We start from the raw sequence: 57,671 nt of genomic DNA on the forward strand, positions 1-57,671 counted from the left end.
GACTTGCCTTGTTAATTACACGTTGCACCGTTGTTGGAGAAACAGCACAATCACGTGCAATATCCTTTATCGAACGAGCTTCAGCTGTCTTTATTGCCGCCTGAAGGCACGTATCTTTCGAGATAAAACACCCTTTATTAACTAGCGATGTTTTCGCTACGAACGTTGTCTGACATTGTTTACAATAGAAGCGTTGTTTTCTTAATTCGAGATACGTCTTTTTCGTTCCTCCAGCAGGAATAACAATCGTTGATGTCTTCGTGCCATTTTTTATAATGGTGTAGTCTTCATTTTCGGCGTGACAGCGGTCACAATGTGTTGGAGTATACGTGAGTGTACCCTTTAGGAATGTGCAGGCGTGACCGTTCTTTGTGCCCGTGCGGGCACAATCCTCTTTAAAAATAATATTTTTATCTTGAATATCAAAAGCAATTCTTATAGTATGAGAGATAGACAAGTGAGTTCCCTCCTAAGGATTAGTTTTCGTCGACTTCAATTCTACAGGGAAACTCACTTGTTTTCTATATTTAGAAAGAAAAAAGGTGCTAGCGAGTTATTTTAGTGAGCAATCTATGCCTCACTTAAAATCCCTTCACCAACACCAAATATTATACAACCGGTTTTAATCATAGATGATTAGAGCCGTGTTTTTTGTAATGATGTATTGTTTCTTTTAAGCCATTTTTAATTGAGAGTGTTATAACTTGATATTAAGGTTAACAAAACCAGCTTCTTTTGCAGAAGTAAAGGCGATAACGACGAGTGGTCCAATAATAAAGCCAAGTAAACCAAGAAGTTTTAAGCCGACATACATCGCAATGAGCGTAGCTAAAGGTGATAAACCGATGTGTTGTCCCATGACTTTTGGTTCAACCGTTCTTCTTATAGCAAGTAAAATAATGGCTAATACAGCTAATTGCACGCCCATCAGTGTATTGCCAGCAATAAACATGTAGATCGACCACGGAGCGAGTATAGCGATTGACCCAACGATAGGAATAAGATCAACAATCCAAATGATAGTCGCCATTATAATGGCGTATTCTGGAATGATGATAAATAATGCCACTAATGTGACAGCGAGAATAACTAGACTAACTAAGAATTGTGCTTTTAAAAATCCGACAAGCACGCTTTTTAATCGCGCATTCATAAACTGGATACGTTCCGCAGTTTCATCAGAAAATAACAAGTAAAATTTACCCTTTAAACCTGGGATTTCAAGCATAAATAGAAATAGCGCAATTAAATATACGATAAAACTCACAATATAGTTAGGGACAGCTGCCACAATGCCAGCCAGTCTGTCGACACGTAAAACGTTTCTCAATAGTTCTGTACCTGATTCTACCGAGCTTTGAATGCTGTTGTTTACTTCTTTTACAAATTCATTAGGTAAGTCCGCCATGATATTTTCTAAATCGCTACTCCAATCGAGTAACATATTGTTAATTTGTAAAATATAATCTGGTGCATTCTCAACCAATGATATAAGCTGAGTGACTATGACGGTAATAACGTAAGCTCCCAATACAACAAAGAGGATTAAAAAGATGAGATAAATAATAATGGTGCTTATTTTACGGTTGATTTTAAGCCGTTGTTCAACAAGTTTAATCAAAGGGTTTAAAAAAAGTGCCGTAATAAAAGCTAAAATAAGTGGCAGTGATACTGGCATAATATAAAGTGCGAACACCAGTAAGAAAACCCCAAGAAATATATATGTCCATTGGCGCTTTGATAATAATTTTGTCAACAAAATTCCCTCCATCATCTCTCTATAAAATATTCTATCTGTTTGAAATATACCACGACTTAAACCATTTGAATAGACATTTGTTTAGTGTTTCGTTTAAAATAATGTAAAGGCTTCAACATACTCTGTAAAGCTGACATACCTTACTTCTAGTAGTATAGCTTCTTTGTGCGTTGTTAAACAAGAAATTGAGAGAATGAGATTTTGAGCTATACCTTTTCAAGTAGAGCATTTACTGATATAGTTAAATAGTGGGGGTGTTTTAAGTGATAATATCAACAGAAACGATGGAGTTATTAGATAAAACCAATCAAATCGTCACAATGATTAAACAATCAATGACGTTCATGATATATGAAGATAAAAGACAAGAATTAAAGCAAGATACTGTCGCTCAACAACTCATTCGTCAATTCGAACAAAAAAAACAAGCATATGAAGAAGTAGAGCGTTTTGGGCGTTATCACCCAGATTACAGTAAAGTGTTGAAAGAGACGCGGTTACTAAAACGTGAAATTGATTTAAATGAATCCGTGGCAGCGTTTAAAGTCGCTGAGCGCAAATTACAAGCATTATTAGATCAAGTTGCTGAGACTTTGGCCTTTGCTGTAAGCAAAGATATTGTCGTGGAAAAAGATGGTGCACTATTTACGGAACATAGTAAAGGTTGCAGCACTGGCGGCGGCTGTGGTTGTAGTGCTTAAGTAGGTGGGATGAAAGATGATTAGAACTGAGAGACAAGCGATTATCGTCTGGTTTCAACATATGAAAAATATTAAACAACTAAAACGTTATGGTCACTTAATTAGTGTGTCCAGAAAGATGCGTTATGCGGTTATTTATGTTGACCAAGAGAACATAGAAGAAAAGGTAGTAAAAATTGAACGTTTGCCATTTGTATCAAAAGTGGATGTGTCATATAAACCTTTTATTCGAACAACGTATGAAAGTAAAAATAAACAAAAAACAAAAGAGTATGAGTATGAAATGGGCATTTAATGACTACCTGCAGCTTCACTGCAGGTCTTTTTCATGAATTAACTAATAGAGAGGTGATTTTCTTGCGGGTAGTTGCGGGTGAACACAAAGGGCGCAGGTTACATGCGGTTCCAGGAAAAGAAACACGTCCTACGTCTGATAAGGTAAAAGAATCATTGTTTAATCGTATTGGTCCCTTCTTTCAAGGAGGGCGAGCGTTAGATCTCTTTGCAGGTAGTGGAAACTTAGGGATTGAAGCGCTAAGTAGGGGCATCGATGAAGTTATTTTTGTTGATCAACAAAAACAAGCGATTCAAACAATTCAACAAAACTTAGCAGATTTAAGACTTGAAACACGTGCGGAAGTGTTTAGAAATGATGCATTTAGAGCTTTAAAAGCAATTAGTAAGCGGGAGATCGTGATGGATTACATATTTTTAGATCCGCCGTATAAAAAAGGTTTTTATGAAAAACTATTAAAAGTTATTGATGAATTGAATATTGTCCACCAAGACACGTTACTCGTTTTAGAACATGATACAGGGCTCCAGTTGCCAGAAGAAGTATCAGGGTTTGTTCAACAGCGTAGTGAGAAGTATGGCGGCATTACGGCGATTACATTATATAAAAGAAAGGAAGAGGCCGTTGACTAAATTAGCCATCTGTCCAGGCAGTTTTGATCCTGTTACTTTTGGACACTTAGACATTATTGAGCGGGCAAGTAAAGTATTTGACCATGTGATCGTTGCTGTCTTTCACAATGAGGGGAAGACGCCGTTATTTAACACCAATGAACGTATGGCATTATTAAAGGAGTCAACGGCGCATTTAAATAATGTATCGATTGACTCTCATGGCGGATTGTTAATGGACTATGCACGAGAAAAATCGGCTTGTGCCGTTGTACGGGGATTGCGGGCAGTCAGTGATTTTGAATATGAACTTCAAATCACGTCGATGAACCGTAAATTAAATAAAGATGTTGAAACGTTCTTTATTATGTCAAACAACAAATACTCATTCCTTAGCTCAAGCATGGTAAAAGAGGTAGCAAAATATGACGCTAATGTATCTGATTTAGTTCCTACTTGTGTAGAGAAAGCCTTGAAGGCGAAGTTTAATCGCGGATAGCTTAGCTTACCCTAGATTTTTTTGATTGATGATAAGTGATTAAGGAGTAGCTGAGCATGAACAGGAGTAAATAAAGAATACTGAGCCCAGAGATAATCGCAGATGGGCTCGGTATTTTTTTAATTAGCTGAACAGGAACAGCAAAGTGGCTTACATGAGTTGGGTATATATATTTTAAGTAAGTATAACTGTAGAACAAACTAATAAAAACAGCTGATAAACGCCCGATTAGATAGCTGAAAATCGATAGACCACTTGATCTGATCAAGCTATAGATTTGTAGATGGACGCTAAATCCATGGAAGTTAATCAGGGCATTTGCAATGAGAAATAACAGTGGAAAGCTTAGTGTGATTTTTTCAATAAGTACAATACCTTGTGTGAGTTCTAAGCTGGCTTGGAGAAGGTATTCTATATCTGTAAGACTTAACGAAAGTGGTAGCGTATGATTTATAATTTTAGCGAGAAATAAATAGCATTTTGTTTGTAGTAACAAACGATTGATAAGTTTTGCGATTAGCATAACACCTAGTATAGTCACAACACTACGCGCACTATTTATGATGATGTCTTGTAACGATGACGTAGTGACGTGTTGTTGATGAAAATGTGCAGCGATTGTCTTGGATTTGGGCATGAAATACTGTCCAAAAAAACCGATAGTCATATTTGTTAACCACTGAATAGTGATACAAACAACACCTAGTTGAGGTATTTGGAGTAAAAATCCAGATACCATCGCGGTAATAAACGCAGGGCTTGCTTGATTTGTGAACATAAGTAAATGTTCCGCTTCTTGTTTGCTAATGGATTTATTTAAATAAGCATCATTAATCATCCATGCGCCAATAGGAAAGCTAGACAAACTGCTTAAGCAAGTTATGAATGTACCTGTCTTACTCGTTTTAAATATACGACGAAAGAGCGGGTGCAAAAAATTTATGAGTTTTGTCTTTTCTGGTTGTTGAAAGACTATATTTAAGATGATTAGAAAAGGAAATAGAATGGGGAATAATTGTTTGTTGAAAAGGTCAATCGTTTCTAACATGTCTGTGGCCATTATCTCTGTATGATAAATGAAGAATCCTAGCAAACCAAGATAGAAGATGATTGTGAGTTGTTTTAATTGTTTCTTTACCATAACAGACCTCCAAATGACGACGTATCTTTTAAACCTAAACTATGGACGATTAAATGCTTAATTTCAGAACCGAAAGTTATCTGGTAGCAGGAAGTGTATAAGTTGAATAACTGAGATAAGCTCGCTATAGTATATTTAGATAAACTAAGAAAGAAGGATGAAACGGATGAAATTAAAACAACAATGGCTAACAGCCATCCTTATAATGTTCATACTTTTAGGTGCATTTTTACCGTTGCCTTATTATATTTATCGCCCTGGAACAGCAGATGCACTTAATGAAGTTGTTGAAGTTGAAAATAGAGATGAACAAAGTGAAACAGGCGACTTTCACTTAGTGACTGTCAGAGGGGGGCGGGCAACGTTATTTCAATTAATAGGATCCTATTTTAACCCTTATCACGATATTTACCACATAGAGGATGTTTTTCCTGATGGTTATGACCGAGACAATTATATGAGGCAGCAACTACTAATGATGGAAAATTCTCAACAAGCAGCCGCACTTTTGGCCTTTGACCTAGCTGGTGTTGACTATGATATAGATTATGAGGGTGTCTATGTTGTAGATGTTATTGAGGATATGCCCGCAGCTGAATTTTTAGACATGGGTGATAAAATATTAGCTGTTGAAGGAGAGCCTGTTTTAGATGCAGAACATCTCATTAACATTGTCGACCGCTATAATGTTAATGACCAACTTAACTTTCAAGTCAAGCGAGAAAATGATACTTTTGATGCAACGATTTCGCTCGCGCCATTTACAGAGGATGAAGATACCTTTGGAATTGGTATTCAGCTCGTGACAAATAGAGAAGTTAATCTTTCTAGAAATGTTTCGTTTTATAGTGGAGAAATTGGCGGACCAAGTGCTGGCCTTGTTTTAACTTTAGAATTATACGATCAGTTAACAGCTGGTGACCTAACAAAAGGATTGAAAATTGCCGGAACAGGTGAGGTAGACTATGAGGGAAATATAGGGCGTATCGGAGGGGTAGATAAGAAAGTCATTGCTGCGGATAAAGAGGGTTGTGTTATCTTTTTTGCGCCGAACGAAGGTGGAAGGGACGATTCGAATTATCGAGTCGCTAAAGAAACAGCTGAAGCGATTGGTAGTGACATGAAGATTATCCCTGTTGATACGATTGACGATGCGCTTAAGTACTTGGAAAATATGTAGAGTTATAAAAAATGGTTTTTAAAAGAAATAAACCCGGGTCATAAGCTTCCCGGGTTTAGCGGTATCTAAATGGTGGTTTTAATTCATTCTTTTGCCTGTTAACATCAAATAAGTAGTAGACAGCGGAGGCGCGAAGATCAACGTTTAGATACTCAGGCATATCTTTTTTGATTTTGGATAAGACACTCAGCTTCTTCGTTTGCTTAACTATTTTTAGATACTCTTCACCACATGGTGTTTGAGCGAGGCATCGTACAGCTTCTAAATCATCAATCGTCAATATCGCTTGATCAATTGTTTCAGTAGTGATGTTTAGCAGTAGATGAATCAATAATCGTTTAATACGTGTCGTTGTATATCGCTTAGTTGTGACCATATTTAAGAAAAAATCAATCGAGGTTGCTTTTTTCGCTGCATCAATTAAACGGTGTTCAATTCCTTCTGTCATTCCATGAATAGCCTTTAAGGCTTCAGATGGCGTCGTGAGAAGCTTGTACTGAATAAAAGGGTAATAGTCATTAAAGTTCGCAAACGAACCGTGTGTCTCTTTATATTGTTGCATGAGCGCGCTAACAGTCGAGGGCATCGTTTTTAATATGTGATCTGAGAAATGATTGTCAGCGATACTTTTACGTATGCTTGTAGCGCTAGCAATAGGTGTACTTAATACTTTCTGGTGATAAGCGGCCTGTTTTCTTTTTATTGTATCAATTGTAATGTTAGAATTGATTTTCTTCACGGCTCTAACATAACCGATTCCTAAACTGTTGTTTGGTAAATGGTCATCAATCGAGGAGAGCTTTAAATCGGCTAATGTTTTTGAGTATGCCCGCGGATAACTTTCCCCTTGTTTTAAATAATGTTTCACTTTCTCATCAATCTCTTTTTTGTAATCTGTTTCATTAGCGATAAAAGTATTAAACGGTTCGATTTCTCCAGTTTCAGAACCGAAAATAATTGTATTAACACCTAATTGGTTGAGTATACTAACAGCGCTATAACAAAACAAATCACGGTGTTGAATAGCATATATGGTTGGTAATTCGATGACTAAATCACTGCCGTTCATTACAGCCATGCGGCTGCGTGTGAACTTATCTACAATTGCTGGCTCTCCGCGCTGTAGAAAATGCCCACTCATAATAGTAATGACAACATCCGCATTTGACTTATTCCGGGCTTGTTCGATATGATAGAGATGACCGTTGTGAAATGGATTATACTCGACGATTAAACCGAGGATGTTCATGGAACCACTCCTTTCTTTACCGGTATTGTATCATATCTTTTTTTATACGAAGGTAACTTTTATGAAAAAAGATATCAGGTGTAAAGAAAAAATATTGACAAATAACGCATTTGCTTTTAAAATAAAGCTTGTGCTTTCTGAGGTGATTAACATGAAATTATCAATTCAAAAAATCCTTCAACAAGCGCCATATTCGTTTGAAGGAGAGACTGATGTTTCCGAGTTGGTGTCATTTGATAATGACATTAGACAAGTTGGATCAGTTCAGGTATCAGGGGTTGCATCGATTCAAAACAAAACAATTACGGTAAATCTCTCAATAAAAGGCGTTATGGTTCTTCCTTGTGCAAGGTCACTGGTAGACGTTGACTATCCTTTTGAGGTTGATACGATTGAAGTGTTTTCGATTGATCCATTCTATACCGAAGAAGATGAGTCAGAAATTCATCCGATTAAAGGAGAAATACTTGACTTAACACCTTTTATAAAGGAAAATGTATTATTGGAGATTCCTTTCCGTGTCTATGCAGACAAGGAAGCAATCGAAAAATACGCCTTAACAGCAGGTGATGGTTGGTCTGTTGTTGAAGAAGACAACGTGGAAAAGAAAATTGATCCGCGCTTGTCAAAATTACAATCATTATTAACTGATGATAAAAATGAAAATCCCAAAGAGTAAGTGACCACTCACTGATTCTCTTGATTATAAAGATTTTCGTTTCGGAAGTGAAGGAGGTGTAAGACATGGCAGTACCAAAAAGAAAAACGTCTAAGAAAGTTAAGAATCAACGTCGTACACATAAAAAATTACATGTACCAGGTATGGTAGCTTGCTCAAATTGTGGTGAGCTTACAAAACCTCACCATGTTTGTCGCGCATGTGGACATTACGATGGTAAGCAAGTAGTTGAAGCATAATAACTACATGTTAAATACTAGCCAATTGGCTAGTATTTTTTATTTCCTTTTTTTTATAGAGTGAATATGGAAGAAAGCCCACTGTTATAGCTGTGGGAGCAGTTGGTGATGGCATGAGAGGCCTGATTGTAATTTAAAAGAGCTGTTAGTAGGAAATATTAAAAAGTCTTTGACGTCTAACAATGTCTAAGCTATATTGGTATTGTTGATCTATGACGAAAGTGAGGTGCATAATGTTGGATATTGCAATCGTTGGGGCCGGTTCTGTTGGTTTGCTGTTAGCTGCGTATTTGTCTGAAAAACATACGGTGACTCTTTATACAAAGACGGCTGAACAGGCGACTTTGATTAATCAAAAAGGTGTCACGAATCTAACGATAAAAAAGACCGTTTTCCCGCGTGCTGAGATTATTGATAGACTAATTCCTCATGAGTATATAATCGTAGCGGTGAAAAGTTATCATATACAATCATTAATGCCCACTTTAGCTAACGTCTCAACGTGTTTTATTTTTATTCAAAACGGTATGAGTCACGTCAAAGAAGTTGAATTTGGACTTAAGCAATCTAGTAATTGGTTTGGTATTGTTACACACGGCGCCAAAAAATACGCTCCAACAGCAGTTGCGCACACGGGTGTAGGGGAAATAAAATTAGCGCCTTCTACAAACAATCTCCCAACGGAGGCTGGTATAAAAAGGTTGAAGTCTCTGTTTCGTCCGTTGAACATACATATTGAACATGATTGTAAAGCAATGTTACATAAGAAATTACTTGTAAATGCTGTCATTAATCCTTTAACAGCCCACTATAATATCAAAAACGGTCAACTATTGTCTGCCGTTTATGAAGATGAAGTAAGGGATCTTTGCAAACGCGTAAGCAAACTATTAGATTTAGATTATGATGAGGCCTATCGTGACTTAATCACAATTATCACTAAAACAAAAGAAAATGAGTCATCGATGCTACAAGATATAAAAAATCAACGTCGGACAGAAATCGATGCCATCTTGGGCTATCTATTGACACTAGAAAACGATTATCGGATGCGTTTTCATTATGAATTTATAAAAAAAAGAGAGGAGGCGCTGATGTGACGACGTTTTTTTCTAATATTGTTGCCATCTTTGTCACTTTCCCGCCATTGTCTATGCTTGCTTTTTATTATTTTTTTAAACTAGTTCATCATCATAAAAAACGTGCGTTTCATTTAAGTGTTGAGGCGTCTAGTGTTATTTTTATATTTGCTAACCTAGCGATACTAAGTTATGCGTTTGATTTCTCCTATACCTGGCTTGTGATTATTGGTTTAATGGTATTGTTTATTGCTTTTTTAGTGATGCAATGGAAACTTGTGGGCGATGTTCTAATAAAACGATTAACTAAATTGTACTTAAGGTCTTTATGGCTTATTGGTGTGGTCGCCTATATCGTCCTTGTGACGCTTAGTATCGTTTTTAACATACAAGCTTCATAGGTGTAAGAATTCTCAGTGCAAAAAAGGAAAAGTGCTGTGGTGAAAAACATTATTAATAACAAGCTAAAACTATACTAAAACCAAAGCGTAGCCAGGTGTTCGATAAGTGTAATCACGAAGAACCATCCTTAAATGATAGACTCCCTATTAGATAGACAGATTAAACGGTAAAAATCTGTCTACTTAAAGGGGAGTTTTTTTGGTTTATCGTTTAGGTTGAGAAAAAGCCTACTCAAAAGTGGGAGATAGGGATTGTCCGATGCTTTTAAATAACATAAATAGGGCAATATAAGTCTTAGGCGCTTAAAAAAACAATATGTAACAAGAGTTGAAAACACCATTGTTATAGCCAAAAGGCGAACATATGTACTATTTACCATTTTTTCTAATCGTATGCCAAAAAAATGTGGTGACAAGTGGGGGGATGTGGTAGACTATAAGAAAAGGTGGGCGATGATTATGTTTATGGGTGAATACAAACATAATATTGATTCAAAAGGTCGGTTAATTATGCCGGCTAAATTTCGTGATGACTTAGGCGAAAGCTTCGTCGTAACACGTGGTTTAGATCAGTGTTTATTTGTATACCCAGACAAAGAATGGCGCATATTAGAAGAAAAGATTAAGAAATTACCCCTAAATAAAAAAGATGCACGTGCGTTCAGTCGTTTCTTTTTCTCAGGTGCAACGGAATGTGAAGTAGATAAACAAGGACGTATTAATCTTCCGCAAACTTTAACAACCTATGCCGCAATAGAGAAAGCGTGTGCAATCGTTGGGGTTTCTAATCGTATTGAAATATGGTCAGAAGAACAATGGGAAAATTATATGGAAGCTTCTGCGGATACGTTCTCAGAAATAGCTGAAAATATGATGGACTTCGATTTTTAAATAGACAAGTAAAACATTATGAGATGATAAATAAAATGAGGTGAATATTATGTTCGAACATGAGAGTGTATTAATGAAAGAAACGATTGAGGGGTTAAATATCCAGCCAGATGGTACATATGTAGACGGCACATTAGGTGCAGGCGGACATTCACTTCAGATTGTAAAACAATTGACAACCGGAAAATTGATTTGTTTTGATCAAGATTTAGAAGCCTTATCGGCTGCTAAAGAACGATTAAGGCAATATGATGACCGTATTATTTTTATTCATTCTAACTTTAGGCATATGAAGCAAGAGTTGATTGCACGAAATATCCACTCTGTGGATGGGTTTTTATTTGATTTGGGTGTATCTTCACCGCAACTAGATCATGGTGAAAGAGGTTTTAGCTATCATCAAGATGCGCCACTTGATATGCGCATGGATCAAACACAGACACTGACTGCGCATGATGTGGTAAATACATGGGATTACAATGAGCTAGTAAAAATATTCTTTAGTTATGGAGAAGAGAAATTTTCAAAACAGGTGGCAAGAGCCATTGAAAGAAGACGGGAATCACTACCTATTAATACAACGGATGATCTAGTTGACGTGATAAAAGAAGCTATTCCTCATCGGGCAAGAAGAACAGGCGGCCATCCGGCTAAACGTATTTTCCAAGCTATTCGTATTGCGGTGAATGATGAACTTAATGCCTTTTATGATGTGCTACATCAAGCAGCTGAAATGACGGCAATTGGTGGAAGAATTGCTGTTATTACTTTCCACTCGCTTGAAGACCGGATTTGCAAACAGGCATTTAAAAAGTGGAGTACGACACCACCTTTACCAAGAAATATGCCGGTTGTTCCTGAAGGAAGCCAACCGCCGTTTAAAATGGTTAGTCGTAAGCCGATTATAGCTAATGAACAAGAGTTAACTGATAATCGTCGCTCGCGTTCTGCTAAATTACGTATCGTTGAAAAAGTTAAAGCATGGGACGAACAATTCTTTTATCAAAAAGGACGGGATGAAAAATGAGCGTAGAAAAAGCGTTTGTACATCAACATGTTCCACAAAGAAAACAAACGAAAAAAGTAAAAGTTGTTGTTAGATCTAAACGTTTTACATCAGGTGAATACATATTAATGGGTCTATATGCTTTTGGGTTTTGTGTCGCTCTTTTCTTTATGATTCACATCAGCGCAGAAATTGACGGATTGAATCGAAATATCGAGTCGATGAAAACGCAAATTAGCGAACAAGAAACAATTAACGACAATTTAGCTTATCAAAAAATGGAGTTATCTAATCCAGAACGAATTTTGGCTGTCGCAAAAGATCATGGATTAGATATTCAAAATACGAAAGTTAAACAAGCAACAAAAGTGAATTAAGTGAAAAAGAAAATGAAAAAACAGAAGACATCAACAATCAAAGCGTATCATCCATTGTTAATACTCATCGTTATTTTCTTTATTGTGTTTTCAGGAAAGATAATGTTTATTCAGGCGACAGGTGAATGGGATGGGTTTGATTTAGAACAATGGGCAAATCAACAACGAGAAATAAAGGCTGTTACAAAAGCGGCGCGCGGTTCGATTTATGATCGCAATAATATGGTATTAGCACAAGATTTACATGTGTACCGACTCTATGCGATTGTAGATGAAAGTTTTTCTCCTAATCCGGAAAAAAGATTGAATCATGTTGCTGATGCCGCTTATACGGCAAAGGCGCTTGCGCCTATTATTGGTATAGATGAACAAGAGGTTCATAGTATTATCGAAAATGGTCGTTCCGATGGTCGATTTCAAGTTGAATTTGGTCGGGAAGGGACAAACTTAACAAGAGAGCAAAAACTGCAAATTGATGCACTTGAATTGCCTGGGATTCATTTTATTGAGGAAGCTAAACGCTATTATCCCAATGGGATTTTTGCTTCGCATGTGATTGGGTTAGCGCAAACAGATGATGAACAAGTGATTACCGGTATTACAGGTATTGAAGCACAGTTAGATGATCTCTTAACCGGAGAAGACGGTGCAATAAGATTCTTGCAGGATAACTATAAAGATCCTTTACTGAATGATGAAGCACAAATATTAGAAAAAGCAGATGGCTACAATGTACATCTCACATTAGATCAAAAAGTACAGACAATACTTGAAGATGCACTCAGTCAAGTTGAGACAGAGTTTAATCCTAAAAGAATTACAGCCACCGTTATAGATCCTAAAACAGGTGAAATCCTTGCGATGGGCTCTAGGCCGAGTTATGACCCGAATAATTTAGGTAATGTAACAAATTGGTTTAATGATATTGTATCAACGCCAATAGAACCAGGGTCAACAATGAAAATTTTCACTTTGGCTGCGGCGATTGAAGAAGGGGTGTATAACCCCAATGAAACTTATCAATCAGGTGCTTATAAGATTCCAGAAATAACCCGACCTGTACCAGATTACCGGAAACACTGGGGAACGATAAGTTATGCTGAAGGGTTTCAGCGGTCTTCTAACGTTGCGATGGCGAAATTAGTGTGGGAGAAGATTGGTACAGATAATTTCTTATCCTACTTGAAAGCATTTCAATTCGATCAATTAACGGGTGTGGATTTGCCACGTGAAACGATGGGACGTCTCGTCTATCGTTATCCAATTGAACAATTAAATGCAGCATTTGGACAGGGGACTACTGTCACACCGATTCAAATCGTCAAGGCGGCAACGGCTATTGCAAATAATGGTAAAATGATGACGCCTTATATTATTCAATCGATCACAGACCCTAACACAGGCGAAGTGATTCAATCAAGTGAGCCGACAATTGCTGGTGAGCCGATTTCACAAGAAACAGCAGCGCAAGTATTAAAAGCAATGGAGTCTGTTGTCACAGAACCGACCGGAACGGCTAACGGTGTGTTTGAATTACCATCTTATACATTGGCTGGTAAAACAGGAACAGCTCAAATTTCTGGTGGTGCATCAGGTTATTTAACTGGTAGAGAAAATTACATTTTTTCATTTATTGGTATGGCTCCAAGTGAAGATCCAGAATTGCTTATGTATGTAACGGTTCAACAACCAGAGCTTGAACCAACCGAAGCGGGATCAAAGCCAGTGTCATTTATATTTAATCATGTGATGGAGAATGCGTTGCATTATCAAAATATACAACCTGATAAGGACGAAATCACTGTGGTAAAGGAAATGGTGATGCCTGTTCATATTGGCCTTGATACAAAAACTACGGTTGAGAAATTAGAAGCTATTGGTATTAAGGTAACAGTCGTTGGTGATGGCCAAGTTGTTTCAGCAAGCAATAAACAAGCGGGCGAAACCATTCTTTCTAGCGATCACGTCCTATTAGTGACAGACCAACCGATCATGCCGGATTTAACCGGCTGGTCACTGAGAGAAGCTGTACAACTAAGTCAATTGTTACAATTAGATCATGAGATTGTGGGACAAGGCTTTTTAATAAAACAATCGATCACACCTGGAACATCTATAGACCAAGGTGACTATATTTTACTTGATTTTACCGAGTTTAACCCGGAAATCATGGAGGAAGTAGAAACAGAAGATTAGATAAAAACAGTGCATGATGCGCATGTTACGTTCATAGGGTAAACTACATTGATCCTTAAAGAAAGAAGGAAGCCCTATGTATCGTTACCGAGTGAATAAACGCATTCGCACTGTTTTTTTTCTGTTTCTATTTTTATTTACTGTTGTTTGTTGTCGCTTACTGTATCTGCAGGTTGTGCGCTACCCATCGCTACGGGAGATGGGGGAAGATTTGTGGTTAAGAGATTTAAAACTTGAAGCACCAAGAGGAGAAATAGTTGATCGTTATCAGCGGACAATTGTAACAAATAAGCGAGTAAAAACACTGTTAATAGTGCCAAGGCAGATAGAAGATAAAGAGCGTGTAATAACAGCACTGGTCAGCGCCTTAGATTTAGATCGGGAAGAGCTCGAGAAAAAACTTAGTCAAGACATTTCAGTCATTAAATTACGTGAAGCAATAAAGTTGCCAGAACATATTTCTACACCTCTGCAAAAGCAACACTTATCTGGTCTTTATTTCGTGGATGATTATGAGCGAGAGTACCCATACACCTCTTTATTAGCACACGTATTAGGATTTACTGGTGTTGATCAACAAGGACTGCTCGGAATTGAGCACACATATGATGATATGTTAAAAGGTGTTTCTGGACGTATGCGCTATTATACGGATGCAAAAGGGCGAAGGTTACCGCAAGAGACAGATCAATTCACCATGCCGACTTCTGGTAGCGCGTTAACATTAACAATTGATTTAGATACTCAGAAAATTGTTGAGCGTGAACTTGATCAGGCAGTCGCTACTTATCAACCAGATCAGGCACTCGTCATTGTCCAAAACCCACAAAATGGTGAAATACTAGCGATGGCTTCTCGACCAACGTTTATTCCAAACGACTATCAACACGTGTTGCCGACTGTGTATAATCGAAATTTGCCGATTTGGTCTACATATGAACCGGGATCAACCTTTAAAATTATAACGTTGAGTGCCGCGCTTGAAGAGGGTGTCGTTGACCTCGAACATGAGCATTACTATGACAGTGGATCAATAGAGGTGTCTGGCCAACACTTGCGCTGTTGGAAAAGAGGCGGACACAAAAATCAAACGTTTTTAGAAGTTGTGGAAAACTCTTGTAATCCGGGGTTCGTTGTATTAGGTCAAAGGATTGGAAAAGACCAACTCTTTGATTATATTGATCGTTTTGGTTTTGGTAAGAAAACGGGTATTGAATTAAATGGTGAGGCCCATGGTATTTTATTTAATCTTGAACAAGTAGGACCAGTAGAACTTGCGACAACCGCATTTGGTCAAGGTGTTGCGGTGACGCCAATCCAACAAGTGATGGCTGTCAGTGCGGCGGTTAATGGCGGTAAATTATATCGTCCAACAATAATTAAATCACCTAATGGCCTTTCGGCCAAAGATCGCTTTATTAGACAAGTCATAAGTGAAAGTACATCTGAAAAAGTGCGCGGCGCATTAGAATCAGTGGTTGCCAAAGGAACTGGTCGGGGTGCTTATGTCGAAGGTTACCGTGTAGGCGGCAAAACAGGCACGGCACAAAAAGTAGGTGAAAAAGGGCGTTACTTAGAGGATAACCATGTAGTATCATTTATAGGTATTGCACCAATGGATCAACCAGAAGTTGTCGTATATGTGGCCATTGATAATCCTAAAAATACGGTACAATTTGGTGGTGTCGTTGCTGCGCCAATAGCTGGACGAATTATCGAGGACATTCTCACGGTTAAGGGTGTTGAAAAGTCAGACGGCATAACAAAAGAAGTGGATTGGCCCGAAAAGCAATTTGTTGAGGTACCAAACTATATCGGACTTTTAAAGTCGGATGTGTTAAATAGCTTTGATTACTTTGAATTATCAATCAAAGGAGAAGGCGATCACATTATAAATCAACGACCCGAACCTGGCACAAAAGTGAGAGAAGGCAGTAAAATTGAATTATTGTTAAGCGGTGATAATTAATCATGGCATCAGCCGACATTTTTGATATAATAGGAAAGAATGAATGAAATTTCACAGACATTCATAAAGGATGTCTTTTTCTTATGGTGTCAATCATTTGCCTTAAGATGCCTAAATTAAAGAGAAATCTAGAAGGGAGGTTATGAGTAGGCGACTAAAGAGCAGCTACTCATGACAAAAAAATATGCATTTACTTAATTTATTAGATGATTTTCCGTTTGTTTACGAATTTATTAATAAACAAAACCCTAAAATAAATATGATTACAACAGACTCGCGCGGTGTCGTGCCTGGTGCGTTGTTTGTTTGTGTTAAAGGCTATACAGTCGATGGACATGACTTTGCGAAGGATGCTGTTAAAAAAGGCGCTGTCTGTTTATTAGTTGAACGCGAATTAAGTGAAGTAGACATTGCTCAAATAAAAGTAAAGGATGTCTTCCGTGCGTTAAGTTATTTAGCAAATAAAATGTATGATTACCCTACAAATGATTTGCATACGATTGGTATTACGGGTACTAATGGTAAAACATCAATCACATATATTCTCGAAGAAATATTCCGTAAAAACAAAGAAAAAACAGCGTTAATTGGAACCATTCAAATGAAAATTGGCGATCAGATCTTCCCTATAAAAAATACGACGCCAGAACCATCGTATTTATTTAATAGCTTTCAAACGATGCGTAACGAAAAAGTTGACCACTGCATGATGGAAGTTTCGTCACACGCCTTAGTTGAAGGGCGGGTAAGAGGCATTGATTTTGATGTGGCGATCTTTACTAATCTTACGCAAGATCATTTAGATTACCATCCAACAATGACAGATTATCGTCTAGCCAAAGAGCGGTTATTTCAACAACTAGGCAATCGTTATGACCCGAAACGTCCGAAGTATGCAATTATTAATCGTGATGATTCATATGCTGAATTTTTTATTGATGCAACAAGTCAACCTGTTGTTACTTATGGCATGACGTCAACAAGTGATTTATATGCATCAGATATTCAGTTGTCAGCTACCTCAACAACCTTTACTTTAAACGGTATGGTAGATGAAGTGACGATAAAATCTAAACTTATCGGGAAATTTAATGTTTACAATATGTTAGCAGCAACCGCAACAGCGCTTGTGTGTGGTGTGGAAATTGCCGTGATTAAAGCAGCATTAGAGGCAATTCCAGGAGTAAAAGGGCGGTTTCAGCCGGTTCAAACAGCTCGTCCCTATTCCGTTATTGTAGATTATGCTCACACACCGGACTCCTTAAAAAATGTCCTTGAAACGATTAAATCGTTTGTTCATGGTAAAATTTATTGCGTTGTAGGCTGTGGTGGAGATAGAGATAAAAGTAAACGGCCACTTATGGCCGGGGTAAGTGATACGTATAGTGATTTTACTATACTAACGTCTGATAACCCACGCAGTGAGGAGCCACTTGCTATTTTACGTGACATGGAAAAAGGGATGACGACTAAGCGTTATCTCATTGAAAGTGACCGTAAAAAAGCGATTGAACAAGCCATTGATTTAGCAACAGAGGAAGATGTTATTTTAATTGCTGGTAAAGGTCATGAAACCTATCAAATTATCGGCAATGAAACGCTACCATTTGATGATTATCAAGTAGCAAAAGATTATCTAGACAAAGGTGTGAAATAAACAAATGATTAATCGAGCATTAATAGAACAGATTTCTAATCGAGTAGCAGGTGGCCCAGGCCACGATGTATTCGGTGTGTCAACAGATAGTCGCAGCAATCTGAAGGGACAATTGTTTATTCCACTGATTGGCGAACGTTTTGACGGCCATGATTTTCTAGAGATGGCTATTAAGAACGGTGCCACAAGCTGTCTGTGGCAAGATGATCATCCTTTACCTGATGTTGACTGTGGGACATGTACCTTTTACATCGTGACTGACACATTAACAGCGTTGCAGGATTTGGCAAAGCGCTACCTCCAAACGCTTGATGCAATGGTCATTGGCATAACGGGTTCCAATGGAAAAACATCAACAAAAGACCTTGTTGGTGCGGTAGTCAAGCAAAAAGGTCCTACACACATTACAAAGGGAAATTATAATAACCATATTGGTTTACCTTTAACTATTCTAAGCGCACAACCTGATACAGCCTTTCTTGTGCTCGAAATGGGGATGAGCAATTTCCATGAAATAGAGTGCTTATCAAAAATAGCTGAGCCTGATATCGCCATTATTACTAATATTGGTGAATCCCACATAGAATTTCTAAAAACGCGTGAAGGCATTCGTGATGCCAAATTAGAAATTTTGGAGGGCCTTAAGGTGGGTGGTTGGTTTATATATGATGGTGATGAGCCGTTGTTAGTAAATGATTACCCTTATGAAGTAGCGACGGTTAGTTTGAAAAAATCCGGAACAGTAAATGTTGAAGTTGTAGAAATGGACTTAACGGCGACGACGTTTAAAGAGCGTGCTCATCCTCAGTTGTTTAAAGTGCCATTTGTCGGTAAACATCATGCGAAAAATGCGATGTATGCTGTTATAGTGGGACGTTTGCTCGGTCTTACGGATAGGGCCATAGCAAATGCCTTTACGTTAATTGAAAAAACAGGGATGCGATTTGAACAAGAAACATATCGAGAGCATTTGTTAATCAATGATGCTTATAATGCTTCGCCAACATCGATGATAGGGGCAATATCTATATTAAAGGATTTGTCAGATACACGTAAAAAAGTATTAGTACTGGGCGATATGTTTGAGCTAGGAGATGATAGTGTAGCATATCACCGTGAAGTTGGTGTGGCTATTGCGTCGCCTATTGATTACTTGATCACCGTAGGAAAAGATGCAAGATATATTAGTGAAGCAGCATTAGTGACTGCTACGCATGTTGAGACGAATACCGAGGCGGCACAGTTATTGAAATCATGGCAGGAGCCTAGCGTTATTTTATTTAAAGCCTCGCGCGGGATGCGTTTTGAAGAAATTATCATACAAATAAAACAATAATCTAAGACAGTGGACTTCTTATACATTTGAAGATCATGTTTCATTATGGAGGATCAATATGGATTTACTGTATATTATCGCAAGTATTCTTGTTAGTTTTTTAATTGTCGTTGTGAGCGCACCGATGATTATTCCTTTTTTAAGACGATTAAAGTTTGGCCAAAGTATTCGAGAAGAAGGGCCGAAGTCTCATCAAAAGAAAACTGGGACACCAACAATGGGCGGAGTTATGATCATTGTCAGTGTCGTACTTGGTAGCGTCATTTTGCATTACCTTGTATTAGGTCAGTTCTTTTCACACACATTACTGCTCTTGTTAACTGTTTTTGTTGGCTTTGGCTTGTTGGGCTTTATTGACGATTTTATTAAAGTTGTACTTAAACGAAATCTAGGTTTAACATCAAAACAAAAACTCATTGGACAATTATTTGTTAGTGTTCTGTTTTATTTTATGTTATTGCGAGGGGAAGTGGATACGCGTTTAATTATCCCCGGCACAGAACTGTTTTTAGATGTTAGTTTTCTTTATCCACTATTTATTGTTATTTTGCTCGTTGGTGCATCCAATGCAGTGAATTTAACCGATGGGCTTGACGGCCTTGTCGGTGGCTTAGGTACGGTTAGTTTTCTTACCTTTGGTATTATTGCTGTGACTATGTCCGGATACCCAGTTGAAAGTATTGTGAGCTTTAGTGTGGTTGGTGGATTATTAGGCTTTCTTATATTTAATGCACACCCAGCCAAAGTTTTTATGGGTGATACTGGTTCGTTAGCGCTTGGTGGTTTGCTCGGTGCTCTTGCCATCGTGTTAAAGTTAGAAATTCTACTCGTATTAATTGGTTTTGTATTTGTCGCAGAAACACTTTCTGTTATGATTCAAGTGATTTCCTTTAAAACACGTGGTAAGCGCGTGTTTTTAATGAGCCCTATTCATCACCACTTTGAGTTAAAGGGTTGGTCTGAATGGCGTGTCGTTGTATCTTTTTGGTTCATTGGTATTGTGGCAAGTCTGTTAGCGATTCTTATTCAGGTGGTGTTGTAAATGGTTAATCATATTGAAGGTTTTCCGTATCAACGTATTTTAGTATTAGGCTTAGCTAAAACAGGTACAGCTGTCAGTCAAGTGCTAAAAAAAGAAGGGTTTAAGGTTTTGGTCAGCGATTTGAGCGCAAAAGAGACTGATGAGAATGTTAAGGTATTAAAAGATCTCGGAGTGACTGTACATTTAGGTGAACCTTCTTTGCAATTACTTGAGGATGTGGATGTAATTATAAAAAATCCTGGTATCCCTTACACAAATACATTACTTGTAGAAGCAGAAAAAAAACACCTACCAATATTGACGGAGATTGAGTTACTTGCATACATGATTGATGTTCCAATCATAGCTATTACGGGTTCCAACGGAAAAACAACGACAACAACGTTAACTGAAAAAATGTTGGCGAAAAGCAATAAAAATGTTGTTGCCGCAGGTAATATAGGGAAAGTTGCTACTGACATCGCGTATGAGTTAACGCAGGATCAAACACTTGTATTAGAACTGTCATCTTTTCAGTTAATGGGCGTTAATAATTTTAGACCAACCGTTAGTGTGTTACTTAACTTATTTGAAGCACATCTTGATTATCACGGTGATTTTTCGGCTTATCAAGAAGCAAAAGCACGGATATTTAGGGCGCAACAATCGACAGACTATTTAGTATATAATGCTGATAATGAAGCCGTATCACATGCAGTAAAATCAGCTCAAGCAACAAAAATCCCTTTCTCAAGTAAACGGCTATTGAAAAACGGAGGCTACATTAAAAATCAAGCATTATATTTTAAAGATACGAAGATCATCGATATTAAAGATATTAAGCTCGTCGGTGACCATAATTTAGAAAATATACTGGCGAGTAGTATCAGTGCTTTATTGACAGGAGCAACCATTGAAGGCATTAGGGCTGTCTTAACTACTTTCACAGGTGTAAAGCATCGCTTGCAATTCGTTGATGAAAAAAACGGTGTAAAATATTATAATGATTCTAAAGCGACAAATACTCTCGCAACAATAACAGCTCTTGAAGCTTTCCGTTCACCAATAAGATTGATAGCTGGGGGATTGGATCGGGGAAATGGTTTTGATGACTTGATCCCGCATTTGAAAAATGTGTCAGGTATCTATTTGTACGGTGAAACAAAAGATAAATTAAAAGAGACAGCTACAAAAGTACCTGTCCCGCACATAGTGACAGGTGAGTCTTTAGCTGAAGTGACCTTAGAAGCTGCAAAAGATGCACAACCTGGAGAAATTGTTCTTTTATCACCAGCATGTGCAAGTTGGGATCAATTTAGTAACTTCGAAATTCGCGGGGATATATTTATAGAAGCAGTGCATACACTCTAACAAGAGCTTATTGTTAGGGTGTGTTTTTTTATGCTAAAAAAATATTCAAATACCTCACTGTTTTGGCCTGTATTTTTCTTGTCTATTATCGGTTTAATCATGGTTTATAGTGCCTCGGAAGTTATTGCTTTAGATCGATATGATGATGCTTATTTCTTTGCGAAAAGACAAGCAGTTTTTTTACTCCTCGGTTTTATGGGGATGTTTATTGTAGAAAATATCCCGTACACTTGGTATAAAAGATGGGCAAGATTACTCTTTTTAGGTTCGCTATTTCTACTGATTATTGTTTTAGTACCTGGTGTTGGTTTAGTAAGGGGAGGTGCAAGAAGTTGGATTGGGTTAAGTACTATCAATATTCAACCAGCGGAGATTATTAAAGTATCGCTGATCATATACCTTTGTGAGGTAAATGAGCGACTCAAATATCCAGTGAGTCATTTTTCACGTGGTATGATGCCACGATTGGTGGTTATTTTATGTTGTTTTTTTCTCGTTATGCTTCAACCTGACCTTGGATCAGGATTAATTATTGTGTTAGGTGGATTGGCGGTTGTTTACTTTCAAGGGGCGCAAATGAAACATTTTTACGGCTTATTTCTAATAGGTGTTATTGGTCTTACTGGCTTAATTCTGGCAGCCCCCTACCGAATCAGACGTTTGACCGCCTTTTTAGATCCGTGGCAAGACCCTTTAGGCAGTGGTTTTCAATCAATTCAATCATTATTAGCGATAGGGCCTGGCGGCCTACTAGGGAGTGGGTTATTTAACGGAAAACAAAAACATTTTTATTTACCTGAACCGCACAATGATTTCATCTTTGCTATAGTTGCAGAAGAACTTGGCTTCTTTGGGGCCTTAATGGTTATTCTATGCTTTATAGTCTTTTTTTCTAGAGGGTTACGCATGAGTTTATTACTAACAGATACGTTTGCGCGCACACTATGTTTAGCTTTAATGATGATGATGATAAGTCAAGCTTGGATTAATTTAGCGGTTGTTACAGGACTTTTACCAGTAACAGGTCTCACCTTGCCGTTCTTGAGTTATGGGGGTTCATCATTAGTGATTAATTACATGGCGGTAGGTATCTTGTTAAATATTGAAAAACATACCGTTTGATTTTCCTGGTTATTTCTTTTAATAGAAGTAAAAACCATTCAATAGTCATATGAAAATTCCCCTCATAAGCAGTGGAAATATGCTATAATTTAGGTTGAAGCGTGCGGATTAATTTATAGATAGAAGGCGTTAATGATGACAGATGAAAAAAAAGTTGTATCAATAGAAGAACGGATACCGAGATTAAGAGAAGCGCGCCGGAAGAAAGCGAATCGGCGCTTTATTTTTTACCTTTCCTTTTTGCTCTTTTTAATTGCGATTGTCGTATACCTTCAGTCTCCTTTAAGCTATATCCGACAGATTATGGTTGAAGGTAATGAATTTGTCCCTGAAGAGAAAATTGTTGAAGCAAGTCAATTATCGACTACAACTAGTATATGGGCATTTAGAGTAGAAAATATAGAAGCGGCTATTGAAAAAATACCCGAAATTCAATCAGTCAAAGTCGTACGTCAGTTGCCGCACGATTTGGAAATAAGTGTGATTGAACATAAAAAGATTGCGTATGTAGATAGGGGTGAGTCTTTATCACCGTTATTGGAAAGTGGAGCTACACTAAAAAAGGTGAGTAAAAGTAAATACCAAGGTGATGCACCGATTTTAATTGATTTTTCCGCAGATGAAGTACTAGCCTTATTAGTAGATGAATTACAGGCATTACCTACCTATTTGTTAAGTCATATTTCTGAGATATATTATGCTCCAACAGAATCAAATCCATATCAAGTACACTTAAATATGATAGATGGTTTTGAATTGTTAACGTCAATTCGAGGCTTTAATGAACATTTACGTGTTTATCCATCAATAGTAAGTCAATTAAATCAAGGAGAACCTGGTTTAATAGAGATTGATCACGCGGGTGCGGTATTTAATAAATTTTCAAATCAAGAAGATTCCCTAGATCCTGATTTAGAAGTCTATGCTGAAGGTGAGGAGAATCAACTTAACGTAGAAGAGGATGAACAGTAATATGCATGTGAAGGGAAAACACGTGATTTTATCACTTGTGTTGTTTGTATTTGGGTATTTGATTGCTGTTAGCTATGAACAAGCCCAATACTTATTAGAGGAGAATGAAATAGCTGAAGACTGGGATCGAGCATTTCATTACCGTCAACAGCTGATTGACTTTGAAGAAAGAAATAATGAATTAGAGCGTGAAATAAATAGTTTACGACTTGATTTGCTAGAAACTGAAGCACAGTTAAGTGAAGAACAGGCGACGTTAATGTCAGCTGTAGAATTAAAGCGTAAACTTCAAGCCTATGTCGGAGAATTAGCTATTAATGGTCCAGGTGTTTTTGTTACCTTAAAAGACCAAGAATATGTACCGAGTGATGCCAATGTGAATGATTATATCGTTCACGATCGGCACGTACAACTAGTTATTAACGAATTACTTAGTGCAGGTGCAGAAGCGATTCAAGTAAATGGTCAACGGATATTCCAAGATAGTCATGTCTACTGCGTAGGCCCGGTAATTACGGTAGATGGTACAAGTTATCCAGCGCCTTTTACAATCGAAGTGATAGGTGATAGTGATGTCTTACTTGCTGCACTTACTTTAGAGCAAGGGGTTATTGATCAATTAGTAAATGAAAGAATAGAAGTCGAGTACGGCACAAAACAAATCGAGATGGAACCTAAGTAAGGATGAAAAGACATGAAGAGACAAACAGTACTATTTGCGCTAGCGTCATTATTGATTGGTGTAATGATTAGCTTGCACTTCTCAATTGAACAAGATACACCGGAAAGGGATACGCGAGATTTATGGGAAATTAGAACCGCACTTCTAGAAGAGCAAGAGCGTCAACAAACGCTGCAAGAGGAGTTAAATCGCTTAAAATCAATTGAAGCGGACTATCAAGGAAACCATATTTTCAATCAAATTCATACGTTGCGTGACCAGATTAGTCAATTACAAGACCAAGCAGGCCTTACAGAGCTTTCAGATGAAGGCATTGAATTAACCTTAACGGCAAATTTTACAGAAGCAGATCAAGATGAGGGATTTCCTCAGTTAACAGCAGAACTATTGAACCGCTTAATCAATGAATTAAACGTTTATGGTGCGAAGCATCTAGCGGTTGGAAACGAACGCATTGTCCAGCACACGGCTATACGGGATGTAACCGGTCAAGTGTATGTGAATCGACGCCCCATATCAGATTTACCCGTCACCATAAGCATTTTAACTGATAATCCAGACAGATTAAAAAACTATATGGAAGTAGGGCAGTCAGTGAGAGATTTACAATTGCATAATATTAAGCTGGAAATGGATGTGAGAGACAACATCACACTTGTTCCCTATACTGATAACATTGTCGTAGATTATGCAAAAATATCAGACTATAATGAAGAAGGTGAATCGTGATGTGGTTATCACTGTTATTTTTAGCCATTGGAATTGGCTTGGGTTTATTATCAAACTTTTCTATACCCGCAATATATTCGAATTATATATCGATTGCTATTTTGGCGGCATTTGATACGTTGTTAGGTGGTATACGTGCGCATTTTGAGCATGTGTTTAATCAACACATTTTTGTGACAGGCTTTTTCTTTAATATTACCCTTGCTATCTTCTTAACGTTTATTGGTGAACAATTAGGGGTAGACCTGTATCTAGCAGCTGTGTTTGCTTTTGGTTGGCGTTTGTTTCAAAATATCGCCATTATTAGACGACGTTTATTTGATCGTTGGGAACAGCGTAAGCTTGCTAAAACAAATAAGCCGGTTTAAAACCTTGATTCACAAGCGACTCATTTAACCACGATTTGAGAAAAATGTTGAATTTATAGTGAAAACGTTAGAAGTTTCATGGTAAAATCATTAAAAAGATGATAATTTTTAATAGACTATTAAATGTCTGTCAATTAAATGATATACTTACGATAGTGCATAACTTTTTAACAGAAAATAGCGAGTGCGACAAATGCGATGACTGTAAAAATGTGTACCAATGGCAAGAGAAAATATAATGTAAACATATTGAGATGAAAGTATGAATGAAAAAAGTTGGTAAAGTGAGTTGCATCACTTTTAGGAGGTGCCGGTATTGGCTAACGAAGTGTTAGTAAGTTTGGATATAGGAACATCCCAAATTAAAGTTATTATTGGTGAAATTGCTGAAGACAGTTTAAACATTATTGGCGTTGGAACAGCTAAATCAAAGGGCATAAAAAAGGGCGGCATTGTTGATATTGATCAAGCGGTACAATCAATCCGCCAAGCTATTGAATCGGCTGAAAGAATGGTGGATATGCACATTCATACAGTTATTATTGGTTATAACGGCAATCAGGTAGAACTCTTACCTTGTCAAGGTATCGTGGCCGTTCCGAATGATGATAAGGAGATTAATGACGAAGACGTCTTACGCGTCATCGACAATGCAAAAGTCATATCTTACCCACCTGATAGAGAATTTTTGGATTTAGTTATTAAGCAATTTATTGTTGATGGTTTACAAGGCATTAATGACCCAAGAGGGATGATAGGGGTCCGTTTAGAGATGGAAGGTACGATTATTACATCTTCTAGAACAATGATACATAATACAACGAAATGCGTTGAACGTGCACAACTAGATATTCAAGATCAAGTTCTTCAACCACTAGCAGCAGGAGCTATTGCGCTATCAGATGACGAGAAGGAGTTAGGCGTAGCTCTGATTGATATCGGTGGTGGAACAACAACGGTATCTGTTTTTGATGATGGCGAACTAAGAGGGACACGCATCATTCCAATCGGTGGTGAAAATATTACAAAAGATATCTCTTATGGACTTAAAACAAGTTTTGAGGAAGCCGAGAAAATTAAAATCAACCATGGCTACGGTTATTTCCCTGATGCAAATGAAGACGAGCAATTTGATGTCAAAGCAATTGGAACAGGTGACATGTCAACATTTAATCAAAAAGATTTGTCGGATATAATTGAAGCGCGCTTAGAAGAGGTGTTTGTTCTCGTAGCAAAAGAAATCTCTAAGCTCGGTTATCGTGATTTGCCCGGTGGATTTGTTTTAACCGGTGGCACAATGCTTATGCCAGGGACCTTAGAACTTGCAAGAGATCTTTACCAAGGGAATGTTCGAGTGGCTGTGCCTGATTATATTGGTGTGAGGGAACCGCAGTATACAGCTGGTGTTGGTATACTGAAATTTGCTTATGACAATGCGAAAGTGCAAGGAAAGGTGCTAGCTGATGCTGTTTCAGATCAGGCGCACTATGAAGAGCGTCCTGAAAAAAATGTCAAACCAAAGCAACCAAAACAACCAAAACAACCGAAACAGAAAAAACAAAAAAACGAAACGAAAGAATCGAGTGTCGCAAAACTATTCAAAGTGTTTTTTGATTAAACTATAGATAATTGTTGTGATTAGGAGGAAAGAGAATGTTAGAATTTGATACAGAGTTAGACCAACTAGCAAAAATTAAAGTCATTGGTGTCGGTGGCGGAGGAAATAATGCTGTCAACCGCATGATTGAACATGGCGTTCAAGGTGTTGAGTTTATAGCAGTTAACACAGATGCGCAAGCACTTAATTTATCAAAGGCAGAAGTGAAAATTCAATTAGGTACAAAATTAACACGTGGTTTAGGAGCTGGTGCAAATCCAGAAGTAGGCCGCAAAGCAGCTGAAGAAAGTAAAGAGCAATTAGAAGAGGCATTACAAGGTGCCGATATGATTTTTGTTACAGCTGGTATGGGTGGCGGTACTGGTACTGGTGCAGCACCTGTGATTGCTCAAGTCGCAAAAGAAATTGGGGCTTTGACAGTCGGTGTTGTGACACGTCCATTTATGTTTGAAGGTCGTAAACGTTCGACGCAAGCTATTCATGGTATTGATGGGTTAAAACAAAATGTTGATACGCTTATTGTGATACCAAATGATCGTTTACTTGAAATTATCGATAAGAATACCCCGATGTTAGAAGCATTCAGAGAAGCGGATAACGTGTTGCGTCAAGGTGTGCAAGGAATCAGTGATTTAATTGCGACACCAGGTATTATTAACGTAGACTTTGCCGACGTGAAAACCATTATGCAAGATAAAGGCTCTGCTCTTATGGGAATTGGTATTGCAACTGGAGAAAATCGGGCAGCTGAAGCAGCTAAAAAAGCTATTTCTTCACCATTACTTGAGACGACTATTGATGGTGCACATGGTATTTTAATGAACATAACTGGTGGCGCTGGTTTTACGTTGTACGAGGTACAAGAAGCGGCAGCTATTGTGACAGATGAAGCAGACCAAGAAGTGAACGTCATTTTTGGTGCGGTTATGAACGAAGAGTTAAAAGATGAGATTGTTGTGACGGTTATTGCTACGGGCTTTGATGAAACGAAGAAAAAAACGGATAACCCTCGTCCAACACAAACGGCTCGTCCGCAACAAGAACAAAAACAAAAATCGGAACAAAAAGCACCTGAAGAAGCCGATTTTAACGAAGATGATACATTAGATATTCCGACATTTTTAAGAAATCGCAACCGTCGTCGCTAGCTAATCGTCGATTGAGCGAGTCACTATTTATTATATAATTAACGCGCATTCCCTTAATTCTCATTAAAAGGGAAATGCGTGTTTTTTTATACCTCTCTCAGAAGGAATTTGGGTCTCTATACTAAATGTGGTGGTCCCCCTTAATCTGACAGGGCTTTAGCTTATATCCTAAATTAGGAAACGTCAATTTAACGGAGGATTATTTTATATCCGATAAACATGCCAGTGTGCCAGTCACTCTAAAAGAATAAACCGCAGCATCTTACAACCCAAAAAATGCATCAACTGTTGATTTTTAAGTGACAAAAAAACAACTTATCAAGGCTATAGTGGTTAGCTGGTTGAGTGAATAAGCGCTGATGGCACAACAATTGACCACTGTGCCTTTCTGATTTTTGGAGGTAGTCTGTCACCGTCAAAATCTTTTGAACAATTTTCCCTTGTTAATTAAATTTGACAAAACTTATAAGGATAAATTTAAATTCGCTTCGTAAAGTGACAGGATTTTACGTTCGATATTGATAGAATAAAAGTATCGAAAATTAAGGGAGTCACGAAGGCATGTATATTGATATCGTTTTTATTCATACGTATGTGATTCACATGTTTCTTATTAAATTAATCAGTCATGTGATAAAGAAAAAGTTAACGACATTGAAAGTAGTTTGCTTTCCCTTCCTCTTTAGCTTCATCAATATTGCTCCAATGTATTTAAATATGCCGTATAAGCGTTGTATTCAGGGTGGGCTTAGTTACATCTTACTGTTATCTTTATTTAAGAGAAGACAGTCGAATAACTGGTGGTTATTTCATCAAGTATTATGCCTCACTACAACATTCTTCGCGGGATTCTTACTCATTGTATTAAATTTTGGCACATTCAATCTTCTTGGTTACTTAGCCTGTTCGGTCATATGTTATCGTCTTTTTCTGCGATTTTATCAAGCCGGCATTAACCAGGAAATAAGCAGGAAGCAACTATATACCCTTGTCATCACACATAATAAACAAACGGTCAGCGTCTCCGCTTACTATGACACAGGACACCAACTGAGAGACCCTATCACTCATGCGGCCGTACTCTTCATTGATAAAGCGATTGTCGAGCGATTGAAAATAGACACTGCTATAACTACAGGTAAAGAAAAACAATTGTATTACCACGATATTAATCAACATATACAAAAAGTCAGATGTATTAAACCTGCACGTGTTGAAATGGTGGAGGGGGAAAAGAAAAATGTGGTTGATCATGTTCTTTTAGGTCTTAAAGATCATAACTTTACTAGCGAGGAGGGGTACAGTGCACTATTTGGTCCGCAATTATTTACGCTGTTAAAAACTGACTAATTTAAGGGGGAAGATCAATGATAAAAATGTACCGTCTCATCGTTTCGTGGACAGCTAATTGGCTACGTAAGTATGGATTTAAAAAACAAAGGGTCTATTATATTGGTGGAAAAGAGGCTTTACCTCAACCATTAAATCGAGCGGAAGAATACCAACTGTTGGAACGACTAGATGAGGGGGACCAAGCCGCAAAAGCTACACTAATTGAACGGAATTTACGTTTAGTCGTTTATCTGGCAAGGAAGTTTGAGAATACGGGTGTACATATAGAAGACCTTATTAGTATTGGTACAATAGGATTAATTAAAGGTGTGAATACGTTTAAACTAGAAAAAAATATAAAATTAGCTACCTATGCTTCTCGTTGTATTGAGAATGAAATATTAATGTTTTTAAGAAAGACAAGTAAGTTAAAAACAGAAGTCTCTTTTGATGAACCCTTGAATGTTGACTGGGACGGTAACGCTTTACTATTATCGGATATACTAGGGACAGAACCTGACGTGATTGAACGGGACATAGAGCAACACGTAAACCATACTTTACTAAAAGAAGCTTTAAAAAAGTTGTCATCACGTGACCAATACATTATGACACTTAGATTCGGACTCAATAAAAAAGAGGAACTCACTCAAAAGGAAGTCGCTGACTTATTAGGTATTTCACAATCGTATATTTCTCGTCTAGAAAAGAAAATCCTTTTTCAACTTCAAGCAAGTTTTCAAGAGACGCTATAAAATTAGAAGATACTTCCTGCATATTACTGATTGACTTGGTGATACTTCCTAGTAGACGTAAAAATCAACTAGGAGGTTCACAATGGCCAGATTTAAAGTTGACTTATGTGGTGTGGATACACAAGCATTACCCGTATTAAAAAACGAAGAAATGCGTTGCTTATTTAAAGAATTAACAAATGGTAATCAAGCAGCACGTGAAAAACTGATTGGTGGCAATTTGCGTCTAGTATTAAGTATTATTCAACGATTTCAACATAGAGGAGAATCGGGTGATGATTTGTTTCAAGTCGGTTGTATTGGCTTAATTAAAGCGATTGATAATTTTGATTTAAAACATAATGTGAAATTCTCTACGTATGCTGTACCGATGATATTAGGTGAAATAAGACGTCATTTTAGAGATCATCAACCTATCAGAGTATCGCGATCGATTAAAGATTTAGCCTATCAAATCATGAAAACACGCGAGGCCTTAATGAACGAGGAGCATGAAGAACCAACGTTAAAAAGAATCAGTGAGACATTAGGTGTGAAGTTAGTTGATGTGGTATTTGCCCTAGATGCCATTCAGGAGCCGATGTCACTTTTTGATCCCGTATATGATGATGGTTCTGACCCAGTTTTATTGATGGATCAAGTGACGAATGAAAAAACACCCGACCATGAGTGGTTAACCCAATTGGAATTGAGCCAGTCATTAAATCAACTCCAACAACGTGAAACGTATATTTTAACAAAACGTTATTATGAGGGTTTAACCCAGACAGAAGTAGCAGAAGAAATAGGTATTTCCCAGGCCCAAGTATCAAGGCTTGAAAAGCAAGCTCTTAAAATGATGTATCAGCGCATGAAGGAAGCAGAATAGCTATTTCGTTTAATTTCTAGTGAAGACTACTTGTAAAGCAGGTGAATAATGCGATATTCCGAATTAAAACAACGTGAATGTGTCTCTGTTGAAACAGGCGAACGCCTCGGTTATATTAGCGATTTGGTTGTGGATGAAATTAAAGGTGAAATTACCGGTATTGTGATTAGTGAGAAAAAGAAAATACCTTTAAGAAAAGAGGAGACAGAGCAAATTATTGATTTAAACATGATTTTAACTGTAGGAGAAGATGTGCTCATTATCAAAACCGATAAGTCTTAATTAATGATAAAAAAAGAATCATTTCTAACTAAAAAGGAAATGATTCTTTTTTCTTTGGCTAAATATGATAAAATAAGCTAAAAAGGAAGAATTCATATGGATATATTTCAGAAGCAATCAAAGTGTCGCTATCATGTGACGTCTCTTGAACGACAATATAGTCTTATTCTAGGCATATCAACACGTCAAGGTGGCTTTTCAAATGGTCATTATGCGTCACTTAATACGGGTTTACATGTTGGTGATAACGAAGCACAGGTGATAAAAAACCGAAACAAAATTTTAACAGAATGTGGCCAAGCGCTCAATCAGTGCGTTTTTGCGGAACAAGTCCACGGGAATAAAGTTAAAGTTGTAACAGAAGAAGATCAGGGAAAGGGCGCTTACACATTAAGCGATCATATACCGGGTGTAGATGGCTTAGTCACAATGAAAAAAGGTATAGTCCTGGCTGGATTTTATGCGGATTGTGTCCCACTGTATTTTTTTGATGCGGTTAAAGGTATTATTGGTATAGCCCATGCAGGTTGGCAAGGAACGGCTAAATGCATCGGAAAAACAATGCTAGATACGTTTATTTCTTTAGGTTCTTCAGTTAAAGATATCCACGTCGTTATTGGACCTGCTATTGAAAAGGCAGCTTATCAAGTGAATCAAGCTGTCGTTGATCAAATGCCTGTTCATCTTAAAAGCGAAGCTATAACAGCTATCAGTGATGAGCAATTTTTATTAGATTTAAAAAAGGTGAACCAAGACTATCTTGAAACGCTTGGCATACTAAATAAGCATATATATGTTTCATCAATCGGGACATATAGCCACCTAGATTTTTATTCTTACCGAGCGGATAAAAAGACTGGTCGCATGATGGGCTATATTATGCAATAGAGAAAAGGCGCGTAGGCGTCAATATTAGGAGGAATGATTGTTGTCGCTAGTATGTAATTATAAAGAACTTACAAAAGAAATAAATGTTGCTTGTGAAAGAGCAGGGAGAGACCCCAGTGAGTTAACGCTCATAGCTGTCACAAAATATGTTACAATAGAACAAACACGTGAAGTGTTTGATTTAGGTATTAAAGATTTGGGCGAAAATCGGGTCAATGTTGCGCTTGATAAGATACCCTTCATAGAAGCAGCAACATGGCACTTTATTGGGCCGTTACAGTCTAGGAAAGTAAAAGATATTGTCAATGACATTGATTACTTTCATGCGTTAGATCGTTTAAAAGTCGCAAAAGAGATGAACAAACGTTTAAATAAGCCATTAGATTGTTTTGTTCAAGTGAATGTGAGCGGTGAAACATCAAAAGGCGGCATCACACCAGATGCATTATTCGATTTTATTGATGCATTAAAGCCATTTGAACATATTCGTGTTGTTGGTCTCATGACAATGGCTCCGCATATTGATGATCAAGATAAAATCCGGGCTGTTTTTCGTCAGTTAAGAGAATTAAGAGACAAAGTGATGGCGTGTGGTTTTAATCACGCACCCTGTCAATTTTTATCTATGGGTATGAGTCAAGATTTTACTTTAGCCATTTTAGAAGGAGCTACCCATTTAAGAATTGGCTCAATATTAGTTAATCCCGAAGGGTAGGAGATTATGATGAGTATGAAAAACAAATTTCGTACGCTCTTTTCAGTTGATGAAGAGGAATACTACGAAGAAGTCGTGGACGAAAGTTCTGAAGAACCTATAAAATCGCGCAGTAATAAACATGACAAGGAACAGATGAAAAACAAAAAAGAAAATGTTGTCAGTTTACAATCTGTCCAGTCGCAAGCGAAAGTAGTACTTTCAGAGCCGAGACGCTACGATGAGATCCAAGAAATTGCTGACCACGTTGTCAATAGGCGATCGGTCGTTATTAACTTACAACGCGTTTCAAAAGAAGAAGCGATGAGAATTGTTGATTTTTTAAGTGGGACAGTCTATGCAGTATCTGGAGATATTCAAAAACTCGGCCCACACACATTTTTATGTACACCTGATAATGTTGAAATCCAAGGGGCGATTTCTTCATTAACAGACGAAGACTATGATGAACAAGGTAGGTATTAGAATGAGTGGATTAATATTACAATTATTTGACGCATATCAATTTGCGATTATAGGCTATATTTTAATGTCCTGGTTCCCAGGCGCAAGACAATCATCGATCGGTCGGTTTTTAGGTTCAATTGTCGAACCTTATTTAGAACCTTTTAGACAAGTGATTCCACCGTTTGGAATGTTAGATATCTCACCTTTAGTTGCTTTGTTTGTGCTTCGTTTTGCACGACAAGGTCTGGTGTTTGTCTTACAGCTATTCTAGGTGTTAGTAATGGATATTTATCAACACTTTAGACCAGAAGAACGCACTTTTGTAGATCTTATTTTAGATTTGCGAGACCAAGTAGATCGTCAGTTTATTACGAAATATACTGATTTTTTAGATCCAAGGGAGAGTTACATCCTTGAGTCGATTATCGGAGAAGATGAGCGATTTAAAGTGCATGTTTTGTTGGAGGATAAAAAGACTGAACGGACGATGTATGCATTAAGTCCTTATTATGAGCAGCTAAATGATACGGATTTTCCAGTACAACTTTTGGAAGCGACTTACCCGACAAAGTTTGTTGAATTAAAACATCCTGATATATTAGGTAGTTTTATGTCGTTAGGCATTGACCGTAAAAAGTTAGGTGATCTCGTAATTAATGCTGATAGTGGCACAATTCAATTGCTTGTCCATCGAGATATAGCTTCATTTGTTGTTGAGCACTTGACCCAAATTAAACGAGCAAATGTGCGCTTTGAAAAAGCACTGATTCAAATGTTTGAGCCTGGTGTGTCAACTTGGGTTACACACCAAACAACCGTGTCATCACTAAGATTGGATGTATTGGTAAAAGAGATCTACAAGATGAGCCGAAGCGATGCTAAAATGTTGATTGAACGGGAACATGTGAAAGTGAATTTTAAAATAATTGATTCACCTGCATTTAATGTTGAACCGAGCGATTTAATCAGTGTAAGAAAAAAAGGGCGCGCTAGGCTTCAATCTATTGAAGGTCAAACAAAAAAAGAAAAATGGCGCATTTTGTATAAACGTTTGGTACAATAGAAGAAAGCGTTTAATGATTCTAAACACTATTTCATATTATCTTAAGGAGGAATACATATGGCATTGACACCGCTTGATATCCACAATAAAGAATTCACCCGAGGCATGAGAGGTTATGACCAAGATGAAGTGAATGAATTTTTAGATCAAGTTATGAAAGATTTTGAACTTGTGATTCGAGAAAAGAAAGAATATAAGCGAGAAATTGAATTGCTTGAAGACAAGCTGGCGCATTTCACCAATATTGAAGAAACGCTGAATAAATCCATCCTTATTGCGCAACAAACGGCTGAGGAAGTCAAGGGTAATGCGATAAAAGAATCAAAGTTAATTGTAAGAGAAGCTGAGAAAAATGCTGATCGAATTATTAACGAAGCGTTGGAAAAAGCGCGTCGTATTGAGATAGAAGTTGAAGAGCTCAAAAAGCAAGGTAAAGTGTTCCGTACGCGTTTGAAAATGTTAATCGAAGCACAGTTAGAGCTAGTGGAAGCTAATGACTGGGATCGATTATTAAACCTAGAGTTAAATGATTTAGAGGAAGATGATCAATAAATATTGTTCAGCACTTGACGGCATCTGAAATATTGCCTATAATTCATGAACAGAGGTATTATGATATAAATATAACAATAAAGCGATGCGAAGAAGAGTAAGTCAATGACTATCATAAAAGCGAACTAGGGGCGGTGAAAGCCTAGTATGATCACTGATTGACTGAAAATCACCTTCAAGCTTTCATTCTGAAACGTCTAGTAAGAATGAACGGGATCTGTCACGTTATGACATTTGAGTGGGCTGTGACAAGCTAACTAGGGTGGTACCGCGAGTTCTTCTCGTCCCTTTTGGGATAGAAGGACTTTTTTTGTTGGAAAATTTAAAGGAGGATGAACAATGGAGTATAAACAAACGTTATTAATGCCAAAAACTGAATTCCCGATGCGTGGGAATTTACCAAACAAAGAACCAAAAATGCAAGAAACATGGGATGAAGCAGCGCTGTATGATAGGGTCCAAGCACGTACGGCAAAACGACCATTATTCGTTTTGCATGATGGACCTCCGTATGCTAACGGTGACCTTCACATGGGACACGCGCTTAATAAAATTTTAAAAGATTTTATTGTTAAGTTTAAATCGATGTCAGGTTTTAATGCCCCATATGTACCGGGATGGGATACACATGGTCTACCAATTGAAAATGCCTTGCAAAAGAAAAAAGTGGATCGTAAGAAACTATCAAGTGCTGAATTTAGAGAAAAATGTGCGGAATATGCGCTCAAACAAGTTGATAACCAACGAACACAGTTTAAGCAATTAGGTGTACGTGGAGATTGGGATAATCCTTATGTCACGTTAGATAAAGAATATGAAGCAGCGCAAATTAAAGTCTTCGGTGAAATGGCTAAAAAAGGCTATATTTACAAAGGGTTAAAGCCTGTTTATTGGTCTCCATCATCAGAATCAGCATTAGCTGAAGCAGAAATTGAATACCAAGATAAGCGTTCTGCCTCGATTTATGTTGCTTTTCCAGTAAAAGATGGGGGAAGTTTATTAGATGGGGACGAACAATTTTTAATCTGGACAACAACACCATGGACGATTCCATCTAATTTAGCCATTGCTCTCCATGCTGATTTAAATTATGTCGTTGTACAAGTAAATGATGAGAAAATCATTGTTGCTGAAGCGTTACTTGAAAAAGTGAAAGAAGCGCTTGAATGGACAGATTTCACAGTTGTTAAAACGTTTAAAGGAAAAGAAGCCGAACATCTGGTTGCTAAACATCCATTATATGACCGCGATTCTTTAATCATTCTTGGTGAACATGTGACAACTGATGGGGGTACTGGGCTTGTGCACACAGCGCCCGGTCATGGTGAGGATGACTTCATCGTTGGTAAGAAATATGGTCTAGATGTTCTTTGTCCGGTGAATGATAAGGGTGTCTTTACTAAAGATGCACCCGGATTTGAAGGCTTGTTTTATGATGATGCCAACAAACTTGTTACAGAAAAACTAGAAGAAGTGGGTGCCCTTAAGAAATTAAACTTTATTACGCATGCCTACCCACATGATTGGCGAACAAAAAAACCGGTTATTTACCGAGCGACAAATCAATGGTTTGCTTCTATCAAAGATTTTAGAGATGATATTCTCGCTGAAATTAACCGGGTAAATTGGATTCCTAAATGGGGAGAAACACGTCTGTTTAATATGGTGCGTGACCGTGAAGACTGGTGTATTTCGCGCCAACGCATTTGGGGTGTTCCAATTCCTGTTTTTTATGGAGAAGACCAAACACCTATTATTACTGATGAAACAATTGCGCATGTGGCAAATTTATTTAAAGAGCATGGCTCTAATGTATGGTTTGAGCGAGAAGCAAAAGAATTATTACCTGAAGGCTTTACATCTGAACACAGCCCAAATGGTGAATTCACGAAAGAAATGGATATCATGGACGTTTGGTTTGATTCAGGTTCATCACATGAAGGTGTCTTAGAAGCACGCCACGATTTACGTCGCCCAGCAGATCTTTATTTAGAAGGATCTGATCAATACCGTGGCTGGTTTAACTCATCATTATCAACGTCTGTTGCTGTAACCGGGCGCTCACCATATGAGTCCGTTTTAAGTCACGGTTTCGCATTAGATGGTCAAGGAAGAAAAATGAGTAAATCAGTAGGTAATGTTGTACTTCCTTCAAAAATTATGAAGCAGTACGGAGCGGATATTTTAAGATTATGGGTAGCGTCAGTGGATTATCAAGCAGACGTAAGAGTATCTGATGATATCATTAAGCAAACAGCTGAAGGTTATCGTAAAATCCGAAATACTTTCCGTTTCCTACTAGGTAATATAAATGATTTTGATCCAATGAAAGACAGTGTAAGCGAAGAAAACTTACATGAAGTTGATCGCTATATGCTAATTAAATTGCAACAGTTAATTAAAACTGTGACAAAAGCGTACAATGATTATGACTTCCAAAAAGTATATAATCGAATTCATCAGTTCTGTTCACAAGAACTTAGTGCGTTTTATCTTGATTTCGCTAAAGATATTCTTTATATCGAAGCGGCAGATGATCAGCGCCGTCGTGCTATTCAAACCGTTTATTATGAAACAGTTGTAAGTCTGACGAAATTAATTACACCAATCTTAACGCATACAGCTGAAGAGGTTTGGCCTTACATTCCATGCCAAGAAGCAGAATATGTACAGTTAACAGACATGCCAGAAGCGAGAGAAATTGCTGGAGAAGAAGCGTTACTGACGAAATGGGATCATTTCTTAGCCGTAAGGGACGATGTCTTAAAAGCTTTAGAAGAAGCTCGTGCAGAAAAAGTCATTGGTAAATCACTTGAAGCGAAAATCACAATTCAAGCAAAAGATGAGAAAACGCAGCGCGTATTAATCGAGATTGATCGTTTAGATCAACTCTTCATTGTGTCAAAAGTAGAATTGGTTAATGATCAAGTGCTACAAAAAGGTTATGACTATGTAGCAGTTTCTGTTGAGAAATACGAAGCAGATAAATGTGAACGTTGTTGGGTAGCCGATGATGAAGTAGGCAAAGTTGAAACTCACTCAACCCTTTGTCCACGTTGTGCAGAGATTGTCTCAAAGCATTACCAAGATATTGAATAAAATCTAACTTAGAAAACGTCTCCAGTGAGTTTGTTCTTAATCGAACGCTGCTTGGGGGCGTTTCTTTTTAATTATATGAGAAATTACTGATGAAGTATGGTAAAATCATTAAAGAGTCAAAGGAAAGTGGAGGATATTTTTATGAATTATTTGATTGCGTTAGTCGTGATAATTTTTGATCAGTGGACAAAGTATTTAGTTATTGAAAATATGGCAATTGGCGAGAGTATTCCAATCATTGATAATCTCATTTATTTAACATCGCACCGCAATCCAGGTGCTGCGTGGGGAATACTGGCAGGACAGATGTGGTTCTTTTATATCATCACGGTTATTGTGATTGGAATTATTATTTACTATATGGAAACATATAGTAAAGGTCATCGCCTACTTGGTCTGAGTTTAGCGCTTGTCTTAGGTGGTGCCATTGGTAACTTCATTGACCGTGTTAGATTCCAAGAGGTCGTCGATTTTGTAGATGTTTACATTTTTTCTTATGATTATCCCATTTTTAATGTAGCAGACTCCAGCCTAGTGATAGGTGTCATTTTAATTGGTATTATTACACTATTAGAGGAAGTTAGAAAGGATAAAAAAGTATGACAGATAATTATCATGTAACACAAGAAGAGAAAGGTCAAAGAATAGATAAATATTTATCAGATAAAAGAGACGATCTTTCAAGAGCACAAATACAGACGTGGATTAAAGAAGGCTATATTCAGGTAAATGAATCACAAACAAAAGCAAATTATAAAGTACAAGTAGATGACCTCATCACATTAACAGAGAAAGAACCAGAGGTTCTTGATATTCAACCAGAAAATATTCCATTGGACATTGTTTATCAAGATAAAGACGTTGTGGTCGTAAATAAACCAAAAGGCATGGTCGTACATCCGTCACCAGGGCATCCAAATGGTACGTTAGTGAATGCTTTAATGTATCATATCGATGATTTATCGGGAATTCACGATGTTGTGCGTCCAGGCATTGTTCACCGGATTGATCGTGATACGAGCGGTTTATTAATGGTTGCAAAAAATGACCATGCGCACCAATCATTAGCAAAACAATTAAAAGATAAAACGGTTAAACGATCCTATGTGGCACTTGTCCACGGTGATATTCCCCATGAATATGGGACAATTGATGCGCCGATCGGACGTGATACAAAAGACCGACAAAGAATGACGGTTGTAACAGGTGGGAAAGATGCGATAACGCATTTTGAAGTACTTGAGCGGATTGGTCAACAATATACGTTAGTGAAATGTGTCTTAGAAACTGGTCGAACTCACCAAATACGTGTTCATATGCGTTATATTGGTTTCCCGCTAGTAGGTGATCCAAAGTATGGTCACCGTAAAACATTAGCGACAGAAGGTCAGGCATTACATGCGCAAGAAATTGGTTTTCATCATCCTACAACCAATGAATGGCTTGCCTTTGAAGTGGACCCACCAAAGATTTTTACAGAGACGTTAGAAAACCTTCGCCAAAGTTATTGACATCTTAGACTAACTCCGGCATAATGGAGACAGAATTAAATATCACCTTTAAAGACAGTCCCGTGAGACTGAAAAGGCTTCGTATGAATGATTAGTGAATAATACTAATCCCTTTTCTCTGTGCGTGGAGAAAAGGGATTTTTTGGTTAATCATCCTACTTCATAGGTGAAAAAGATGAAGGGAGGCATAAAAGATGAAAGAAAAAGCAAAAATTCTTGATCAACCCGCAATTAATCGAGCGTTAACACGTATTGCTCATGAAATCCTTGAACGTAATAAGGGTGTTGAAGACCTTGTGTTAATAGGGATTAAAACACGCGGTGTCCCACTTAGTGAAAGGTTAAAAGAAAAAATTAACCAGATTGAAGGAGTGGAAGTGCCGACCGGTGAGATTGATATTACACTCTACCGTGATGATTTAACGCATATCTCTAATAAAGAGGTACCTAAAGTAAATGATGCAACGATTGATACAAATATTGACGGTAAACGCGTAATTTTAGTCGATGATGTTCTATTTACCGGACGCACAGTGCGTGCAGCAATGGATGCCCTTGTTGATTTAGGACGTCCTGATCAAATTCAATTAGCTGTACTCGTTGATCGTGGTCACCGAGAATTGCCTATTCGCGCAGATTACATTGGCAAAAACATTCCTACCTCACAAGACGAAATTGTGAACGTTCAATTAATTGAACAAGACACACATGATTTAGTCAGTATATATGAAAAATAAATAAACCTTTAATGTAAGTCCAGAGAGGCTTCGAAGGTTATAATTAGGATACGTGTACCCTAGGATGGGCACGTCTACCTCTTTATGACGTCGAAGCGTCGTAAAGAGGTTTTTTTATGGTCAATTAATAAAAAGATATAAAAAAAGAGAGATTAAAAGGAGGAAGTCATATCCTATGGAAAGATTAGATATGGTCATGGACGTCAGAGACGTTCCGAAAAAATCAAAATGGTTTATGCTAAGTTTACAGCACTTATTCGCAATGTTTGGAGCAACTGTTCTTGTTCCGTTTCTTACAGAATTACCAGCATCAGTAGCCCTTGTATCAAGTGGTTTAGGAACATTGAGTTACTTATTAATTACAAGAGGACGCATTCCAGCTTACTTAGGTTCAAGTTTTGCGTTTATCGGACCTATATTATCTGCTCGCGCGATAGGTGGCGTAGAAGGTGCGATGATGGGAAGTTTTGTCGCTGGTCTTTTATACGGCCTTATCGCCCTTCTCATTGCATCATTTGGTCTTGATTGGATCATGAAGGCCTTACCGCCGGTCGTTGTCGGCCCTGTCATCATCGTGATTGGACTTGGTCTTGCACCTACGGCAGTAGATATGGCGATGAATGTAAATGGCAGCTACAGTGGTATGCATTTCTCGGTCGCGATTTTGACGCTAACGGTCACGATTATTGGCTCACTATTTTTCCGCGGGTTCTTTGGGCTAATACCAATTTTAATCGGCATCATCGTCGGTTATGTGTATGCCCTTATTCTTGGCATTGTCAATACAGATTTCATTGTCGCAAGCTTTAACCAAATAACGTCAGCCAGTTCATTTGGAGAGTTTTTCAGTGCCATCTTTGTCGCACCTGAGTTCGTTATCCCATTTGTACACTATCAACCGCTTGATGTATTGAACTTTAACATCCTAGCGATTATGGTACCTGTTGCCCTAGTGACAATTGCTGAACATATTGGGGATCAGATGGTGCTATCAAAAGTAGTTGGACGCAACTTCTTAAAAGAGCCTGGATTACACCGCTCGATATTGGGTGACGGTGTCGCAACAATGATTGCATCCGTCCTCGGTGGACCACCTAATACGACGTATGGTGAAAATATTGGGGTTCTAGCTATTACGAGAATCTTCAGTGTGTTTGTTGTAGGTGGAGCGGCAGTTTTAGCCATTACTTTTGGATTTATCGGCATTGTTTCGGATGTTATCACATCAATCCCAACACCTGTAATGGGTGGGGTTTCTATCTTACTCTTTGGTATCATTGCCTCGAGTGGCCTTAGAATGCTCATCGACAATCAAGTCGATTTAGGCAATAACCGCAACTTGATTATCTCATCGGTTATTCTTGTTATCGGAATTGGTGGAGCAATGGTTCAATTTTCTGTAGGAGACTTAGGTTTCAAAGTAGAAGGGATGGCGTTAGCGGCCATTATCGGTGTCATTTTAAATCTTGTCTTACCAGGAAAAGAAGCAGCATATGGTAACGGAAAAATGTTTGGCGAGGCGGATACAGATAGTAATGAATAAATGAAAAGACTAGCTTTTGCTAGTCTTTTCAAAAACAAACTTTTACATACACAAAGAAAGGGTGATGAATCATGAAAGATTTTGTGTCGATGAAGTCAATGAGTAAAGCGCAAATCCTTGATTTATTGAAAAGAATTGAAGCGATTGAAACAGGCAAACAATGTCCAAGTTTTCATAATCAAAACGTATTTATCGCGAACCTATTTTATGAACCAAGTACACGGACTAAAATGAGCTTTGAAGTAGCGGAGAAAAGGTTAGGCATTCATGTGCTTGACTTTCACGTGGAATCTTCCAGCGCGCTAAAAGGTGAAACGGTCTATGATACAGCGAAAACGTTTGAAGCCATTGGTGCTCAAGCAATCGTTATTCGTCACCCGAAAGAAAATGAAGTGCAAAAGCTAGCAGCCTCACTTGATATTCCTGTCATAAATGGTGGCGATGGAGCGGGTGAGCATCCGACGCAATCGCTGCTCGACATATATACGATGTACCAAGAATTCGGATCGTTTGAGGGATTAAAAGTAACAATAGTTGGAGACATTAAGCATTCGCGTGTAGCGCGGTCAAATGCTTATGCACTAAAAACGCTTGGGGCAGATGTTAGGTTTTCAGCAAAAGAGAGTTTTCAAGATGAGACACTTGATTACCCCTATATCGATATTGATGAAGCAGTAGTAGATAGTGACGTTATGATGTTGTTAAGAATTCAATTGGAGCGTCACACAAACAAAGAAGCATTGGATAAAACGGCCTATTTAAAGCGTTACGGACTAACAGTAGAACGCTACTCACGATTAAAAAGTTCAGCGATTGTCATGCACCCTGCGCCAGTAAATCGCGGTGTGGAAATTGATGATAGCCTCGTAGAAGCAGAGAAGTCTAGAATATTTAAACAGATGGAAAATGGTGTGTATAGTCGCATGGCAGTAATTGAAACGGTTTTGCTAGAACAACAACTTAAAAAAGGGGCGATACAGTATGGGTTTCATCATCAAGAACGCATATACAGTTAATAACACACATTCAACAATCGATGTGAAAATTGTTGATGAGGTAATTGAACAATTAGGTAAAAATATAACCGCAAACAAGGATGACATCGTGATTGATGCAACAGGTCTCATACTTGCGCCTGGTTTCATCGATGTTCATGTTCATTTACGCGAACCTGGTGGAGAACATAAAGAAACAATTGAAACAGGAACAAAAGCAGCAGCACGAGGGGGTTACACAACCATTTGTGCCATGCCAAATACAAACCCTGTTCCAAGTGATGTAGCCAGTTTAAAAGTTGTTCAAGATAAAATAAATGAGACAGCTGTCGTGAAAGTCTATCCTTATGCATCAATTACAACAGGATTAAAGGGAGACAGCCTCGTTGATTTTGATGCACTATCAACAGCAGGTGCCTTTCAGTTCACAGATGATGGCGTTGGCGTGCAATCTGCAGGTGATATGTTTGAAGCGATGAAGCTTGCCGCAAAAAATAATAAGGCTATTGTTGCCCATTGTGAAGATAACTCACTCATTTATGGTGGGTGTGTACATGACGGCCAAGTAAGCGAACGTTTAGGTGTGAAGGGTATTCCATCGATTTGTGAAGCGACACAAATTGCACGTGATGTACTCCTTGCAGAAAAAGCAAATTGTCACTACCATGTGTGTCACGTCTCAACGAAGGAAAGTGTTCGCGTGATTAGAGATGCTAAACGCGCCGGAATTCATGTGACAGCTGAAGTATCCCCCCACCACTTAATACTTACAGAAGATGACATAAAAACGCGTGATACGAACTACAAAATGAATCCACCTCTGCGCGCAAAGGCTGACCGAGACGCGCTATTAGCGGGATTGCTTGATGGAACGATTGATTTTATTGCCACTGATCACGCCCCACATCATGCGGAAGAAAAAGGTCAACCGATTGAAACAGCTCCATTTGGTATTGTCGGTTTAGAAACAGCTTTTTCATTACTTTATACGCATTTTGTTAAAACAGACGTGATGACACTAGCACAATTGGTAGACTTTTTGGCTGTTAAACCGAGTGAAATCTTCGGTTTAAAACAAGGGAAGCTAGCGATTGATCATCCTGCAGATCTTGTTTTGTTAGATATAGCACATACATCTGTAATAGATAAAGCGACATTTGTATCAAAGGGCAAAAATACACCTTTTGATGGTGATAAAGTTTTTGGTAAGGTAATGATGACCTTTGTTGATGGGAATATAGTTTATAAGGGGGATACACAATGAAACGACAACTTATTTTAGAAGACGGGACGACGTTTACAGGTGAAGCTTTTGGTGATTTATCAGAAAAGCAAGGTGAAATCGTCTTTAATACAGGTATGACAGGCTATCAAGAAATATTATCTGATCCCTCTTATTGTGGGCAGATAGTAACAATGACTTATCCTCTCATCGGTAATTACGGTGTGAATCGTGACGATTTTGAGTCGATTCATCCATCGGTCTTCGGACTAGTTGTCAAAGAGTTGTGTGATGCCCCGTCTAATTTCAGAACGGAGGAAACGCTCGATCATTTTCTTAAAACAAAAGGGATCCCTGCGATTAGTGGCATTGATACACGTAAATTAACTAAAATTATTAGAAAACACGGAACAATGCGCGCAATTTTAACAGAGGCGGACAAAGAAATAATATCAGCACCAACCTTTGTTGATACCATGACAGATCAAGTAAAGCGAGTGTCGACAAAGAACCCTTATGTCGTTCCAGGTAGGGGTCATCGCGTTGTGCTCGTTGATTTTGGCATGAAACATGGCATACTAAGAGATTTAACAAAAAGAAACTGTCATGTGACCGTCGTGCCGTATAATTATACAGCTGATCAAATTTTAGAATTAAAACCAGAAGGTATCATGCTAACTAATGGACCTGGAGATCCCAAAGATGTCCCAGAGGCAATTGACATGATCCAAGCGATTATGCCGCATGTGCCAGTCTTCGGTATTTGTTTAGGGCATCAACTTATATCTTTAGCATCTGGTGCAGATACAGAAAAGATGCGGTTTGGCCATCGTGGATCAAATCATCCAGTAAAAGACTTGACCATAGGAAAAACACATATGACATCTCAAAATCATGGATATGCTGTGCGTCGTGAATCACTAGAAGGAACAGATTTAGAGCTTACACATATAGCCATCAATGATGACTCGGTTGAAGGCGTTAGACATAAGCAATACCCAACATTCTGTGTGCAGTATCACCCAGAAAGTTCACCGGGTCCTGAAGATACAACTTATTTATTCGACCAGTTTATGACTAATATTCAAACCGCAAAACGTATGAATAAGGAGGCGCTCTAATGCCAAAACGTACAGATATAAAGAAAATACTTGTTATCGGATCGGGGCCAATTATTATTGGCCAAGCAGCTGAGTTTGATTATTCTGGAACACAAGCTTGTCAAGCGTTACGTGAAGAAGGCTATACGGTTATTTTAGCAAACTCTAATCCAGCAACAATTATGACGGATCATACAGTGGCAGATACGGTATATATGGAGCCATTAACGGTAGAATACTTATCGAAAATCATTCAAAAAGAGCGACCTGATGCGATATTACCGACGTTAGGTGGTCAAACAGGTTTAAATTTAGCTATTGCTTTAGAAGAAAGTGGTATTTTAGAAAAATATCCAACCGAAATGCTTGGGACGAGCCTGGATGCTATTCAGTTAGCTGAAGATCGTGAGAAATTTAGACAACTTATGCATGATTTAAATGAGCCGGTTCCAGAAAGTGCCATTGTTAATACGGTCGACGAGGCCTTAGCTTTTGCTGAAGAAATCGGCTTTCCACTGATTGTAAGACCAGCTTACACCCTTGGTGGTTCTGGTGGTGGTATGTGTTATAACGAAGCAGACTTACGTGAAATTACGCGGAGTGGTTTACAATACTCGCCTGTAAATCAGTGTCTTATCGAACGAAATATTGCCGGTTTTAAAGAGATTGAATACGAAGTGATGCGAGATAAAAATGATCAAGCGATTGTTGTTTGTAACATGGAGAATATTGATCCAGTTGGTATTCATACAGGTGACTCGATTGTTGTTGCCCCATCACAAACGCTTAGTGATCGCGAATATCAAATGTTGCGTAATGCGTCATTAAAAATTATTCGCGCCCTAGAAATCGAGGGTGGCTGTAACGTGCAATTAGCGCTGGACCCTAATAGTTTTGATTATTATATTATTGAAGTAAACCCACGGGTAAGTCGATCCAGTGCTTTAGCTTCTAAGGCTACAGGCTATCCAATCGCCAAAATTGCTGCTAAGATTGCTATTGGTCTAACACTTGATGAAATTAAAAATCCTGTCACTGAAACGACATACAGTGCTTTTGAACCGGCACTTGATTATGTCGTAACGAAGTTTCCACGTTTTCCATTTGATAAATTCACTTCAGGCAATCGCACATTAGGTACCCAGATGAAGGCAACCGGTGAAGTCATGGCCATCGGACGGACGTTTGAAGAATCTTTTCTTAAGGGAATACGTTCACTTGATTTTAATGATGATGATTTCTATCTACCTGAATGTGAAGAATTATCAGATAGTGACTTATTAGAACAAGTTGTTAAAGCTGACGATCGCCGTATTTTTGTACTCGCTGAACTGTTGCGACGCCAATATGATCTGGAAAAAATATTTGAACTAACCAAAATTGATCGTTTCTTTTTGGTAAAGTTAAACAAGATTATTCAATTAGAACTTGAATTAAAAGAAGCGCAGTTGACAGAAGCGTTGCTTTTAAAAGCAAAACGTATGGGTTTCTCTGATCGTCAATTAGAACGGATTACGTCTTTAACCGAAGATGACATATATGAGATGCGTATGACACATCATATTAGACCAGTCTATAAAATGGTTGATACATGTGCAGCGGAATTTGAATCAAGTACGCCATATTTTTATAGTAGTTATGAAGAAGAACAAGAATCGATCGTGTCAGATCGTAAAAAGGTCATTGTTATTGGCTCAGGCCCAATACGAATTGGGCAAGGAATAGAATTTGATTATGCAACGGTTCACTCTGTACTTGCCTTAAAGGAGATGGGGTATGAAGCCATCATTATGAACTCAAATCCAGAGACGGTATCGACAGATTTTAGTGTGTCAGATAAATTATATTTTGAACCTCTAACCCTTGAAGATGTGATGCACGTTGTTGCATTAGAAAAACCGGTCGGTGTCATTGTCCAGTTTGGTGGTCAAACAGCGATTAATCTTGCGGAGGGGTTAACACGTCGAGGTGTGACTATTTTAGGAACAGACCTTGAAGCGATTGACCGAGCTGAAGATCGCGATAAATTCGAACAATTATTAACGAGTTTGAATATTCCTCAACCTAGGGGTGAAAGTGTTAAAGCATTGGATGAAGCAAAAGCAGTCGCTAGTCGTATTGGCTATCCTGTTCTCGTGCGACCATCCTATGTGATTGGCGGAAGTCAAATGGAGATCGTTTATAATGATAATGAACTGGAACATTATTTAAAGAAAACGACACATATTAAACGCAAGCATCCTGTACTTGTTGATAAATATTTAACTGGTATTGAGGTTGAAGTAGATGCGATCAGTGATACAGAAACGACGATTATTCCTGGAATTATGGAGCATATCGAAAGAGCAGGTGTTCACTCTGGGGACTCGATAGCGGTTTATCCAACGCAGCGACTTAATAAGAGAATTAAAGATCAAATCATTGAAACAACCATTCGAATTGCAAAAGCCCTCGATATAAAAGGACTTATTAACATTCAGTTTGTTGTGCATGAAGATCACGTTTATGTACTCGAAGTAAATCCGAGAGCAAGCCGGACGATTCCGTTTTTAAGCAAAATAACTGATGTAACGATGGCAAATATCGCCACTCGGGCGATCATGGGCGAGAAAATTAAAGATTTAGGGTATGAAGAAGGACTGTTGGAAGAAGCGAGTCACGTATCGGTTAAAGTACCGGTCTTTAGTTTCCAAAAGCTAAAAAGTGTTGATACAATCTTAGGACCTGAAATGAAGTCAACAGGAGAAGCGATTGGGCGAGACAAGACGCTTGCTAAAGCATTATTTAAAGGATTAGTTGCTTCAGGGATTGATATCCCATTCGAAGGATCTGTTCTCTTTACGGTAGCGGATAAAGATAAGGCAGAAGCAACTGAAATCGCATTAGGTTTCCAACAACTCGGTTTTGACATATATGCGACTGAAGGCACGGCCAATCACTTAACTAATCAAGGTGTTAAGGCGATTAAGGTGGATAAAATTGGATCGGATCAAGAAAATGTTTTATCGCTTATTGAGAAGAATACGGTTCACTTTGTTGTTAACACGTTAACCTCAGGCAATAAACCATTAAGTGACGGCTTTAAAATTCGCCGGGCAGCTGTTGAACATGGCATAGCTTCGTTAACAAGTCTAGATACGGCCCGTGCAATTTTAAATGTGATTGATCAAACGACTTTTCAAGCGTGTCCGGTAGTTGTTAATCAGGAGGTTATTCGCTAATGAAACAAGTAGATGCGCTGATTGTAGCGGTTGAAGAAATTGCAAGAAAAACGATAAAAATGGACATTCGTATCTCTAAAGAGATTCTTTCAGAGATCAAACCAGGTCAATTCGTTCATATTAAAGTAGGGGAGGGGACGGAGTTTATGCTTCGTCGTCCTATCTCTATTTGTGATCTAGATATGAAGGAAGAAACTCTTACGCTTATTTTTAAAATCTTTGGTGAAGGTACAGAAATGTTAGCAAGACTTAAACCAGACCAAGCCATTAATTTGCTCATTCCATGTGGTAATGGCTATTCTATCGATTCAATAGAAGCAGATGAGGTGTTATTAATTGGTGGTGGCATTGGGGTTCCGCCACTTTATTACTTAGGGAAAAAATTGCAAGAAAAAAATATCAAAGTGACATCTATTTTAGGTTTTCAATCATCGGCAGATGTTTTTTATGAAGCAGCTTTTCAATCACTTGGTGCGACATATATAGCAACAAACGATGGTACCTATGGAACAGAAGGTTTTGTGACAGATGTGATTGATCACTTTGGTTTAAAAGGGGATTATTACTTTAGCTGTGGTCCTACGCCAATGCTAAAAGCTGTTGAAACAAAACTGCACGATACGAAAGGGTTTCTTTCATTAGAAGAGCGCATGGGTTGTGGCATTGGTGCTTGTTATGCTTGTGTAGTAAAAACACAAGATGGTGAGTCAAATAAAAAAGTTTGTCAAGATGGCCCTGTTTTTGAAGCGAATGAGGTGGAATTATGAGTATGTTAGGTGTTTCGCTACCTGGATTAGCGTTAAAAAACCCCATCATGCCAGCATCTGGTTGTTTTAGTTTTGGTAAGGAGTATAGCCAGTTTTATGACTTAAGCAAATTAGGCTCGGTTATGGTGAAAGCAGCAACATTAAATAAAAGGTTAGGTAATGATACTCCGCGTGTCGCTGAGACGAAATCTGGGATGTTAAACGCGATTGGTTTGCAAAATCCGGGTGTTGAAGCGATTATTACAGATGAATTACCCTTTTTAGAACAATTTGATTTACCAGTCATTGCAAATGTAGCTGGAAGTACAATTGAAGAATATGAAGCGGTCGCATCACATTTAAGAAATAGTAACATTGCGGCTATTGAACTTAATATTTCTTGTCCAAATGTTAAAGAAGGCGGCGTTCAATTCGGTACAGACCCAAACGTTGCGGCAGAGGTAACGCGACGTGTGAAAGCAGCGGCAAGTGTCCCGGTTTACGTAAAACTATCTCCAAATGTGACAGATATTGTTGAGATTGCTCAAGCAGTAGAAGCGGCAGGAGCAGATGGATTAACGATGATTAACACTCTAACTGGTATGAAAATTGATTTAAATAAACGCCGTCCACTCTTGAGTAATGGTGTTGGTGGACTTAGTGGGCCGGCCATTAAGCCGGTGGCCATTCGCATGATTTATCAGGTGTATCAAGCGGTTAATATTCCAATCATCGGTATGGGTGGCGTTAGAGATGCTGAGGATGTCTTAGAGTTTTTACTTGCAGGTGCAAGTGCCGTTGCAGTTGGAACGGCTAACTTTGAAAATCCGCATGTGTGCTCGGACATTATTGATGCCCTGCCATTTGTTTTAAAAGAGTATGGCTTTGATTCAGTAACGGACGCCATCGGAAAGGGGCACATTAATGCATAAACCAATATATTTAGCGTTAGATTTTGAAGATTTCAACACAGCTGATACCTTTCTTACCAAACATGATTTAACGGATATTCCCGTTAAAGTAGGAATGGAGCTCTTTTATAAGGAAGGACCAGACGTCGTAAAAAAACTTAGAGCACGTAATCAAGACGTCTTCCTTGATTTGAAATTGCACGACATTCCAACGACTGTCTATAAAGCAATGAAAAATATTGCGAAGCTAGACGTTCAAATAACGAATGTCCATGCGCTTGGTGCCGGTGAAATGATTCGTCGTGCTAAAGAAGGTTTGGTGGAAGGGTCTAATAAATCCGTTGCTGATTTAATTGCCGTGACACTTTTGACATCACATTCAGAAAAAACAGTAAATGAAGAGCTTCGTTTATCAGGTTCAATTGATGATTCTGTGCTTGATTTGGCCACATTAGCGAAAGTAAATGGTGCTGATGGTGTTGTCTGTTCAGCGCTTGAAGTTCCTCGCCTTAAACAAAGATTGGGAGAAGCGTTTTTAACTGTGACACCAGGTATCAGACTAGTAGATAGTGAGCACGATGACCAACAAAGAGTAGCAACTCCGGCATTTGCAAAGCAAAACGGCGCCGATTACTTGGTTATTGGTCGAAGTATCACACAGAGTAATGATCCAAAAAAACAATACTTAAAGGCATTGGAGGCTTATAATCGTGGCGAATGAACAACAGATTATTGAACATTTATTAAATATTGAAGCGGTCCAAATAAAACCGGATCGCTCATTTACATGGACATCAGGCATTAAATCACCGATTTATTGTGATAACCGATTGACAATGAGTTATCCAGCAGTTAGGAAACTTATTACATCAGGATTTGTCGATAAGTTAAACGATGTAACAGGTGAAATTGACGGGATAAGTGGCTGTGCGACAGCGGGTATCCCTCATGCGGCGTGGTTAAGTGATGCATTACAATTACCTATGTCATATGTGCGTGCATCAGCTAAAAAACATGGGAAAGAGAACCAAATTGAAGGTGTCATCAAAAAAGGTGACCGTATTGTGGTCATTGAAGATTTAATATCAACAGGTGGCTCAGTAATTGAATCAGTTAGAGCGATTCAATCGGCGGGTGCAACGGTTGTTAAAGTACTGGCAATTTTTAGTTACGGTCTAAAAAAGTCAGAGGAAGCATTTAACGCCATTGGCATCCCGTATGAAACGTTAGCTACTTTTGATCAATTAATCGACTTTTTAATATCAGAAGGTAAAATAACGGTTGAAGAAAAAATCGATTTACTTGCATGGCGCAATGAACTAGGTTAATCCTCATTAAGAAAAAAACGAGACGATCCTTCGTTTAGAGGGAATGTCTCGTTTTTTTGCGTGGGCTATCAATCAACGGCGTTTTGTTTCAATTGTGCAACGATTTTAGCCGAAGGGGTTACTGTTAATGTTTTCTGATGACTATAAATTACATAGCCTGGTTTAGCGCCGTTAGGCTTATGCACGTGTCTGATCTCTGTGTAATCAACAGGAACAGAACTTGAAGCTTGAGCTTTACTATAATAAGCGGCTAAAAGAGCAGCTTCTTTTAAAGTTGCATCACTAGGAGCATCACTTCTAATAACAACGTGAGAGCCGGGAATATCTTTTGTATGCAACCAAATATTTTGTTTGCCTGCGAGTTTCATCGTTAAATATTCATTTTGTTTGTTGTTTTTACCGACAAGTATAGTCGTCCCATCAGAAGCTGTAAATACATCAGGTGTTGGTTTATTCGCTTTTGCTTTCTTTTGGTTTTTAGATGGCTTTCTCTTGATAAGGCCTTCTTCTTCAAGTTCTTCGCGAATATCAGCTAAATCTTCTAAGCGTGCTTTTTCAATTTGTTCAATTAATTGATCAAGATAGCGAACCATCTCATGGGCTTTTTCTATTTCAATCTCTAAGATTTTTTTAGATGTTTTAAGTTTCTGATACGTTTTAAAGTAGCTTTGCGCATTTTCGCTTGGTGATTTATTAGGATTAAGTTCTATTGTTAATGACGGCGTGTCTTCTTGATAGTAATCAATGACGTCGACGCACGTATCGCCTTGTTTTATCAAATGCATATGTGCGGTTAGTAATTCGCCTTTTTTCTGATAGTTGGCGGCATGAGCGGCTTTATTTAATGTTTGTTCTTGCTTTTTAATTTTCCTAATGATTTTATTTCGTTCACTTTGCAGTACTCGAATCAAGTCACCTGCGCGTTGTTTAACTAAATCACGCTCAGCTTTCTCGCGATAAAATGCATCAAGACAGGCGTTGATTGAAGCGTAATGTGTGACGTCATCACTAAAATTATGAAGCGGGAATAAGTAAAACCCTTGGGCATCTTGATCGATCGTCGGGTTGACTTGGCCGGTAGCCACATCTGTTAGTATACGTTTAAAAGCTTGAACTTTAGCTGTTACATTTTCACTACATGTGGCTGATAATTCCTGTTCAATTAATGGCGAAACACCCATAAAAGTAGCCATGAAAACATGAGGTGCATCAGAAGCCTGAACATGCGCTAAAATGTCATCCGTTGATAAATCGAAAGGATTGCTTTTATTTTGTGTTGGGGGATAGATATAGGGTTGTCCAGGTAATATTGTTCGGAAGCGATTTTGATAGGGCGATAAGTGTTTCATGGCATCCAAAATATGCCCTTTATCTTCATCAACCAAAATAATATTTGAATGTTTACCCATAATTTCAATGATCAGTTTTTTTCTTATATCATCACCAATCTCATTTTTACCACGGATAATTAATTCAATAATCCGTTCGTTTTCATATTGTGTGACTTGATGTATAAAGCTGCCTTCCATATGTTTACGTAGAAGCATGCAAAACATAGGCGGTTCTTTAGGGTTAGTGAACTTTTCAGTTGTAATATGTACCCTTGCGTAAACTGGGTGCATGGAAAGAAGTAAACTATGGTTTTTTCCATGGGCGCGTATGTTAAGGATTAATTCAGTTTTTGTTGGTTGGTATATTTTTAGTATGCGGCCACTTGTAAGTAACGCGTTAAGCTCTATGCTTACGCGTCGTGTGACCATGCCATCGTATGTCATAGTTATCACCTCGTGACATTATTATAGCATGGAATGTCTCACGATGATACTAAGCCGTCAACAACCGATGACTGAAGTTACGAGGGATCTCGACTATCCCCAAAAAAGAATGAAGCAGCCTAGTAAGTTCAGTCAGTATTTGTTAACACTTAAGCAGGTGTTTCTCGAGAAACATTTACAAACTCTTTCACCTTTGTGTATACTAGGAGTAATGACTGTCCTAAAGAAAAACATATTTAGCATCTTTATGATGATTTTTCTATAGAACCATTCCAAAATGGCGCATTTTATACTATAATTATAAGGATTATTATCTCATTCATAAAATGAGCGGCTATAGTTTAAGGGGGAGCAAAGTTTGAGTTTACGATTAATTAATATCGGTTTTGGTAATGTTGTGTCGGCTAATCGAATTATTACCATTGTTTCACCAGAGTCTGCGCCAATCAAACGTATTATATCTGTCGCAAGAGAGAATAATAAACTTATTGATGCAACGTATGGCAGACGCACACGTGCAGTCATTATTACAGATAGTGATCATGTTGTTTTATCTGCTGTCCAGCCAGAAACGGTTGGAAATCGTGTCGTAACACATGAAGAAGAATTATTAGATTAAAGCAAACGAGAGTGAGCTTGATTGGGGGATTAACGGTGTTATTTAAACAAAAAGGCATTTTATTTGTCTTATCAGGACCATCTGGTGTTGGCAAAGGAACTGTTAGAAAAGCATTATTTAAAAAGGATACCTCATTAAAGTATTCGACGTCAATGACGACGCGTCCAATGCGACCAGGTGAAAAAGAGGGTGTTGATTATTTTTATCGATCAAAAGAAGCATTTGAAGAGATGATAAAAAACAATCAACTACTTGAGCACGCAGAATATGTTGGAAACTATTACGGTACACCTCGAGAGTATGTTGAAAAACAACTTGATGAAGGTAACGACGTATTTTTAGAAATCGAAGTTCAAGGGGCGCTACAAGTAAAAGAAAACTTCCCAGAAGGTGTCTTTATTTTCTTATCACCGCCTAGCTTAGAAGAACTTAAAAATCGGATTATTAGTCGAGGGACAGAGACAGAAACGCTCGTCATGAACCGATTAAATGCGGCAAAGGAAGAAATTGATATGATGGATGCGTATGATTACGTCGTCGTCAATGATCAAGTTGACCATGCGGTAGAAAATGTTCAAGCGATCGTCAAGAGTGAACATTGTAAACGTGAACGTGTAGCAACGGAATACAAGAAAATCTTGGAGGTGAGTCAATCATGATGTTAGATCCATCAATTGACCAATTATTAACGAAAATAAATTCAAAATATACACTGGTGACACTCTCATCACGTCGAGCGCGACAAATTCGAGAAGAGAATATCGTACAAATTGAAGAACCAACCTCAGCAACAAATGTTGGCATTGCGCTAGAAGAAATCTACGCAGATAAGTTGACATATATTTCAACTGAATACAAAGAACGTCGTTAATCAAAATATATGAACCCCCTTGTGCGCCAATTTTGGTGGCTTGGGGGTTTTCATGCATATAGAAAGGGTGACAACAGATGTCTTTAAAAGGTAAAAAAATCTTACTCGGTGTAACTGGTGGTATCGCTGCTTATAAGGCAATCAGTTTGACAAGTAAATTCACTCAATTGGGAGCTATTGTAAAAGTTATTTTAACAAATGGTGCACAGGAATTTGTAACACCACTATCCTTTCAAGCAATTTCTAGGCAGCCTGTGTATCTCGATACGTTTGATGAATTAGATCCCGCTGAAATTCAACATATCGCACTTGCTGATTGGGCAGATTATGTGGTTGTCGCGCCAGCCACCGCCAACCTGATCGGTAAATATGCTAACGGTATTGCTGATGATATGTTATCAACAACGCTTTTAGCCGTGACCTGTCCCATTTACTTTGCGCCTGCAATGAATGTACATATGTACGAACATCCAGCGGTTATAAATAATATGGACACTCTACGCGCAAGAGGTGTGATTTTTATTGAACCTGGTGAAGGCTATCTTGCGTGTGGATATGTTGGAAAAGGTCGTTTAAGCGAACCAGAAACCATTGCTGATGTCTTAGTAGAGGCGTCAAACCGAGCGGCTATACTAAAAGGTAAAAAAGTGTTGATCACTGCAGGTCCAACTGAAGAAAAAATAGACCCTGTACGCGTATTAACGAATCACTCTTCTGGAAAGATGGGGTTTGAGTTAGCGGCAGCGGCCAATGAATTAGGTGCAGAAGTAACATTAATTAGTGGACCTGTCACGCTTGAAACACCTGTAGGCGTTCATCGCATTGATGTAATTAGCTCAGAGGATATGTATAGGGCCGTCATGAATCAGTATGTTCACCATGACATTGTCATAAAAACGGCAGCAGTCAGTGATTATACCCCTTCTGTTAGTTATGATCAAAAAGTAAAAAAAACGGACGGGCCTTTACTGCTTGAACTTAAAAGAACTAAAGATATTTTACAAGCGCTTGGCGAACAAAAAACGCACCAATACCTTGTCGGTTTTGCAGCAGAAACAAATGATGTGCTAGCTTATGGTAAGAAAAAACTAGAAAATAAACAGTTAGACATGGTTGTGATTAATGATATTTCTCAGCCGAATCAAGGATTTAATGCCGATACGAACGCGGTCCATATTTTAACGAAAACTGGCAAAGAAATAAACATCCCATTGAAATCTAAAACAGAAATTGCACAAGATTTATTAAGCATGATTGCTAAGGAAGTTGATCGATCATGACAGATAAAATAGCGCATGTCGTTGTCGATGTGCCATCAGTTAATACCGATCGTTTTTATGATTACCTGATTCCAGAATCACTACAAGGTGCCATCCACGTGGGGATGCGGGTCACTGTCCCATTTGGTAACCGCACTATTATGGGTTATGTGCTTAGCACAGCAAAAGAGTCAAAGGTAAAAGGGCTAAAGCCCATTCAATCCTGTTTAGATGTACAGCCGGTTCTGACGGAAGAGTTAATCTCATTAGGAAAATGGCTAGCTCAAGAGACGATGAGTTTCTTTATTTCTAGCTTTCAAGCAATGTTGCCACAGGCATTAAAAGCATCGTATAAAAAGTCGTTGCATCGGGTGGATACACCAAGTAATCCGACATTAAATGCACTATTTGATGGTCGTGATAACATTGATTTTGATGAGCTTGAAACACTTATACCTTTAAAAATAATTAATGAAGAAATAAAAAGAGAAACCGTCACATGGGAGTATCATGTGACAACAAAAGAAAGTAATAAGACGGTGACGATGGTCAAGGTTGTAGGGGAATTAGAGGCATTCGATCGCTATTTAGCTCATTTATCTAAACAAGCTAAAAAACAGTATCAGCTTACGGAGTACTTTTCAACAATGGACCAAGATCAACCACTTAAAACCGTTCTAGAAAGAAATAAAACGACGAGACAGACGATAAAAAAATTTGTTGAGGCAGGCTTAATTACGCTTTACCAGCAGCAAGTGGATCGAAACCCTTACGCCGGAGATATGACTAAAACCCGCCCACTCCCCCTGCAATCCCAACAATCAGAGGCCCTCGACAAAATAGTGGACAGCATGAAAAAAAAGCGGCCAGACACGTATCTTTTACATGGAGTAACAGGTAGTGGTAAAACGGAAGTATATTTGCAAGCGATTGATTGGGCAATAAAACAGGGAAGAGAAGCGATTGTCCTTGTACCTGAAATCAGCTTGACACCGATGATGGTTGAGCGATTTAAGCGCCGTTTCGGCGATGAGGTTGCTGTGTTACATAGTGCGTTATCTATTGGTGAGAGATTTGATGAATGGCGAAAAATTCAGAAGAAAACGGTTAAAGTAGCTGTAGGTGCAAGGTCAGCCATTTTTGCACCATTTGAAAATCTAGGCATTATGATTATTGACGAAGAACATGAATCAACATATAAACAAGAAGACCACCCCAGATATCACGTGAGAGATGTCGCAATAAAACGAGCGGAATATCATCAATGTCCCGTTGTCCTTGGCACTGCGACGCCAACATTAGAAACTTTTGCCCGCGCGAAAAAAGGGGTATATCAACTGATTGATATGCCTGAACGTATTAATCACACTGCCATGCCGCATGTCACGATTGAAGATATGCGTGAAGAGCTTCACCAGGGGAATCGAACGATGTTTTCACGGCGGTTGAAATTAGCCATTGAAAAGCGTTTACAAAACAATGAACAAGTGGTTCTTTTTCTTAACCGTCGCGGTTATTCAACGTTTGTCATGTGTC

The 57,671-nt window shown here is 38.2% G+C and carries 58 protein-coding genes and 1 other annotated feature (1 of these 59 running past the window's edge); of the genes, 53 read left to right on the top strand and 5 right to left on the bottom strand.

Annotated features, from left to right (window positions below; all coding sequences use genetic code 11):
* Together BM163_RS01150 and ytvI are read right to left on the bottom strand one after the other, a co-directional pair.
* The coding region (locus tag BM163_RS01150; protein ID WP_143088163.1) for a transposase family protein at positions 1–457 on the bottom strand (457 nt) is incomplete at its 3' end.
* Between the two features lie 240 nt (positions 458–697).
* A complete protein-coding gene (ytvI, locus tag BM163_RS01155; RefSeq protein ID WP_089799358.1) occupies positions 698–1,756 on the bottom strand; it encodes a sporulation integral membrane protein YtvI in 1,059 nt (352 codons plus the stop codon).
* Between the two features lie 266 nt (positions 1,757–2,022).
* On the opposite strand from ytvI, the gene BM163_RS01160 reads away from it, so the two are divergent.
* The 4 genes from BM163_RS01160 to coaD all read left to right on the top strand — a co-directional run bounded on the left by BM163_RS01160 (position 2,023) and on the right by coaD (position 3,865).
* Complete coding sequence (locus BM163_RS01160; protein ID WP_089799360.1) at positions 2,023–2,460, top strand: YlbF/YmcA family competence regulator; 438 nt, start codon at positions 2,023–2,025, stop codon at positions 2,458–2,460.
* Positions 2,461–2,476: 16 nt separating this feature from the next.
* Positions 2,477–2,755 (top strand): YlbG family protein, encoded by a 279-nt coding sequence (locus BM163_RS01165; RefSeq protein ID WP_174787608.1) that lies wholly within the window; start codon positions 2,477–2,479, stop codon positions 2,753–2,755.
* Between the two features lie 62 nt (positions 2,756–2,817).
* The gene (gene rsmD, locus BM163_RS01170) at positions 2,818–3,387 is read left to right on the top strand and encodes a 16S rRNA (guanine(966)-N(2))-methyltransferase RsmD (RefSeq protein ID WP_089799362.1); all 570 of its coding nucleotides are present in this window, start codon (positions 2,818–2,820) and stop codon (positions 3,385–3,387) included.
* Entirely contained in the window at positions 3,380–3,865 is a 486-nt protein-coding gene (gene coaD, locus BM163_RS01175) for a pantetheine-phosphate adenylyltransferase (RefSeq protein ID WP_089799364.1), read from the top strand. Before rsmD ends, coaD begins: the two co-directional genes overlap by 8 nt.
* A 1-nt stretch (position 3,866) precedes the next feature.
* On the opposite strand, the gene BM163_RS01180 is transcribed toward coaD, so the two are convergent.
* Entirely contained in the window at positions 3,867–5,006 is a 1,140-nt protein-coding gene (locus BM163_RS01180; RefSeq protein ID WP_089799367.1) for a hypothetical protein, read from the bottom strand.
* Between the two features lie 166 nt (positions 5,007–5,172).
* On the opposite strand from BM163_RS01180, the gene BM163_RS01185 reads away from it, so the two are divergent.
* Positions 5,173–6,186 carry a SepM family pheromone-processing serine protease gene (locus tag BM163_RS01185; RefSeq protein WP_089799369.1) on the top strand — a complete coding sequence of 338 codons (1,014 nt, stop codon included), beginning with the start codon at positions 5,173–5,175 and terminating at the stop codon, positions 6,184–6,186.
* A gap of 55 nt (positions 6,187–6,241) precedes the next feature.
* Here the strand turns inward: BM163_RS01185 and BM163_RS01190 are convergent, their stop codons facing one another.
* Entirely contained in the window at positions 6,242–7,435 is a 1,194-nt protein-coding gene (locus tag BM163_RS01190) for a nucleotidyltransferase (protein WP_089799371.1), read from the bottom strand.
* Between the two features lie 151 nt (positions 7,436–7,586).
* Here BM163_RS01190 and BM163_RS01195 point away from each other — a divergent pair, with 151 nt between their 5' ends.
* The 43 genes from BM163_RS01195 to pyrE all read left to right on the top strand — a co-directional run bounded on the left by BM163_RS01195 (position 7,587) and on the right by pyrE (position 51,611).
* Complete coding sequence (locus BM163_RS01195; RefSeq protein WP_089799689.1) at positions 7,587–8,114, top strand: YceD family protein; 528 nt, start codon at positions 7,587–7,589, stop codon at positions 8,112–8,114.
* A 65-nt stretch (positions 8,115–8,179) separates the two neighbouring features.
* On the top strand, positions 8,180–8,353 hold the full coding sequence (rpmF, locus tag BM163_RS01200; RefSeq protein WP_089799374.1) for a 50S ribosomal protein L32: 174 nt from the start codon (positions 8,180–8,182) through the stop codon (positions 8,351–8,353).
* Positions 8,354–8,586: 233 nt separating this feature from the next.
* Positions 8,587–9,453 (top strand): 2-dehydropantoate 2-reductase, encoded by an 867-nt coding sequence (locus BM163_RS01205; RefSeq protein WP_170243610.1) that lies wholly within the window; start codon positions 8,587–8,589, stop codon positions 9,451–9,453.
* Positions 9,450–9,833: a DUF3397 domain-containing protein gene (locus tag BM163_RS01210; RefSeq protein ID WP_089799377.1), complete on the top strand. Its 384-nt coding sequence runs from the start codon at positions 9,450–9,452 to the stop codon at positions 9,831–9,833. Before BM163_RS01205 ends, BM163_RS01210 begins: the two co-directional genes overlap by 4 nt.
* Positions 9,834–10,292: 459 nt before the next feature.
* The gene (mraZ, locus tag BM163_RS01215) at positions 10,293–10,724 is read left to right on the top strand and encodes a division/cell wall cluster transcriptional repressor MraZ (protein WP_089799379.1); all 432 of its coding nucleotides are present in this window, start codon (positions 10,293–10,295) and stop codon (positions 10,722–10,724) included.
* Between the two features lie 49 nt (positions 10,725–10,773).
* Positions 10,774–11,751, top strand: a complete 978-nt coding sequence (gene rsmH / locus BM163_RS01220; protein ID WP_089799381.1) for a 16S rRNA (cytosine(1402)-N(4))-methyltransferase RsmH — start codon at positions 10,774–10,776, stop codon at positions 11,749–11,751.
* Positions 11,748–12,107 carry a cell division protein FtsL gene (gene ftsL / locus BM163_RS01225; RefSeq protein WP_089799383.1) on the top strand — a complete coding sequence of 120 codons (360 nt, stop codon included), beginning with the start codon at positions 11,748–11,750 and terminating at the stop codon, positions 12,105–12,107. Before rsmH ends, ftsL begins: the two co-directional genes overlap by 4 nt.
* Before the next feature lie 12 nt (positions 12,108–12,119).
* Positions 12,120–14,303: a penicillin-binding transpeptidase domain-containing protein gene (locus tag BM163_RS01230; RefSeq protein ID WP_089799385.1), complete on the top strand. Its 2,184-nt coding sequence runs from the start codon at positions 12,120–12,122 to the stop codon at positions 14,301–14,303.
* Positions 14,304–14,379: 76 nt separating this feature from the next.
* On the top strand, positions 14,380–16,272 hold the full coding sequence (locus tag BM163_RS01235; RefSeq protein ID WP_089799387.1) for a stage V sporulation protein D: 1,893 nt from the start codon (positions 14,380–14,382) through the stop codon (positions 16,270–16,272).
* A 184-nt stretch (positions 16,273–16,456) separates the two neighbouring features.
* A complete protein-coding gene (locus BM163_RS01240) occupies positions 16,457–17,929 on the top strand; it encodes a UDP-N-acetylmuramoyl-L-alanyl-D-glutamate--2,6-diaminopimelate ligase (RefSeq protein ID WP_089799389.1) in 1,473 nt (490 codons plus the stop codon).
* 4 nt (positions 17,930–17,933) lie between these two features.
* Positions 17,934–19,265 (top strand): UDP-N-acetylmuramoyl-tripeptide--D-alanyl-D-alanine ligase, encoded by a 1,332-nt coding sequence (locus BM163_RS01245; protein WP_089799391.1) that lies wholly within the window; start codon positions 17,934–17,936, stop codon positions 19,263–19,265.
* Positions 19,266–19,323: 58 nt separating this feature from the next.
* Positions 19,324–20,307 (top strand): phospho-N-acetylmuramoyl-pentapeptide-transferase, encoded by a 984-nt coding sequence (mraY, locus tag BM163_RS01250; RefSeq protein ID WP_089799393.1) that lies wholly within the window; start codon positions 19,324–19,326, stop codon positions 20,305–20,307.
* Positions 20,308–21,657, top strand: a complete 1,350-nt coding sequence (gene murD / locus BM163_RS01255) for a UDP-N-acetylmuramoyl-L-alanine--D-glutamate ligase (RefSeq protein WP_089799395.1) — start codon at positions 20,308–20,310, stop codon at positions 21,655–21,657.
* Between the two features lie 30 nt (positions 21,658–21,687).
* On the top strand, positions 21,688–22,779 hold the full coding sequence (ftsW, locus tag BM163_RS01260; protein WP_089799397.1) for a putative lipid II flippase FtsW: 1,092 nt from the start codon (positions 21,688–21,690) through the stop codon (positions 22,777–22,779).
* Positions 22,780–22,914: 135 nt separating this feature from the next.
* On the top strand, positions 22,915–23,751 hold the full coding sequence (locus BM163_RS01265; protein WP_089799399.1) for a cell division protein FtsQ/DivIB: 837 nt from the start codon (positions 22,915–22,917) through the stop codon (positions 23,749–23,751).
* Position 23,752: 1 nt separating this feature from the next.
* Positions 23,753–24,433, top strand: a complete 681-nt coding sequence (locus tag BM163_RS01270) for a DUF881 domain-containing protein (RefSeq protein WP_089799401.1) — start codon at positions 23,753–23,755, stop codon at positions 24,431–24,433.
* 12 nt (positions 24,434–24,445) lie between these two features.
* Complete coding sequence (locus BM163_RS01275) at positions 24,446–25,162, top strand: DUF881 domain-containing protein (RefSeq protein WP_089799403.1); 717 nt, start codon at positions 24,446–24,448, stop codon at positions 25,160–25,162.
* Positions 25,162–25,530, top strand: coding sequence for a small basic family protein (locus BM163_RS01280; protein WP_089799405.1), 369 nt, complete (start codon positions 25,162–25,164; stop codon positions 25,528–25,530). Before BM163_RS01275 ends, BM163_RS01280 begins: the two co-directional genes overlap by 1 nt.
* 316 nt (positions 25,531–25,846) lie before the next feature.
* Entirely contained in the window at positions 25,847–27,148 is a 1,302-nt protein-coding gene (gene ftsA, locus BM163_RS01285) for a cell division protein FtsA (RefSeq protein ID WP_371859470.1), read from the top strand.
* 35 nt (positions 27,149–27,183) lie between these two features.
* The gene (gene ftsZ, locus BM163_RS01290) at positions 27,184–28,296 is read left to right on the top strand and encodes a cell division protein FtsZ (protein ID WP_089799410.1); all 1,113 of its coding nucleotides are present in this window, start codon (positions 27,184–27,186) and stop codon (positions 28,294–28,296) included.
* Positions 28,297–28,857: 561 nt separating this feature from the next.
* Positions 28,858–29,646, top strand: coding sequence for a sigma-E processing peptidase SpoIIGA (locus tag BM163_RS01295; RefSeq protein WP_089799412.1), 789 nt, complete (start codon positions 28,858–28,860; stop codon positions 29,644–29,646).
* Positions 29,647–29,663: 17 nt separating this feature from the next.
* Entirely contained in the window at positions 29,664–30,383 is a 720-nt protein-coding gene (sigE, locus tag BM163_RS01300) for an RNA polymerase sporulation sigma factor SigE (RefSeq protein ID WP_089799414.1), read from the top strand.
* Positions 30,384–30,465: 82 nt separating this feature from the next.
* Complete coding sequence (gene sigG / locus BM163_RS01305; RefSeq protein ID WP_089799416.1) at positions 30,466–31,251, top strand: RNA polymerase sporulation sigma factor SigG; 786 nt, start codon at positions 30,466–30,468, stop codon at positions 31,249–31,251.
* Between the two features lie 48 nt (positions 31,252–31,299).
* A complete protein-coding gene (locus tag BM163_RS01310) occupies positions 31,300–31,533 on the top strand; it encodes a YlmC/YmxH family sporulation protein (protein WP_089799418.1) in 234 nt (77 codons plus the stop codon).
* Between the two features lie 96 nt (positions 31,534–31,629).
* Positions 31,630–32,421: a peptidoglycan editing factor PgeF gene (pgeF, locus tag BM163_RS01315; protein ID WP_089799420.1), complete on the top strand. Its 792-nt coding sequence runs from the start codon at positions 31,630–31,632 to the stop codon at positions 32,419–32,421.
* Between the two features lie 40 nt (positions 32,422–32,461).
* Positions 32,462–33,136: a YggS family pyridoxal phosphate-dependent enzyme gene (locus tag BM163_RS01320; protein WP_089799423.1), complete on the top strand. Its 675-nt coding sequence runs from the start codon at positions 32,462–32,464 to the stop codon at positions 33,134–33,136.
* Between the two features lie 9 nt (positions 33,137–33,145).
* Positions 33,146–33,601, top strand: a complete 456-nt coding sequence (locus BM163_RS01325) for a cell division protein SepF (RefSeq protein WP_089799425.1) — start codon at positions 33,146–33,148, stop codon at positions 33,599–33,601.
* A 1-nt stretch (position 33,602) separates the two neighbouring features.
* Entirely contained in the window at positions 33,603–33,854 is a 252-nt protein-coding gene (locus BM163_RS01330) for a YggT family protein (RefSeq protein ID WP_229675471.1), read from the top strand.
* Positions 33,855–33,863: 9 nt separating this feature from the next.
* On the top strand, positions 33,864–34,646 hold the full coding sequence (locus tag BM163_RS01335) for a YlmH family RNA-binding protein (RefSeq protein WP_089799429.1): 783 nt from the start codon (positions 33,864–33,866) through the stop codon (positions 34,644–34,646).
* Positions 34,647–34,703: 57 nt separating this feature from the next.
* Complete coding sequence (locus BM163_RS01340) at positions 34,704–35,198, top strand: DivIVA domain-containing protein (RefSeq protein ID WP_089799431.1); 495 nt, start codon at positions 34,704–34,706, stop codon at positions 35,196–35,198.
* A gap of 76 nt (positions 35,199–35,274) precedes the next feature.
* Positions 35,275–35,490, top strand: a binding site (T-box leader).
* 47 nt (positions 35,491–35,537) lie between these two features.
* Entirely contained in the window at positions 35,538–38,297 is a 2,760-nt protein-coding gene (ileS, locus tag BM163_RS01345; RefSeq protein ID WP_089799433.1) for an isoleucine--tRNA ligase, read from the top strand.
* Positions 38,298–38,438: 141 nt separating this feature from the next.
* Positions 38,439–38,900: a signal peptidase II gene (lspA, locus tag BM163_RS01350; RefSeq protein ID WP_089799435.1), complete on the top strand. Its 462-nt coding sequence runs from the start codon at positions 38,439–38,441 to the stop codon at positions 38,898–38,900.
* Positions 38,897–39,808, top strand: coding sequence for an RluA family pseudouridine synthase (locus BM163_RS01355; RefSeq protein WP_089799437.1), 912 nt, complete (start codon positions 38,897–38,899; stop codon positions 39,806–39,808). The genes lspA and BM163_RS01355 overlap by 4 nt, the downstream gene beginning before the upstream one ends.
* A gap of 194 nt (positions 39,809–40,002) precedes the next feature.
* On the top strand, positions 40,003–40,545 hold the full coding sequence (pyrR, locus tag BM163_RS01360; protein WP_089799439.1) for a bifunctional pyr operon transcriptional regulator/uracil phosphoribosyltransferase PyrR: 543 nt from the start codon (positions 40,003–40,005) through the stop codon (positions 40,543–40,545).
* Between the two features lie 175 nt (positions 40,546–40,720).
* Positions 40,721–42,088 (top strand): solute carrier family 23 protein, encoded by a 1,368-nt coding sequence (locus BM163_RS01365; RefSeq protein WP_089799441.1) that lies wholly within the window; start codon positions 40,721–40,723, stop codon positions 42,086–42,088.
* 71 nt (positions 42,089–42,159) lie between these two features.
* On the top strand, positions 42,160–43,104 hold the full coding sequence (locus BM163_RS01370; RefSeq protein WP_089799443.1) for an aspartate carbamoyltransferase catalytic subunit: 945 nt from the start codon (positions 42,160–42,162) through the stop codon (positions 43,102–43,104).
* A complete protein-coding gene (pyrC, locus tag BM163_RS01375) occupies positions 43,070–44,347 on the top strand; it encodes a dihydroorotase (protein WP_089799445.1) in 1,278 nt (425 codons plus the stop codon). The genes BM163_RS01370 and pyrC overlap by 35 nt, the downstream gene beginning before the upstream one ends.
* A complete protein-coding gene (locus BM163_RS01380; protein ID WP_089799447.1) occupies positions 44,344–45,426 on the top strand; it encodes a carbamoyl phosphate synthase small subunit in 1,083 nt (360 codons plus the stop codon). Before pyrC ends, BM163_RS01380 begins: the two co-directional genes overlap by 4 nt.
* A complete protein-coding gene (gene carB / locus BM163_RS01385) occupies positions 45,426–48,626 on the top strand; it encodes a carbamoyl-phosphate synthase large subunit (RefSeq protein WP_089799449.1) in 3,201 nt (1,066 codons plus the stop codon). Before BM163_RS01380 ends, carB begins: the two co-directional genes overlap by 1 nt.
* Positions 48,626–49,393, top strand: a complete 768-nt coding sequence (locus BM163_RS01390; protein ID WP_089799451.1) for a dihydroorotate dehydrogenase electron transfer subunit — start codon at positions 48,626–48,628, stop codon at positions 49,391–49,393. Before carB ends, BM163_RS01390 begins: the two co-directional genes overlap by 1 nt.
* A 2-nt stretch (positions 49,394–49,395) precedes the next feature.
* Positions 49,396–50,304, top strand: a complete 909-nt coding sequence (locus BM163_RS01395) for a dihydroorotate dehydrogenase (protein WP_280527135.1) — start codon at positions 49,396–49,398, stop codon at positions 50,302–50,304.
* Positions 50,297–51,004 carry an orotidine-5'-phosphate decarboxylase gene (gene pyrF / locus BM163_RS01400; RefSeq protein WP_089799454.1) on the top strand — a complete coding sequence of 236 codons (708 nt, stop codon included), beginning with the start codon at positions 50,297–50,299 and terminating at the stop codon, positions 51,002–51,004. Before BM163_RS01395 ends, pyrF begins: the two co-directional genes overlap by 8 nt.
* On the top strand, positions 50,994–51,611 hold the full coding sequence (gene pyrE / locus BM163_RS01405; protein ID WP_089799456.1) for an orotate phosphoribosyltransferase: 618 nt from the start codon (positions 50,994–50,996) through the stop codon (positions 51,609–51,611). The genes pyrF and pyrE overlap by 11 nt, the downstream gene beginning before the upstream one ends.
* A gap of 68 nt (positions 51,612–51,679) precedes the next feature.
* On the opposite strand, the gene BM163_RS01410 is transcribed toward pyrE, so the two are convergent.
* Positions 51,680–53,386, bottom strand: coding sequence for an Rqc2 family fibronectin-binding protein (locus BM163_RS01410; protein ID WP_089799458.1), 1,707 nt, complete (start codon positions 53,384–53,386; stop codon positions 51,680–51,682).
* A gap of 358 nt (positions 53,387–53,744) precedes the next feature.
* Here BM163_RS01410 and remA point away from each other — a divergent pair, with 358 nt between their 5' ends.
* From remA to priA, 5 genes are all read left to right on the top strand, one after another.
* Positions 53,745–54,005, top strand: a complete 261-nt coding sequence (remA, locus tag BM163_RS01420; protein ID WP_062319847.1) for an extracellular matrix/biofilm regulator RemA — start codon at positions 53,745–53,747, stop codon at positions 54,003–54,005.
* A 35-nt stretch (positions 54,006–54,040) separates the two neighbouring features.
* Positions 54,041–54,664 carry a guanylate kinase gene (gene gmk / locus BM163_RS01425; protein WP_089799462.1) on the top strand — a complete coding sequence of 208 codons (624 nt, stop codon included), beginning with the start codon at positions 54,041–54,043 and terminating at the stop codon, positions 54,662–54,664.
* Positions 54,661–54,876: a DNA-directed RNA polymerase subunit omega gene (gene rpoZ / locus BM163_RS01430; protein WP_089799465.1), complete on the top strand. Its 216-nt coding sequence runs from the start codon at positions 54,661–54,663 to the stop codon at positions 54,874–54,876. The genes gmk and rpoZ overlap by 4 nt, the downstream gene beginning before the upstream one ends.
* 77 nt (positions 54,877–54,953) lie before the next feature.
* Positions 54,954–56,156, top strand: a complete 1,203-nt coding sequence (gene coaBC, locus BM163_RS01435) for a bifunctional phosphopantothenoylcysteine decarboxylase/phosphopantothenate--cysteine ligase CoaBC (protein WP_089799467.1) — start codon at positions 54,954–54,956, stop codon at positions 56,154–56,156.
* On the top strand, positions 56,153–57,671 hold the 5' portion of the coding sequence (gene priA, locus BM163_RS01440; protein WP_089799469.1) for a primosomal protein N'. Its footprint extends 887 nt past the window's final position; the window shows 1,519 of its 2,406 coding nt (coding positions 1–1,519); it begins with the start codon at positions 56,153–56,155; its stop codon lies beyond the right edge, outside the window. The genes coaBC and priA overlap by 4 nt, the downstream gene beginning before the upstream one ends.

It is taken from the genome of Halolactibacillus alkaliphilus, from assembly GCF_900115465.1.
In the GTDB taxonomy this organism is placed as follows: domain Bacteria; phylum Bacillota; class Bacilli; order Bacillales; family Amphibacillaceae; genus Halolactibacillus; species Halolactibacillus alkaliphilus.

Excerpts from the sequence above, each read along its gene's own strand:
- BM163_RS01165 (WP_174787608.1), top strand. The coding sequence starts at position 2,477 with ATGATTAGAACTGAGAGACAAGCGATTATCGTCTGGTTTCAACATATG.
- BM163_RS01180 (WP_089799367.1), bottom strand. The coding sequence starts at position 5,006 with ATGGTAAAGAAACAATTAAAACAACTCACAATCATCTTCTATCTTGGT.
- BM163_RS01185 (WP_089799369.1), top strand. The coding sequence starts at position 5,173 with ATGAAATTAAAACAACAATGGCTAACAGCCATCCTTATAATGTTCATA.
- BM163_RS01190 (WP_089799371.1), bottom strand. The coding sequence starts at position 7,435 with ATGAACATCCTCGGTTTAATCGTCGAGTATAATCCATTTCACAACGGT.
- BM163_RS01195 (WP_089799689.1), top strand. The coding sequence starts at position 7,587 with ATGAAATTATCAATTCAAAAAATCCTTCAACAAGCGCCATATTCGTTT.
- rpmF (WP_089799374.1), top strand. The coding sequence starts at position 8,180 with ATGGCAGTACCAAAAAGAAAAACGTCTAAGAAAGTTAAGAATCAACGT.
- BM163_RS01205 (WP_170243610.1), top strand. The coding sequence starts at position 8,587 with ATGTTGGATATTGCAATCGTTGGGGCCGGTTCTGTTGGTTTGCTGTTA.
- mraZ (WP_089799379.1), top strand. The coding sequence starts at position 10,293 with ATGTTTATGGGTGAATACAAACATAATATTGATTCAAAAGGTCGGTTA.
- rsmH (WP_089799381.1), top strand. The coding sequence starts at position 10,774 with ATGTTCGAACATGAGAGTGTATTAATGAAAGAAACGATTGAGGGGTTA.
- ftsL (WP_089799383.1), top strand. The coding sequence starts at position 11,748 with ATGAGCGTAGAAAAAGCGTTTGTACATCAACATGTTCCACAAAGAAAA.
- BM163_RS01230 (WP_089799385.1), top strand. The coding sequence starts at position 12,120 with ATGAAAAAACAGAAGACATCAACAATCAAAGCGTATCATCCATTGTTA.
- BM163_RS01235 (WP_089799387.1), top strand. The coding sequence starts at position 14,380 with ATGTATCGTTACCGAGTGAATAAACGCATTCGCACTGTTTTTTTTCTG.
- BM163_RS01240 (WP_089799389.1), top strand. The coding sequence starts at position 16,457 with ATGCATTTACTTAATTTATTAGATGATTTTCCGTTTGTTTACGAATTT.
- BM163_RS01245 (WP_089799391.1), top strand. The coding sequence starts at position 17,934 with ATGATTAATCGAGCATTAATAGAACAGATTTCTAATCGAGTAGCAGGT.
- mraY (WP_089799393.1), top strand. The coding sequence starts at position 19,324 with ATGGATTTACTGTATATTATCGCAAGTATTCTTGTTAGTTTTTTAATT.
- murD (WP_089799395.1), top strand. The coding sequence starts at position 20,308 with ATGGTTAATCATATTGAAGGTTTTCCGTATCAACGTATTTTAGTATTA.
- ftsW (WP_089799397.1), top strand. The coding sequence starts at position 21,688 with ATGCTAAAAAAATATTCAAATACCTCACTGTTTTGGCCTGTATTTTTC.
- BM163_RS01265 (WP_089799399.1), top strand. The coding sequence starts at position 22,915 with ATGACAGATGAAAAAAAAGTTGTATCAATAGAAGAACGGATACCGAGA.
- BM163_RS01270 (WP_089799401.1), top strand. The coding sequence starts at position 23,753 with ATGCATGTGAAGGGAAAACACGTGATTTTATCACTTGTGTTGTTTGTA.
- BM163_RS01275 (WP_089799403.1), top strand. The coding sequence starts at position 24,446 with ATGAAGAGACAAACAGTACTATTTGCGCTAGCGTCATTATTGATTGGT.
- BM163_RS01280 (WP_089799405.1), top strand. The coding sequence starts at position 25,162 with ATGTGGTTATCACTGTTATTTTTAGCCATTGGAATTGGCTTGGGTTTA.
- ftsZ (WP_089799410.1), top strand. The coding sequence starts at position 27,184 with ATGTTAGAATTTGATACAGAGTTAGACCAACTAGCAAAAATTAAAGTC.
- BM163_RS01295 (WP_089799412.1), top strand. The coding sequence starts at position 28,858 with ATGTATATTGATATCGTTTTTATTCATACGTATGTGATTCACATGTTT.
- sigE (WP_089799414.1), top strand. The coding sequence starts at position 29,664 with ATGATAAAAATGTACCGTCTCATCGTTTCGTGGACAGCTAATTGGCTA.
- sigG (WP_089799416.1), top strand. The coding sequence starts at position 30,466 with ATGGCCAGATTTAAAGTTGACTTATGTGGTGTGGATACACAAGCATTA.
- BM163_RS01310 (WP_089799418.1), top strand. The coding sequence starts at position 31,300 with ATGCGATATTCCGAATTAAAACAACGTGAATGTGTCTCTGTTGAAACA.
- pgeF (WP_089799420.1), top strand. The coding sequence starts at position 31,630 with ATGGATATATTTCAGAAGCAATCAAAGTGTCGCTATCATGTGACGTCT.
- BM163_RS01325 (WP_089799425.1), top strand. The coding sequence starts at position 33,146 with ATGAGTATGAAAAACAAATTTCGTACGCTCTTTTCAGTTGATGAAGAG.
- BM163_RS01330 (WP_229675471.1), top strand. The coding sequence starts at position 33,603 with ATGAGTGGATTAATATTACAATTATTTGACGCATATCAATTTGCGATT.
- BM163_RS01335 (WP_089799429.1), top strand. The coding sequence starts at position 33,864 with ATGGATATTTATCAACACTTTAGACCAGAAGAACGCACTTTTGTAGAT.
- BM163_RS01340 (WP_089799431.1), top strand. The coding sequence starts at position 34,704 with ATGGCATTGACACCGCTTGATATCCACAATAAAGAATTCACCCGAGGC.
- ileS (WP_089799433.1), top strand. The coding sequence starts at position 35,538 with ATGGAGTATAAACAAACGTTATTAATGCCAAAAACTGAATTCCCGATG.
- lspA (WP_089799435.1), top strand. The coding sequence starts at position 38,439 with ATGAATTATTTGATTGCGTTAGTCGTGATAATTTTTGATCAGTGGACA.
- BM163_RS01355 (WP_089799437.1), top strand. The coding sequence starts at position 38,897 with ATGACAGATAATTATCATGTAACACAAGAAGAGAAAGGTCAAAGAATA.
- pyrR (WP_089799439.1), top strand. The coding sequence starts at position 40,003 with ATGAAAGAAAAAGCAAAAATTCTTGATCAACCCGCAATTAATCGAGCG.
- BM163_RS01365 (WP_089799441.1), top strand. The coding sequence starts at position 40,721 with ATGGAAAGATTAGATATGGTCATGGACGTCAGAGACGTTCCGAAAAAA.
- BM163_RS01370 (WP_089799443.1), top strand. The coding sequence starts at position 42,160 with ATGAAAGATTTTGTGTCGATGAAGTCAATGAGTAAAGCGCAAATCCTT.
- pyrC (WP_089799445.1), top strand. The coding sequence starts at position 43,070 with ATGGGTTTCATCATCAAGAACGCATATACAGTTAATAACACACATTCA.
- BM163_RS01380 (WP_089799447.1), top strand. The coding sequence starts at position 44,344 with ATGAAACGACAACTTATTTTAGAAGACGGGACGACGTTTACAGGTGAA.
- carB (WP_089799449.1), top strand. The coding sequence starts at position 45,426 with ATGCCAAAACGTACAGATATAAAGAAAATACTTGTTATCGGATCGGGG.
- BM163_RS01390 (WP_089799451.1), top strand. The coding sequence starts at position 48,626 with ATGAAACAAGTAGATGCGCTGATTGTAGCGGTTGAAGAAATTGCAAGA.
- BM163_RS01395 (WP_280527135.1), top strand. The coding sequence starts at position 49,396 with ATGTTAGGTGTTTCGCTACCTGGATTAGCGTTAAAAAACCCCATCATG.
- pyrF (WP_089799454.1), top strand. The coding sequence starts at position 50,297 with ATGCATAAACCAATATATTTAGCGTTAGATTTTGAAGATTTCAACACA.
- BM163_RS01410 (WP_089799458.1), bottom strand. The coding sequence starts at position 53,386 with ATGACATACGATGGCATGGTCACACGACGCGTAAGCATAGAGCTTAAC.
- rpoZ (WP_089799465.1), top strand. The coding sequence starts at position 54,661 with ATGATGTTAGATCCATCAATTGACCAATTATTAACGAAAATAAATTCA.
- coaBC (WP_089799467.1), top strand. The coding sequence starts at position 54,954 with ATGTCTTTAAAAGGTAAAAAAATCTTACTCGGTGTAACTGGTGGTATC.